This is a genomic window from Kitasatospora sp. NPDC097691 (genome assembly GCF_040302665.1).
Taxonomy (GTDB): domain Bacteria; phylum Actinomycetota; class Actinomycetes; order Streptomycetales; family Streptomycetaceae; genus Kitasatospora.
In genome coordinates this window covers 115,344-171,693 of sequence record NZ_JBEORY010000009.1, presented here as the reverse complement: position 1 = coordinate 171,693, position 56,350 = coordinate 115,344, and the positions used below count along the sequence as shown (strand labels likewise).

General features: G+C 73.0%; 50 protein-coding genes (2 of these 50 only partly in view). 18 read left to right on the top strand and 32 right to left on the bottom strand.

Annotated features, from left to right (window positions below):
* Together ABTY56_RS09615 and ABTY56_RS09610 are read right to left on the bottom strand one after the other, a co-directional pair.
* On the bottom strand, positions 1–436 hold the 5' portion of the coding sequence (locus ABTY56_RS09615; RefSeq protein WP_350627893.1) for a nuclear transport factor 2 family protein. The gene continues 35 nt to the left of window position 1, outside the view; only the first 436 of its 471 coding nucleotides appear in the window; it begins with the start codon at positions 434–436; the stop codon falls past the left edge of the window.
* Positions 437–459: 23 nt separating this feature from the next.
* On the bottom strand, positions 460–1,194 hold the full coding sequence (locus tag ABTY56_RS09610; RefSeq protein WP_350627891.1) for an SDR family oxidoreductase: 735 nt from the start codon (positions 1,192–1,194) through the stop codon (positions 460–462).
* 139 nt (positions 1,195–1,333) lie between these two features.
* On the opposite strand from ABTY56_RS09610, the gene ABTY56_RS09605 reads away from it, so the two are divergent.
* The 3 genes from ABTY56_RS09605 (at position 1,334) to ABTY56_RS09595 (ending at position 4,811) form a co-directional block, all read left to right on the top strand.
* Positions 1,334–2,170: a helix-turn-helix transcriptional regulator gene (locus ABTY56_RS09605; RefSeq protein WP_350627890.1), complete on the top strand. Its 837-nt coding sequence runs from the start codon at positions 1,334–1,336 to the stop codon at positions 2,168–2,170.
* 355 nt (positions 2,171–2,525) lie between these two features.
* Positions 2,526–3,680, top strand: coding sequence for an alpha/beta hydrolase (locus ABTY56_RS09600; RefSeq protein ID WP_350627889.1), 1,155 nt, complete (start codon positions 2,526–2,528; stop codon positions 3,678–3,680).
* Positions 3,681–3,923: 243 nt separating this feature from the next.
* Positions 3,924–4,811 carry an NAD(P)H-binding protein gene (locus ABTY56_RS09595; protein WP_350627888.1) on the top strand — a complete coding sequence of 296 codons (888 nt, stop codon included), beginning with the start codon at positions 3,924–3,926 and terminating at the stop codon, positions 4,809–4,811.
* Positions 4,812–4,952: 141 nt separating this feature from the next.
* On the opposite strand, the gene ABTY56_RS09590 is transcribed toward ABTY56_RS09595, so the two are convergent.
* The 7 genes from ABTY56_RS09590 to ABTY56_RS09560 all read right to left on the bottom strand — a co-directional run bounded on the left by ABTY56_RS09590 (position 4,953) and on the right by ABTY56_RS09560 (position 12,966).
* Positions 4,953–5,978, bottom strand: coding sequence for an Lrp/AsnC family transcriptional regulator (locus tag ABTY56_RS09590; protein WP_350627887.1), 1,026 nt, complete (start codon positions 5,976–5,978; stop codon positions 4,953–4,955).
* Positions 5,979–6,233: 255 nt separating this feature from the next.
* Entirely contained in the window at positions 6,234–7,715 is a 1,482-nt protein-coding gene (locus ABTY56_RS09585; RefSeq protein WP_350627886.1) for an NADH-ubiquinone oxidoreductase-F iron-sulfur binding region domain-containing protein, read from the bottom strand.
* Positions 7,712–8,545, bottom strand: coding sequence for a hypothetical protein (locus tag ABTY56_RS09580; protein WP_350627885.1), 834 nt, complete (start codon positions 8,543–8,545; stop codon positions 7,712–7,714). Before ABTY56_RS09580 ends, ABTY56_RS09585 begins: the two co-directional genes overlap by 4 nt.
* Before the next feature lie 538 nt (positions 8,546–9,083).
* Positions 9,084–9,809, bottom strand: coding sequence for a G1 family glutamic endopeptidase (locus tag ABTY56_RS09575; RefSeq protein ID WP_350627884.1), 726 nt, complete (start codon positions 9,807–9,809; stop codon positions 9,084–9,086).
* A gap of 90 nt (positions 9,810–9,899) precedes the next feature.
* Complete coding sequence (locus tag ABTY56_RS09570) at positions 9,900–11,735, bottom strand: M1 family aminopeptidase (RefSeq protein ID WP_350627883.1); 1,836 nt, start codon at positions 11,733–11,735, stop codon at positions 9,900–9,902.
* A gap of 146 nt (positions 11,736–11,881) precedes the next feature.
* Positions 11,882–12,235, bottom strand: a complete 354-nt coding sequence (locus ABTY56_RS09565; RefSeq protein WP_350627931.1) for a hypothetical protein — start codon at positions 12,233–12,235, stop codon at positions 11,882–11,884.
* A gap of 101 nt (positions 12,236–12,336) precedes the next feature.
* Entirely contained in the window at positions 12,337–12,966 is a 630-nt protein-coding gene (locus ABTY56_RS09560) for a maleylpyruvate isomerase N-terminal domain-containing protein (protein WP_350627882.1), read from the bottom strand.
* 206 nt (positions 12,967–13,172) lie between these two features.
* Between ABTY56_RS09560 and ABTY56_RS09555 the strand changes: the two genes are divergently transcribed.
* The 4 genes from ABTY56_RS09555 to ABTY56_RS09540 all read left to right on the top strand — a co-directional run bounded on the left by ABTY56_RS09555 (position 13,173) and on the right by ABTY56_RS09540 (position 16,232).
* A complete protein-coding gene (locus ABTY56_RS09555; RefSeq protein WP_350627881.1) occupies positions 13,173–13,799 on the top strand; it encodes a LysE family transporter in 627 nt (208 codons plus the stop codon).
* Between the two features lie 119 nt (positions 13,800–13,918).
* On the top strand, positions 13,919–14,686 hold the full coding sequence (locus ABTY56_RS09550; RefSeq protein ID WP_350627880.1) for a TetR/AcrR family transcriptional regulator: 768 nt from the start codon (positions 13,919–13,921) through the stop codon (positions 14,684–14,686).
* A 106-nt stretch (positions 14,687–14,792) separates the two neighbouring features.
* A complete protein-coding gene (locus ABTY56_RS09545) occupies positions 14,793–15,122 on the top strand; it encodes a hypothetical protein (protein WP_350627879.1) in 330 nt (109 codons plus the stop codon).
* Positions 15,123–15,137: 15 nt separating this feature from the next.
* Positions 15,138–16,232, top strand: a complete 1,095-nt coding sequence (locus ABTY56_RS09540) for a M14 family metallopeptidase (protein WP_350627878.1) — start codon at positions 15,138–15,140, stop codon at positions 16,230–16,232.
* A gap of 89 nt (positions 16,233–16,321) precedes the next feature.
* Here the strand turns inward: ABTY56_RS09540 and ABTY56_RS09535 are convergent, their stop codons facing one another.
* From ABTY56_RS09535 to ABTY56_RS09520, 4 genes are all read right to left on the bottom strand, one after another.
* Positions 16,322–17,722, bottom strand: coding sequence for a hypothetical protein (locus tag ABTY56_RS09535; RefSeq protein WP_350627877.1), 1,401 nt, complete (start codon positions 17,720–17,722; stop codon positions 16,322–16,324).
* 6 nt (positions 17,723–17,728) lie between these two features.
* Complete coding sequence (locus ABTY56_RS09530) at positions 17,729–18,502, bottom strand: hypothetical protein (protein ID WP_350627876.1); 774 nt, start codon at positions 18,500–18,502, stop codon at positions 17,729–17,731.
* 18 nt (positions 18,503–18,520) lie between these two features.
* A complete protein-coding gene (locus ABTY56_RS09525) occupies positions 18,521–18,784 on the bottom strand; it encodes an ABC transporter permease (protein ID WP_350627875.1) in 264 nt (87 codons plus the stop codon).
* Positions 18,785–19,135: 351 nt separating this feature from the next.
* Entirely contained in the window at positions 19,136–19,762 is a 627-nt protein-coding gene (locus tag ABTY56_RS09520) for a TetR/AcrR family transcriptional regulator (protein WP_350627874.1), read from the bottom strand.
* 199 nt (positions 19,763–19,961) lie between these two features.
* Here ABTY56_RS09520 and ABTY56_RS09515 point away from each other — a divergent pair, with 199 nt between their 5' ends.
* From ABTY56_RS09515 to ABTY56_RS09500, 4 genes are all read left to right on the top strand, one after another.
* Entirely contained in the window at positions 19,962–20,720 is a 759-nt protein-coding gene (locus tag ABTY56_RS09515; protein WP_350627873.1) for an SDR family oxidoreductase, read from the top strand.
* Positions 20,717–21,505 carry an SDR family NAD(P)-dependent oxidoreductase gene (locus ABTY56_RS09510; protein ID WP_350627872.1) on the top strand — a complete coding sequence of 263 codons (789 nt, stop codon included), beginning with the start codon at positions 20,717–20,719 and terminating at the stop codon, positions 21,503–21,505. Before ABTY56_RS09515 ends, ABTY56_RS09510 begins: the two co-directional genes overlap by 4 nt.
* A complete protein-coding gene (locus ABTY56_RS09505) occupies positions 21,502–22,473 on the top strand; it encodes an NADPH:quinone oxidoreductase family protein (RefSeq protein ID WP_350627871.1) in 972 nt (323 codons plus the stop codon). Before ABTY56_RS09510 ends, ABTY56_RS09505 begins: the two co-directional genes overlap by 4 nt.
* A 69-nt stretch (positions 22,474–22,542) precedes the next feature.
* Positions 22,543–23,511 (top strand): ADP-ribosylglycohydrolase family protein, encoded by a 969-nt coding sequence (locus tag ABTY56_RS09500; protein WP_350627870.1) that lies wholly within the window; start codon positions 22,543–22,545, stop codon positions 23,509–23,511.
* A gap of 165 nt (positions 23,512–23,676) precedes the next feature.
* On the opposite strand, the gene ABTY56_RS09495 is transcribed toward ABTY56_RS09500, so the two are convergent.
* Entirely contained in the window at positions 23,677–24,498 is an 822-nt protein-coding gene (locus tag ABTY56_RS09495; RefSeq protein ID WP_350627869.1) for an NAD(P)H-binding protein, read from the bottom strand.
* 82 nt (positions 24,499–24,580) lie between these two features.
* On the opposite strand from ABTY56_RS09495, the gene ABTY56_RS09490 reads away from it, so the two are divergent.
* Complete coding sequence (locus ABTY56_RS09490; protein WP_350627868.1) at positions 24,581–24,994, top strand: winged helix-turn-helix transcriptional regulator; 414 nt, start codon at positions 24,581–24,583, stop codon at positions 24,992–24,994.
* A gap of 24 nt (positions 24,995–25,018) precedes the next feature.
* Here the strand turns inward: ABTY56_RS09490 and ABTY56_RS09485 are convergent, their stop codons facing one another.
* Entirely contained in the window at positions 25,019–25,504 is a 486-nt protein-coding gene (locus ABTY56_RS09485; RefSeq protein WP_350627867.1) for a hypothetical protein, read from the bottom strand.
* A gap of 146 nt (positions 25,505–25,650) precedes the next feature.
* Positions 25,651–27,546: an Ig domain-containing protein gene (locus ABTY56_RS09480; protein WP_350627866.1), complete on the bottom strand. Its 1,896-nt coding sequence runs from the start codon at positions 27,544–27,546 to the stop codon at positions 25,651–25,653.
* A gap of 429 nt (positions 27,547–27,975) precedes the next feature.
* Between ABTY56_RS09480 and zapE the strand changes: the two genes are divergently transcribed.
* Positions 27,976–29,061: a cell division protein ZapE gene (gene zapE, locus ABTY56_RS09475; protein ID WP_350627865.1), complete on the top strand. Its 1,086-nt coding sequence runs from the start codon at positions 27,976–27,978 to the stop codon at positions 29,059–29,061.
* A gap of 16 nt (positions 29,062–29,077) precedes the next feature.
* On the opposite strand, the gene ABTY56_RS09470 is transcribed toward zapE, so the two are convergent.
* The 7 genes from ABTY56_RS09470 to ABTY56_RS09440 form a co-directional block, all read right to left on the bottom strand.
* Positions 29,078–30,358 carry an alpha/beta hydrolase family protein gene (locus ABTY56_RS09470; protein ID WP_350627864.1) on the bottom strand — a complete coding sequence of 427 codons (1,281 nt, stop codon included), beginning with the start codon at positions 30,356–30,358 and terminating at the stop codon, positions 29,078–29,080.
* A 211-nt stretch (positions 30,359–30,569) separates the two neighbouring features.
* Complete coding sequence (locus ABTY56_RS09465) at positions 30,570–31,094, bottom strand: RICIN domain-containing protein (RefSeq protein WP_350627863.1); 525 nt, start codon at positions 31,092–31,094, stop codon at positions 30,570–30,572.
* A 39-nt stretch (positions 31,095–31,133) separates the two neighbouring features.
* Positions 31,134–32,174, bottom strand: a complete 1,041-nt coding sequence (locus tag ABTY56_RS09460) for an AraC-like ligand-binding domain-containing protein (protein WP_350627862.1) — start codon at positions 32,172–32,174, stop codon at positions 31,134–31,136.
* Positions 32,175–32,477: 303 nt separating this feature from the next.
* The gene (locus tag ABTY56_RS09455; RefSeq protein WP_350627861.1) at positions 32,478–33,692 is read right to left on the bottom strand and encodes an acyl-CoA dehydrogenase family protein; all 1,215 of its coding nucleotides are present in this window, start codon (positions 33,690–33,692) and stop codon (positions 32,478–32,480) included.
* Positions 33,693–33,695: 3 nt separating this feature from the next.
* Positions 33,696–34,724 (bottom strand): phosphotransferase family protein, encoded by a 1,029-nt coding sequence (locus ABTY56_RS09450; protein ID WP_350627860.1) that lies wholly within the window; start codon positions 34,722–34,724, stop codon positions 33,696–33,698.
* A 153-nt stretch (positions 34,725–34,877) separates the two neighbouring features.
* Positions 34,878–35,387, bottom strand: coding sequence for a hypothetical protein (locus ABTY56_RS09445; protein WP_350627859.1), 510 nt, complete (start codon positions 35,385–35,387; stop codon positions 34,878–34,880).
* Positions 35,388–35,595: 208 nt separating this feature from the next.
* Positions 35,596–36,165 (bottom strand): GNAT family N-acetyltransferase, encoded by a 570-nt coding sequence (locus ABTY56_RS09440; RefSeq protein WP_350627858.1) that lies wholly within the window; start codon positions 36,163–36,165, stop codon positions 35,596–35,598.
* A 272-nt stretch (positions 36,166–36,437) separates the two neighbouring features.
* On the opposite strand from ABTY56_RS09440, the gene ABTY56_RS09435 reads away from it, so the two are divergent.
* Positions 36,438–39,488, top strand: a complete 3,051-nt coding sequence (locus ABTY56_RS09435) for a hypothetical protein (RefSeq protein ID WP_350627857.1) — start codon at positions 36,438–36,440, stop codon at positions 39,486–39,488.
* 85 nt (positions 39,489–39,573) lie between these two features.
* Here the strand turns inward: ABTY56_RS09435 and ABTY56_RS09430 are convergent, their stop codons facing one another.
* Together ABTY56_RS09430 and ABTY56_RS09425 are read right to left on the bottom strand one after the other, a co-directional pair.
* A complete protein-coding gene (locus tag ABTY56_RS09430; RefSeq protein ID WP_350627856.1) occupies positions 39,574–39,783 on the bottom strand; it encodes a DUF397 domain-containing protein in 210 nt (69 codons plus the stop codon).
* Positions 39,780–40,607: a helix-turn-helix domain-containing protein gene (locus tag ABTY56_RS09425; protein ID WP_350627855.1), complete on the bottom strand. Its 828-nt coding sequence runs from the start codon at positions 40,605–40,607 to the stop codon at positions 39,780–39,782. Before ABTY56_RS09425 ends, ABTY56_RS09430 begins: the two co-directional genes overlap by 4 nt.
* A gap of 126 nt (positions 40,608–40,733) precedes the next feature.
* Between ABTY56_RS09425 and ABTY56_RS09420 the strand changes: the two genes are divergently transcribed.
* From ABTY56_RS09420 to ABTY56_RS09410, 3 genes are all read left to right on the top strand, one after another.
* Complete coding sequence (locus ABTY56_RS09420) at positions 40,734–41,072, top strand: recombinase family protein (RefSeq protein WP_350627854.1); 339 nt, start codon at positions 40,734–40,736, stop codon at positions 41,070–41,072.
* Complete coding sequence (locus ABTY56_RS09415) at positions 41,069–41,311, top strand: hypothetical protein (protein WP_350627853.1); 243 nt, start codon at positions 41,069–41,071, stop codon at positions 41,309–41,311. The genes ABTY56_RS09420 and ABTY56_RS09415 overlap by 4 nt, the downstream gene beginning before the upstream one ends.
* Before the next feature lie 142 nt (positions 41,312–41,453).
* Positions 41,454–42,707, top strand: a complete 1,254-nt coding sequence (locus ABTY56_RS09410) for a polysaccharide deacetylase family protein (protein ID WP_350627852.1) — start codon at positions 41,454–41,456, stop codon at positions 42,705–42,707.
* A gap of 56 nt (positions 42,708–42,763) precedes the next feature.
* Here the strand turns inward: ABTY56_RS09410 and ABTY56_RS09405 are convergent, their stop codons facing one another.
* Positions 42,764–44,773: a transglycosylase domain-containing protein gene (locus ABTY56_RS09405; RefSeq protein WP_350627851.1), complete on the bottom strand. Its 2,010-nt coding sequence runs from the start codon at positions 44,771–44,773 to the stop codon at positions 42,764–42,766.
* Positions 44,774–45,014: 241 nt separating this feature from the next.
* Here ABTY56_RS09405 and ABTY56_RS09400 point away from each other — a divergent pair, with 241 nt between their 5' ends.
* Positions 45,015–46,124, top strand: a complete 1,110-nt coding sequence (locus tag ABTY56_RS09400; protein WP_350627850.1) for a hypothetical protein — start codon at positions 45,015–45,017, stop codon at positions 46,122–46,124.
* Between the two features lie 54 nt (positions 46,125–46,178).
* Here the strand turns inward: ABTY56_RS09400 and ABTY56_RS09395 are convergent, their stop codons facing one another.
* From ABTY56_RS09395 to ABTY56_RS09370, 6 genes are all read right to left on the bottom strand, one after another.
* Complete coding sequence (locus ABTY56_RS09395; protein WP_350627849.1) at positions 46,179–47,078, bottom strand: Gfo/Idh/MocA family protein; 900 nt, start codon at positions 47,076–47,078, stop codon at positions 46,179–46,181.
* A 55-nt stretch (positions 47,079–47,133) separates the two neighbouring features.
* Positions 47,134–47,805, bottom strand: coding sequence for an O-methyltransferase (locus ABTY56_RS09390; RefSeq protein ID WP_350627848.1), 672 nt, complete (start codon positions 47,803–47,805; stop codon positions 47,134–47,136).
* A 123-nt stretch (positions 47,806–47,928) separates the two neighbouring features.
* Positions 47,929–48,600 (bottom strand): DedA family protein, encoded by a 672-nt coding sequence (locus ABTY56_RS09385; protein WP_350627847.1) that lies wholly within the window; start codon positions 48,598–48,600, stop codon positions 47,929–47,931.
* 248 nt (positions 48,601–48,848) lie between these two features.
* The gene (locus ABTY56_RS09380; RefSeq protein WP_350627846.1) at positions 48,849–49,997 is read right to left on the bottom strand and encodes a nucleotide disphospho-sugar-binding domain-containing protein; all 1,149 of its coding nucleotides are present in this window, start codon (positions 49,995–49,997) and stop codon (positions 48,849–48,851) included.
* Entirely contained in the window at positions 49,994–51,784 is a 1,791-nt protein-coding gene (locus ABTY56_RS09375) for a condensation domain-containing protein (RefSeq protein WP_350627845.1), read from the bottom strand. Before ABTY56_RS09375 ends, ABTY56_RS09380 begins: the two co-directional genes overlap by 4 nt.
* On the bottom strand, positions 51,781–56,350 hold the final stretch of the coding sequence (locus tag ABTY56_RS09370; RefSeq protein WP_350627843.1) for a non-ribosomal peptide synthetase. 5,942 nt of this gene lie beyond the right edge of the window; the window shows 4,570 of its 10,512 coding nt (coding positions 5,943–10,512); its start codon lies off the right edge, out of view; it ends in the stop codon at positions 51,781–51,783. Before ABTY56_RS09370 ends, ABTY56_RS09375 begins: the two co-directional genes overlap by 4 nt.

The following is a 56,350-nucleotide window of genomic DNA, read 5'->3' as shown; positions in this document are numbered from 1 at the left end:
TCCACCGGACGTCGAGCCGCTGGCGGACCAGGAGCCAGCCCTCGGGGCCCCGGCGGAACTCCCAGTCGTAGGGCCCTCCCATGGAGTACGGGGCACCGGTACGCCCGGGTGTGACGACCGCGACGAACCACATGTAGCCGATGCCGGTGGCCCGGTCGCCCTCGACGTCGACGTGCAGGTTGAGGATGTGGTGCTGCATGGCCGCGTACGGCGCTTCCGCCTCCTCCACCTTCGCCCGGATCGCCTCCCTGCCGCTGATCGTCTCCCACGGTCCGAACTCCAGGACCGCGTCCTCGGCCCAGCACTCGATCCAGGTCTGCCAGTCCTTGCGGTCCAGCGCCCGCCATCCGCGCATCAGGAGGGTGCGCAGCGCCTCCTTGTCCTCCAGGATCCGCAGTCTGCGGGCCAGGTCGTCGTCCGTGGTGTGGTGCGGCACGGCGGGTTCCGTGCCGGAGGGGGTCACTGGGCGCTCGCGGTGGGACGGACGACGATCTCGTTGACGTCGACCCCGGACGGCTGGGAGACGGCGTAGGCGATGGCCCGCGCGATCGCGCCGGCCGGCAGTGCCACGGCGCGGTAGGCCTCCATGGCCTTCCTGGCGACGGGGTCGCCGATGCCCTCGGCGAGTTCGGACTCGGTCACCCCCGGGGAGACGAGGGTGACCCGGATGTCCCCGGTCGACTCCTGACGCAGTCCTTCGGAGATCGCGCGCACGGCGAACTTGGTGGCGCAGTAGACGGCCGCGGTCGGGGAGACCTCGTACGCCCCGACGGAGGCGATGTTCACGAAGTGCCCGCCGCCCTGGGCGCGCATCAGCGGCAGCGCGGCGGCGATGCCGTGGAGGACTCCCCGCACGTTCACGTCGATCATCCGGTCCCACTCGTCGGTCCTCAGGGCGGTGAGCGGTGAGAGCGGCATCACCCCGGCGTTGTTGACCATCACGTCGAGGCGCCCGAAGCGCTCGCGGGCCGCGGCCACGAAGGCCTCGACGTCGGCCGCGTCCGTGACGTCCAGCCGCCGGGACGCGGCGGTGCCGCCGCCCTCGGTGATCTCCCGGGCCACCGCGTCGAGGCGGTCGGTACGCCGCGCTCCGAGGAGCACGCGGTGGCCGTCGGCGGCGAGGAGACGGGCCGTCGCCTCTCCGATCCCGCTGCTCGCGCCGGTGATCGCCACGACCTTGCCTGTGTCTGTCATGCCTGCTGTTTCCTCTCGCTGTGCAGATCGGTCCTGCCCGACCGAGTCTGGGCAGGACGGCGGCCGTCGACCAGGACGGCCCGTGCCTGGGTGCACCGCACCCGGGCACCGCACCGGCGTCGCGGCCTAACCTGACGGCATGACCGACGACAACCGCCTCGGGGAGTACCTGCGCGCACGCAGGGCGGCCCTGCGACCGCAGGACATCGGCATCGCGAGCCACGGCGTGCGCAGGGTCGCCGGGCTGCGCCGCGAGGAGGTCGCCGTCCTGGCCGGAGTGAACGCCGACTACTACACCCGGCTGGAACAGGGGCGTGAACGCCACCCGTCGGCCCAGGTGCTCGACGCGCTCGGCCGCGCGCTGCACCTGTGCCCCGATGCCCACGCGCACCTGCACCGCCTGGCGGGAACCACCCCGGGCACCAGGCCCACCGGTACCACGGACCGGGTCCATCCCGCCCTCCGGCAGCTGCTGGACGGCTACCCGGCGGCTCCGGCCTTCGTCGTCAACCGGACCCTGGACGTCCTGGCGGCCAACGCCCTGGCCGAGGCCCTGCACTCACCCTTCGAACGGATGGACAACCTGGCCCGCATGACGTTCCTCGATCCGGCGGGCCGCCGGTTCCACACCCGCTGGCGCCGAGCCGCGGAGGCCGTCGTGGCGCACCTGCGAGAGGCGGCCGGTGTCGACCCCGACAACCCCCGGCTGCGGGACCTCACCCGTGGCCTCACCGAGCGGAGCGCCGACTTCGCCGTCCTGTGGAGCAGCCACGTGGTGCGCGGCAAGACCCGGGAGGCCAAGCACCTGCTCCACCCGGACGTCGGGCCCCTGGAACTCGCGTACGAGACCTTCGACGTGCGCGCCGAACCGGGCCAGCAGCTCGTCATCTACCAGGCGGAGCCCGGCAGTTCCAGCGCCCGCTCCCTCAGCCTGCTCGGCTCCCTCCACGCCGCCCCGGTCCCGCCCGCCAGGTGACCGCGGCATCCGGCGCCCATCGAGTGCTTCCGCCGCGACGAGCCCGCGCACGACCCGAGGTCAGAACACTCCCGCTGTCCCGCGAGACCTTCGGGACGGCCGCGAACCGTCGGCCGCCGGACCTCACCGACTCCCCCCGCCTCGACTCCCCCGCCTCCCCCCCCCGGCCTGAGCCCGGCCTGAGCCCGGCACTCGGGCCGCCCGCTCCGCGGACGGACGCCCGTCGCACTGCGAAGCGGCCACCAGCCGCCGATCCACAAGGCTCGGTACGGAATCCGCCGACGAAGGCACCACGAAGGCGAGTTTCGCCCATTCCGTCGCACCGCAGGGCCTGCCGAGGGGGCCCGGGCCGAGCATGGATGTCATCCGCTCCACCCCGGTTCCGACGTACACCGGCGGATCCGGGCCGTGGAAGGAGCACCCGGTGATCCTCGACCCGCGCATCCGGTCCACCCGGCCCGATCGGTCGGCTGCCGGCACCTCCGGGGCTGCCACCGGCGGCACCGCGCAGGAGGCCTGCGGTACGGCAACGCCGCAGGCCCGCGGATTCACAGCACCCGAGAACGACGCATCCACCCTGGAGGTCCACGTGCCCGCGTCCGCACAACGGGAGAACGTACGCTTCGCCAGCGGCGGCACCTCATGCGCCGCCTGGTACTACCCGGGATCCAACGGCGGCTGTGTGATCATGGCCGGCGGGACCTCGGTGACCAAGGAGCCGGCCACGGACCTGTTCGCCGCACGCTTCAACGACGCCGGCTTCGCCGTCCTCGCCTTCGATCACCGACGGTTCGGGGAGAGCGGGGGCGCACCACGTCAGGTCGTCCGCTTCGACGAGCAGATCGCCGACTGGCACGCCGCGATCGAGTACGCGGCCACCCTGCCCGACGTCGACCCGGACAGGATCTCGGTCTGGGGCTTCTCGCTCGCGGCCGGCCACGTCTTCCGCGTCGCGGCCGATCACCCCCGACTGGCCTGCGCCATCGCACAGACGCCGCTGGTCGACGGGCGCGCCCTCGCCCCCCATGCGCTGCGTTCCATGACGCCCCTCGCGGCGCTGCGGCTCTTCGGCCGGGGTGTCGCGGACACGCTCGGGAGCCTCGTCGGCCGTCCGCCGATGCTGGTCCCCACCGCCGGCCCGCGCGGCACCGTCGCCTCGCTCACCACACGCGACGCCATGGACGGTGACCGGGCCCTCGACCCCGACCGCCGCCACACCACCTGGGAGCAGACGGTCGCCGCCCGGATCGCGCTCCAGCTCCCCGGGTACCGGCCCGGTCGCCACGCGTCCCGGATCCGGTGCCCCCTGCTGGTGGTCGTCTGCGACCAGGACCAGAGCGCGCTCCCCGGCCCCGCCGTCGGGGCGGCTCGGCACGCCCCGAACGCCGAAGTGGTCCACCTGCCGGGCCGCCACTACGCCCCCTTCCTCGAAGCGCACGAACAGGCCGCCCGGACGCAGATCGCGTTCCTGCGCAGGCACTTGGCCCCGCACGCGGCCCGCACGCCGTGACCGACCGGGACGAGGCGAGGGGTTGCGTCCGGACGGCTCGTCCCCGCCCCGTTCCCATCCGTTCCCCGTCTGTCCCGGCTCGCACCGGCTCGGCACCGGCTCGCACGGCTCGGCACCGCATGCTCCCGGATCCGCTCCTGCACGCCCACGGACGGACCCGAACCCGATCAGTCGTTTCACCAACGGCTGTCCACGCGCCCACGCGCCCACGCCCTCGAACGACATTCCACGAAGGAGAGACCCGTGATCCTGGTGACCGGAGCGACCGGCCTGGTCGGCCGTCCACTCGTGACCGCCCTCGCCGCCGACGGCCGGGCCGTCCGCGCGGTGACCCGCGCCCCCGCGACCGCCGCGCTGCCCGACGGCATCGAGATCGTCCACGGCGACCCGTCCCGTCCGAGCACGCTCGCCGATGCCCTGAAGGGCGTCACCGCACTGTTCCTGCACCCCAGGGCGGCCGGAGAGGCCGCCGCCGAACTCGTCGCGCTCGCCCGCGACCGGGGCGTACGCCGCGTGGTCGCGCTGAGCGCGCTCAACATCGACGAGGACCCGGACGACCAGCCCTCCCGGCACCGTGGCGACCGCAACAAGGAGGCGGAACAGGCCGTGACCGCCAGCGGACTGGAGTGGGCCAGCCTGCGCTCCGGCACGTTCGCCGCCAGCAGCCTGCACGCCTGGGGTGCCCAGCTCCGAGCCGGTGATGTCGTCCATGGCCCCTACCCGGAGTTCTCCGAGGCGCCGATCCACGAACAGGACCTCGCCGATGTCGCGGCCCGGGCCCTGATCACGGACCGGCCGCTCGGCCGACTGGAACTCACCGGCCCGCACGCCCTGACCCACGCCCGGATGATCGAGGTGATCGGCGGCGTCCTCGGCCGTCCCCTGACCTACCGGGGCGTACCGCCCGAGGCAGCCGCCGAAGCCCTCCTGCGCCAAGGCGTCGCCGCGCCGTTCGTCGCCGCCCTGCTGGCTCGCTACCGCCGGGAGCTCGGTCGCCCCGCCGTCGTGACCGACACCGTCCAACGGGTACTCGGCCGCCCGGCCCACGACTACGCGACCTGGGTCGCCGACCATGCGGGCGCGTTCGCGGCCCCGCCCACGACCGCCGGCTTCACCCCACCATCGAGGTGAGTCCCGTGACACGGGCAGTCCCGACCGGACACTGACAGCCCACGCGACCGGCGCGACAGTAGCCGCCGATCACAAGCGCCGCGCCGGCCCGGCACCGCAGATGCCGTCACCTCGTCGTCGCCGACACCGGCGCGCCGACACCTACGGCGACGCGGGATGCGACGGTGCGGGGGTGCGTTTGACGGCTCGGCTGACGATGGCCGTCTCGATGTGGGTGATGCCCAGGCCGACCAGGTCGCGGGAGAGGAAACCGTAGAGGGCCGTCAGGTCGGGGAAGTACGCGGCGGCGTGCAGGTTCGAGGGACCCGAGGTCGCGAAGGCGCCGTGGACCGCGGAATGGTCGGCCAGGGCCTGTCCGGCGGCAGCGAGGTGGTCCGGGGGCACGTGCAGCAGGAGTTTGGCCTCGATGGGCAGCCCGAGGCGGCGGGGCTCGACCAGAACCTGGGTGATCAGGCGGCCCTGGGCGGTGAGTCGGGCCAGGCGTCGGCGCACGGTGCTCTCCGGGTGGCCGGTGCGCGCGGCCAGGGCCGCTGCGGGCAGACGGGCGTCGGGGTCGAGGGCGTCGAGGAGGGTCTGCTCCAGGGGGTCGGTGTCGATGCCGTAGGGGCCGGGGGAGCCGGTGCCCGGGCCGGCGGCGGTCGCTTCGGGGGCCGGCGCGGCCCGGCTCAGTGCCGCGCGTTCGGCTGCGGTCAGCACCTGATGGCGCCACTCGGAGGTGAGCCGGAAGACGTGCAGGATCGTGGCGCTCTCCAGGGAGGTGACCGCCTGGGTGGAGGGCAGTTGCCGGAAGACCAGCGGGTCGCGTGAGCCCGGTTCGGTGCGGGCGACCGCGAAGATCTCGTCACCCGAGGTGGTGACGTCGATGAACGGGATGTCCTCGCGCGCGGCGAGCGCGGCGACGATCGTGTCGAGCTTGCCCCGTAGGACCCGGATACGCAGGAACAGCGCCCCGGCCGAGCCGCCGTTGCGCGGTCGCGCCACCGGTGAGACCACCACCCGCAGTGTGCCGTCGGCGCCGAGCGCCTGCAGACGGCGCCGCACGGTGGCGGGGCTGAGCCCCAGCACCTGGGCCGCCCGCTCCGCAGACAGACGCCCGTCGCACTGCAAAGCGGCCACCAGCCGCTGATCCACAAGGCTCAGTACGGGATCCGCCGACGAATGCACCATGAAGGCAAGTTTCGCCCATAACGCCGCACCGCAGGGCCCGTTCCTGAAATCACGACCCCAGCAGAAAGACCGTCAGCCCGGCACTCGCGGAAGAAAGACCCGAACCGGACGTCGAGTTGACGGAACCTCATGCCCACGTGTGCGGCGGTGACTCCTGCGGGGCCGCCGTTCCGTACAGCACCAGCGGCCCGAACAGCCCGTACAGCTGGTGGTCCGACTCCGCCACCGGCGGACGCTACCGCCGGGCGGGCGCCGTCAGCGGCGCCGGTCCAGCCGTAGCGCCAGCGCAGGGCACTGGCTCACCGCCTGGCGCGCGGCGTGCCGCTGCCACGGCGCGACGGGCATCGACGTCGACGCGGGATAGCCGTGCGGGCCCAGCCGGACGAGCCCGGGCGCCACGACGGCGCACAGTCCGTGCCCCGCGCACCGGGACCAGTCCACCTCCAGACGAGGCCCGCTCTCCGCGGGCAGCGGCAGTACGCCGAGCACCGGCCGTCCGCAGCCCGGGCCGGAGACGTGGGCGGCCACGTCCTGCGCGAACACGTCGAGCGCGGTCAGGACGAAGCGGGCCGTGCCGTCCGGGTGCGAGCAGGCGCCGCCGCCCTGCGCCGCCCCGAGGGCGCTGCGGACCTGCGCCAGTGCGGCGGGCCCGGCGCCGCCGGCCAGGGCCGCCAGTGCGTCGGCGGCGTCGGGCAGTCCCCGTCGGCAGGGTCCGCACTGTCCGGCGGACTCGCCCGCCAGCCAGGCCGCGACCCGGGCGATCTCGCCGATCGGGCAGGTGTCCCCGGGCAGTGCGACGACCGCCCCGGCCCCGAAGGTTCCGCCGAGTCCTGCCAGACCGGCCCGGGACAGCGGGGCACCGACGGCGTCCCGCCCGGGCAGCCACGCCCCGTGGTAGCCGCCGACGAGCACGCCCTCGCCCGCGGGGGTGCCGCAGGCTGCCAGCACCGGCCCCATCGGCGTCCCGGCCGGGACCTCCACCACCAACGGACCGGCCGCCGGTCGGTTGACGGTCAGCAGCACGGTGCCGGGTTCCGCGGCAGTGCCGACCGTCCCGTACGCATCGACGCCGAGGCGGACGACCAGCGCGAGCTGGGCCCACGTCTCGGCGTTGGACAGCAGCGTGGGGCGCCGTCGGACACCGCCCGGCCCGCCGTCGGCAGCGCGTGACTTCACCGTGCCGGGGAGGACCGCGAGGCCGTTCACCCCGCGGATCAGCGCGCTGGACTCGCCGGAGACGAACCGCTCGGGCAGGCACACCAGGCGGACCGGGCACGGCAGGTCGTTCCCGCGCTCGGCGAGCGCGGCGGTGACGGAGTCCTCGCCGGGGCCGCCCGCGGCGACGCCGATCACGATCTCCTCCGCCCCGAAGGCGGCCGCCGCCGCGCACGCCCCGTCCAGGACGAGGTGCGGCACACGGGCGAGCAGCATGGTGTCCTTGGCGCTGGGCGGCTCGCCCTCGGCACCGTTGGCCACGATCACGGGGCGCGCGCCGGAGCGGTCGGACGCCGCGAGGGTGGCGCGGGCCTTGCGGGCGAACGGGAACCCGGCGCCACCGCGGCCCCGCAGGTCCACGCCCTCGGCCAGCGCGAGCAGGTCGTCCCGGGACGGGTGCGGCGGCAACGGGTGGACGGACCTGTGTGCCGCGAGGTCCAGTCGCGTCCTGCGGTCCAGGCCGGCCGTGAGCCGGGCAGGTGCCAGCCAGCGCACCTCGGGCAGAGCGGGTGCCGGGCTCATCGGCCACCGCCCGGCCGGGCCAGGTGCAGCGGGACGGCTGCGGGCGGTCCGGCGTGCCGGGGCCGGCGCGTCGGCCGGTCCGCGGCGGCGGAACCGGCCACGGACAGGCCCGGCCGGGCCAGCGGACGGGTACCGGTGTCCGCGAGGGAGGAACGCGCGGCGGCCGCGGCGAGGCTGGTCGCGTGCGCGGGGGCGGGACGGCGGGCGCGCGTGCCACGCCGGTGCAGTCCGGCTGCCCGTCGCCGGCCTGCCCCGGCGAGGGTGCGCACCAGCAGCGCGAGCGCCACCGCCGCCGCACACAGCCCGTAGCCCCACCACACCCAGGCGTGCGCCGGTCGTCCCGCGGTCAGCCCGTGGGCCAGGGCGACCGGCCAGCATGCGTACGCGGTGGAGTGCAGGACCCGCCACAGCCAGGCGTGACGACTGCCCGCGAACCGTCCGCGCAGCACGCCGGTGGCCGCCACCAACACCATCAGGTCAGCGGCCACGGTGCCCAGGGCGATCTCGACGCCCGTGCCGCCGGCACCTCCGGTGAAGGGCACCACCGCGGCCCACGGGCCGGCGTGCCGCTCGGCGACCTTGACCGCGATGTGGACGCCCAGGAATCCGAGGGCCGCGACGGCCGTCGCCCGGTGTGCCGACTGCAGGGCCACCCGCAGCCGCGGTGTCAGCATCAGCCGGTCGGTGGCGGTCAGACCGCACACCACCACGGCGGTCAGCGACAGCAGGGTGAACACGCCCGCGAAGTAGTCCAGGAAGGCCTGGACGCGCCCGGCCGCCAGGAGCAACGGGTGAAGCGCCGACGCGGTGGGCAGGGCTGGACCGGACATCGGGACACCTTCTTCCGCTGGTCCGGATCGCACGGCTCGTGCCGGAGCCGGGATCTCGGCAGGGCGGACCCTGGGGCCCGCACGGGGGATGCCGCCCACCGGTGGCGCGGCGGGAGAGGCAGGACTGGCCCATTCTTAGCGGGGCCCGAACCGGGGCCCAAGGCCGCTCAGTACGACCACGAACCGTAGGCGGGCACCGCTCAGGCCCGCCGGCAACGCTCCGACCAGGGAGGACGTGACTACGACCGGCCGTAGGAGGCGCTCCGGCCGGTGTTACCGGCCTCACGTGCCGACGGCGTCCGGCCATCGGAGCTACCAGCCGGTAGGTCCGGATCCGCCGGCAACACGGACGCGCCGCCGAGCCTCGGCCTTCCTGCCCGACCGTGCTCTCCCCCGCCCGGTCGCCCCGGTCGCCGCGCCCAGGGGGCGGACGGCGACAGGCGCAGCCCCTCGGTCGCTCTGCTCGGACAGCAGAGAGCCGGTGGGGCCGCGCCCGCGCGTCAGTGTGCTTCCCGGCGGGGCCGGGGCGACGGCTCTGTCAGGAGTGCCGCCAGGTGACGGGGAACGCGTCGCTCTTGAGCGTGCCGGTGGTGGCCAGCGTCGTCGTCCTCCGGGTGACGGTGGACGAGTGGGTGGCGTAGTCGCCGATCGGCCGGCCGTCGACGGTGACGCCGGTGAACTGCAGCGGGCCGAACTTCGCCAGGGTCGGCACGGAGCCCGAGCCGATGGGTTCGATGATGGCCTCGGCGTTGACGGAGGTCGCGGTGGCGAGGTACTTCCGGAAGGACTTCGTCCAGCCCTGGGTGGTGTCGCTCAGGGTCAGCGTGTACCAGTGCCCGCCTTCGTCGGTGACGGTGCCGGTCATGGAGTCGCCGGCCTGGACGGGTTCGGCGAAGTAGATGCTGTCCTGCGGGTACATCTCGACCCAGGTGTTGTACTGTGCCCGGCCGGTCGTGCAGTCGAGGTCGACGCCGATCTGCTCGACGGTGTCGCTGTCCCACCCGTCCAACCCGACCCAGGGGGAGGCGATTCCGCGGTTGTTGGTGCAGTCGAGCGCGGGGATGTTCCAGGTGCCCGATATCGTCGTGAACGTGGAGCCGTAGGTGATGTAGCCACCCCAGATGTTGTCCGCGTGCCGGCGGGTGTGGTCGCTGCGATGGCTCGCCGTGGCGGCGGCCGGGGTTGCCGCGCTCAGGGCGGTTGCGAGGCCGACGGCCGTGGTGACGAGCAGTGCGAGTGTGCGGGTGTGGGGGCGGGCGGTCATGGGGTCCTCTCCGAAGTGGCGGACGGGGTGCCGGACGCGGGTCGGGCGCCGCCCCCGGGCGGGGCCGGGGGCGGCGTGGACGGTCGGCGGTCAGCCGTCGATGCGGTGCTGGCTCCAGAAGGAGGTCAGGTCGACGGTGGTGGCGGCCTGGGCCGCGGCCTTGAACTCCGCGGTGGTGGACACGCCGTACCAGTGCGCCTGCGCGTAGTTCCGCAGCAGCGTGGTCATCGCGGTGTCGCCGATCGTCCGGCGCAGGTCGTGCAGGGCGCACTTGCCGTAGCCGTAGACGACCGTGGAGTAGCGGGAGGAGTTGGCGTCCCAGTACGCCATCGAGTTGGTGATCTTCTCCGCCGACGAGGCCCAGGAGACGCTGTTCCAGCAGCCGTTGCCGGTCTTGCCGAGGGCGAGGTCGGTGGCGTAGTCGGTGAACGCCTCGTCCAGCCAGGGGCTGTTGTACTCGTCGTCGCCGACGATGCCGTACCACCACTGGTGGCCGATCTCGTGGGTCAGCGCCGTGGTGCTGACCAGGTCGAGGACGAAGCCCGGGTACTCCATCCCGCCGAACCAGAAGTTGTTGTCGATCACCGCGTCCAACTCGCCGTACGGGTAGGCGCCGAAGCGCTGGGCGTGGGCGTCGACCGCCGAGGTCGCGGTGGAGAGCATCGACTTGGCGTCGGCCGCGCTGATCCCCGCCACCGAGTAGACGTTGACCTTCACCCCGGCCGCCGAGGTGCCGGAGATCCGGGTGAACGGCCCGGCGCCCCAGGCGAAGTCGCGCACCTTGCTCGCGGTCGCCTTGGTGACGGTCCGGCCGGCCGCGCCCGGGGTGTCCACCGAGGTGCCGGTCGCGGGCACCAGCAGGCCGGACGGGTGGTCCAGCGTGACGGTGAAGTCCGAGGCCACCGAGTAGAAGGACTCGCCGTTGTTGGTGTACGGGTCGAGGTGCCAGCCGGCCGCGTCCCGTATCGCCAGGACGGGCAGGGCGTTGCCGATGAAGTTGAACGCGCCGTCACGGCCGAAGCGGTCCGCGCCGCTCGGCACGGTGATGGCCAGGTCGAAGCCGACGGTGCCGCTCCCGCCCTGCGCGAGCGGCGCCGGCAGGGTGACCTTGAGCGCGGTGCAGTTCACCGAGAGCGGGGCGGGCGTGCCGCCGGTCACGTTGGTCACCGTGATCGGGGTGCTGGGGCAGCTGCCGTGCCAGTTGTCCCACAGCCGCAGGTACACCTCGTTCAGCGGGGTGGGCGAGGCGTTGGTGAAGGTCACGCTCTCGTGGCCGGTCCAACTGCCGCCGGAGGCGTCGCTGGTGAGGTCGACGGTGTACCCGGGCGCGGCCGGGGTGCGGGTCGGGTCGCCGGGCTGGGGCGGGGTGGTGCCGCCGGAGGCGTCCAGGGTGACGTCGTCCAGCACGAAGCTGGTCTGCAGGCTGGAGTCCTCGACGCCGGTGAAGGCGAGCGTCACGGTCTGGCCGGCGAAGGCGGAGACGTCGACGGTCTTGTGCACGTACCCGGCCTGGGCGTCCAGGTTGGAGTAGGTGGCCAGGGTGGTGGAGCCGAGCTTGACGGTGAGCTTGTCGTAGGCGGTGCTGGCGGTCGTCTCGGCCGTGTCGACGTGCAGCCAGAATCCGAGCGTCGCGGTGCCGCACCCGGTGGGGAGGGCGACGGACTGCGAGAGGGTGTCGGTGTGGGTGGAGCCGTAGCCGTCGAGCCAGGCGTAGGAGCTGCCGGCGTGCGCGCTCTGGCCGCTGTCCGCGGTGATCGCGCCGCTCGGCGCCGTCCACGGCGAACTGCCGGACTCGAAACCGCCGTTGGCCACCACCTGGGCGGGTGTGCAGTCCGCGGCGCTCGCCACATTGGGGGTGGCGAGCGCCGTGAGGCCGGCGGCTGCGAACAGGGCGGCACCGGTCAGGGCATGCAGGAGTCTTCTCATCGGAACCTCTCGTGGGGAGCGGGCCGGGAGCAGCAGCGTGACAGCAAACCCGCACCTTTGAAAGGCTCATGACACCAAGTGGACCGGCGGGACCCCGACGCGGGACCGCACGGGCAGGACCCCGACGCGGGACCGCGCCGCCGCGATCAGCGCGGGTCGACCAGCTCCGGGGCGAAGACCGTGCCGAGCGGCTCCGGACCGATGTACTGCTGGCAGTTGCAGGGCCGCGCCTCGTACTGCAGCGGACGACGGTCGGCGTCCCAGGCGGTCGGGGCCTCGACGTCCTCGTGGCAGCGGCCCTGCTTGTCGTGCTTGGCCAGGTGGTGGGTGCAGCCGCAGACCGGCTCCGGCGGGCGGTTGGACGCCTCCAGCGCGGCATGCCGGCGCTCGTTGGCGGCGAGCAGCTCCATCTTGCGCTCGTGCCGCACCTTCAACGCCTGCCGGGCGTCCTTGACGATCCATCCGCTGCCGTACAGGACGACGGGCAGCACCCACCACATGTTGAGCACCTGGTCCACTGAACACTCCCCCGATCGGGCCGACTCCGGCCGCTGATCATACTGCTGACCAGGGGTAACCGACCCCGGCGGGGACGGCTGGGTCAGCGGATGACCGGGAGCACCGCCTCCGTGCTGCGCCCGCTCGCCGCCTCGATGAAGGCCACCGGGTCGGCGACCTCCACCAGCAGGGCGCGGGTCGCCCGCAGGGCCGCGTCGGCGGGCGGCGGGCCGCCGACGGCCGCGATCAGGTCGAGCAGGTGGACGGTCGCCTCCATCAGCGCCACCTCACCGAGCGCGCCGACCGTCACGCTGCCGAGCAGCGGGTGCGCGACCGTGGTGCCGGGCGGCAGGTCGTCGAGCGCGGCCAGGGCCGCCGGGCCCTCGACCCCGAACCGGGCGAGCAGCTCGGCGGGGCCGGCCGCCACCGCGGTCTGCTTCGCCGCCTCGGCGACCTGCCCGGCGGCGGTGTGCGCGAGACCGCCCGGCCGGTTGTAGGCGCGAAGGATCCCGGCCCCCGTGGTGATCTCGGCCGGCCCGTCGAGGACGGCCGTGCGCAGCCCGGTGAACATCTCCGGCACCGGCGCCACGTGCGCGTACAGGTCCCGGACGGTCCACTCGGGCAGCCGGGTCGCCCGGTCCCAGTCCGCGGCGCCGAGGGCCGCACCGCGTTCCGCCCAGGATCCCCAGGCCTCGGCCAACAGGGCTCGCACCGGATCGTTCTGACTGTCCATCGGCTCTCCTCGGATCGGGCGGTCACGGGACGGCCCCCACGCTACCCACCGCCCGCCGAAAACCGGTTGCCGCCCCCGCCCCGCGGCCGCCACCATCAGCGCATGACCGTCCTCCCCGCCCGCTCGCCGTCCGCGCACCCCGCCGCCCGCCCGGCCGTGCGCCGACAGCAGCCCGGCCTCCCCCGGAGGTCCGACGCCGCACGCGGATGAGGGCCGCCCTGGTCGCGGGGCTGCTCGCCGGGTACGGCGTCGCCGTCCCGGTGGGGGCCGTCGGGGCCCACCTCGTCGCGCTCACCGCGCGGACCTCGCTGCGCACCGGCGCCTGCGCCGCCCTCGGCGTGGCCGCCGCGGACGGACTGTACGCGCTGATCGCGGCGGCCGGCGGCGGCGGGCTGGCGCCCCTGCTGGAACCGGTCGCCGGGCCGCTGCGGATCGGCTCCGCCCTGGTGCTGCTGGCCCTGTCGGCCCGTACGGCCCACGGCGCGCTGCGCCGCCGAGCCGGGGCCGCCGCGGCACCGGAACCGGCGCCACCCTCCCCCGCCCGGGCCTTCCTCACCCTGCTCGGGATCACCCTGCTGAACCCGCTCACCGTGCTCTACTTCGCGGCCCTGGTCCTCGGCGGCGGGGGCCGGGACGCCGCGACCTCCGACACCCTGGCCCGGGCGGTGTTCGTCGCCGCCGCGTTCGCCGCCTCCGCCAGTTGGCAGCTGCTGCTCGCCTCGGGCGGGGCGCTGCTGGGCCGTGCGCTCACCGGGCCCCGCGGGCGACTACTCACCGCACTCGGCTCCACCGCCCTGGTCGCCGTACTGGCCGTTCGGCTGCTGGTCGACTGACCAGCGGAATCGCCGGAACGCCGGACCGGCGGAGCAGTACCCGTTTACGCCTGATTCATCCCTTGTATCCTGGTTCTGTATCCGCTGGGTGACTTCCGCCGATCCGGAGGAGTGCGGACATGGCAGAGCGGGACGGCGCCGAGAAGCGGGGGCGGCTGAGCCGGCCGCAGGTGCTCGACGCCGCGGTGGCGCTGGTCGACCGCGAGGGCCTGACCGCACTGACCATGCGCCGACTGGCGTCCGAGCTGGGTGTCGAGTCGATGGCCCTGTACCGCTACACCCCGGGCAAGGAGGCCCTGCTCGACGGCCTGACCGAGGCCTACTTCACCGAGGTCAACGCCCGGCTGCGGACCGCCGCCGCGAGCGGCCCCCAGCGGCCCGAGCGGCACCAGCCCGAGCGGCGCCGGCCCGAGCCGCACCAACCCGAGTGGCGGCAGGAACTGCGCCGGATCGCCCGGGCGTTCGCCGCCGTCGCACACGCCCACCCCGAGATCCTGCCGCTGGTCGCGACCCGCCCGCTGACCGTCCCGGTGACGCGGCGACCGGCGCCGGTGCTCGAACTGACCGAACACATCCTCGCCGTGCTCGGGCGGGCCGGCTTCGACGACGCGACCGCCCTGACCGTCTACCGCGCCTTCGTCGCCTGGAACCTCGGCTGCCTGCTGGTCGACAAGCGCCAGGTGGTCGACAACCCGGAGGAGCCGGACCCGGCCCTGCGGCTGGGCCTGCACCGGCTGCCCGCCGCCGAGTACCCGCGGCTGCGCGCCCTGATGCCCCGCTTCGCCGACTTCGACGACGACGGCGAGATGCTGCGCGGCCTGGACAGCCTGCTGGACGGGATGCCGCAGCCTCCGCTTGACGCCTTCTACGGCGGCGACGCATCCTGAGGATACGAGGTACACGTCGGACATATCCTCTGAATGACGGCGCCGCGGGGCGAGTCGCCCGAGACCGCTCCGGCCACGTTCCGTCGGCGTCCGGGAAGAAGTCCCCATGTCCGCCGTTCCGAACGAACCCCACCACGACGACATCCTGCGCCTGCGCGTCACCGCCAGGGACCAGGACACCCTGCGCGCGCTGCTGCGCGACACCCGCTCCGACACCGGCGGACGCCCGTACGTCGAGGCGGACGGCCGCATCGGCATCGACGTCTACGCCACGGCCGCCAAGGTCCCGACCCTCGAACGCGAGGGCGTCACGGTGACCCGGATCGGCAACGCCAGCGAGGCCGGGCGCGCCGCCCAGGCCGAGGTCGGCACCGGCGACCGGTTCGCCCCCGCCGACGCCGTCCCGCGCGGCCTGGCCGCCAAGCTCGCCGGCTGACCCGGGAGGCCCGCCATGTCGTACCTGAACATCGCCGAGGTCGAATCCGCCGTGACCAGCCTGGCCACCGCCTACCCCGGCCTCACCGATCTCATCACCCTGCCCGAGCGCTCGATCGAGGGCCGCACCACCCACGCCCTGAAGATCGGCGCACCCGCGCCGATCCCCAAGCGCTGCGTGATCATGATCGGCGGAGTGCACGCCCGCGAATGGGGCAGCTGCGAGGTCCTCGTCCACTTCGCCGCCGACCTGCTGGAGGCCTACCAGAACGGCACCGGCCTCGGCTACGGCGGCTCCGTCTTCACCGCCGACCAGGTGCAGCACCTGCTCCGGCGCCTCGACCTGGTCGTCTACCCGCTGGTCAACCCCGACGGGCGGCACTACAGCCAGACCGTGAAGTCGATGTGGCGCAAGAACCGCAACCCGGCCAACGCCGGCGGCAACCCGGACCCGGACTGCATCGGCGTCGACCTCAACCGCAACTACGACTTCCTCTTCGACTTCGCCACCGCCTTCGACCCGAACGCGAACCCCCAGGTCTCGGCCGACCCGTGCGACGCCATGGTCTACTGCGGGCCGAGCGCATTCTCCGAGCCGGAGACCCGCAACGTCCGCTGGCTGCTGGACCAGCACCCGCGGACCGGGTGGTTCGTCGACGTCCACAGCTACGCGCAGGACATGCTCTACAACTGGGGCGACGACGACAACCAGTCGGTCGACCCGGACATGAACTTCCGCAACCACCAGTTCGACGGCAGGCGCGGCCTGCCCGGCGACCTCGCGTACTCCGAGTACATCCCCAAGGGCGACGAGGACACCGCCCGGCTGCTCGCCGAGGCGTTCTGCCGGGGCGTCTTCGCCGTCCGGGGCGTGCCGTACAAGCCGATGACCGGCTTCCACCTGTACCCGACCAGCGGCACCAGCGACGACTACGTCTACGCCCGCCACTACACCGACCCCGACCGGGGCAAGGTGCTCGGCTTCACGATCGAGTGGGGCAACGACGCGGCCCACTCGCCCAACCCCTTCCACCCGCCGTGGGCGGAGATGGAGAAGATCGTCCTCGACGTGGACGCCGGGCTGGTGCAGTTCTGCCTGGCCGTCACCTGAACACCCCGAGGCTGAACACCCCGAACCACAGTGCCCGACAGCTGGGCGCCCGCCACGGTCGGTCGTGGCGGGCGCCCTGGCGTGTGCGCTCAGGCGGCCCGGTGGAAGAAGAACGGGTCGATGGACGGCGGAACGCGGGTCACACCGTCCGTGCTGAGCAGTTGGCGGGTGGTGAAGTTGGCGTTGCGCAGGTACGTCACGCCGACCGGGAAGTCGGCCCGGTCCGGGGTGTTGTTTCCGGAGAAGATCCCGTAGAAGTCCTTGCCGATCGCGAGCATCCGGATGTAGTCGCCCAGGTACGGCAGGTGCTTCGCCCTCGGAACGTCGCCCGGGGCCTGGTGCAGGACGGTGCGCTCCACGGTCTTGAAGCCGTCCGGGGACAGCTCCAGCACCGTCGACCACTGGCCGTCGGCGAGTTGCTGGTAGACCAGTCCGACCAGCCCGTCGGAGTTGACCGCCAGCGAGGGGCTCTTGGCGTTGACGAGGTTCGGGTGCGCGTCGGCCCAGGTCTGGCCCCGGTCGGCCGAGTGCCGCACGTGCAGCACGTAGTCGGTGGGGAGGCCGCCGGTCGCGTCGCACCAGGCGACCCACACGCTGTTGGAGTTCGTGGGGTCGACCGCGATCGACAGGTCGGCTCCGGTGCGCTCCTGGCCCAGCGTCGCCTCCCGCACCTTGAACTCCAGGGCCCGCCCGCTGACCACCCGCTGGCCGACGGCGCCGTCGGCCGAGTCCCTGAGGTCCTCGAAGGCGTTCTGACCGAAGCCGCCCTTGTCGTCCCTGGTCACCACCACGTCGAGGGTGATGAAGAAGGCGGGCGACGGATCCGACACGTCCTGGTCCTCACGGCTGTAGCTCTCGAAGGCGCCGTAGGCCGTCCCGTCGGGGTGCACGGCGAGCCGGATCGGCGGCCCGTTGCTCTTCGCACCGGGGCGCTGGTCGAGCCGGACGTCGGTGAACCCGCCCGAGCCCGTGCCGGCGTCGGCGGAGACCGTCGCCGTCGCGGAACCGGCCCCCCGGCCGAGGACGTTGTTGCCGACGTACACGACGTCCCGGCCGCCGCCGTCGGCCCCCGCGGGCGCCGTGACCACCCAGGGCTGGTCCGGGTTCAGGTCCGTGGACACGTCCGCCAGGACCTCCATCGACCCGGGCGAGGTGATGTCCTGCGCGCGCAGGATCTCCAGGTCGCCGGTCGTGGCGTTGAGGATGCCCGTGTAGAGCCTGCCGCCCTTCGCGGCGAAGCCGACACTGATGTCGAAGGTGCCGAATCCGCCCGTTTCCCCGGGGACGACGGATTTCAGCACCCAGGTGTCGCCGCCGTCGGTCGAGACGAAGACCGGGGCGAACGGTCCGCCGAGCGGGTCGAGGGTGAAGGCGGTCGCGACCATCTCCCGCGGATTCTCGGGGTTCACCGCGAGGTTGGGCTCGGCGTCCTGGTTCGTGTCACCGCTCTGTGCCTTGGGCACGATGTCGACGACCTTGATGGTGGGCATGTCGGCTCAGCTCCCTTCGCGCAGCACGGCGAGCTTCTGCACCGGCTGGTAGTCGTCGGGGTGGAGCAGCCGGTACGGCGCCTGCTCCGCGAGGTCGCCCGAGGTGTCGTGCAGCAGCCACAGGCCCAGCTGCCCGGGCGCCGGCTTGGGCACGCGGTACCAGCGGACGTCCTCGCTGCGCGGGTAGAGCACGCCGGTCCGTCCGGGGGTGACCGGGCCGGCCTCGACGTGCGAGACGTCGAGCGTGGCGCGCCACCAGAGCGGCGCGTGCTCGGAGTGCGCCGGCAGGCCGAGGTCCTCCAGGCCGACCACGGCGCCGATCACCACCGCGTCCGCCTCGGCGGCGTGTGCGGCGATGTCCTGGTTGCGGATGGTGCGCTGCACCGAGGAGAACGGCAGCTCGTCGGCGGTGGTGGCGGCGAGCGACACGTGCCCCTGGACGGCCTCGGCGGGCAGCCGGGCGACCTCGGTCAGGCCGAGGCCCTCACCGTAGATCAGGCCCCGGGTGAAGAAGGCCCTCGTGTCGCCGACCGCCAACAGGTCGTCGTCGGGGGCCAGTTGAACCGTGACCTCGCTGCCCGCGAGTTGCCGGAAGGCCCGGGGCGCGTGCAGCACCTCGGTCACCTTGACCACGGCGGTCCGTTCGTTGCGGGCATCGGCCGGGAAGGCGGCGAGCGAGGTGCCCCCGACCCGGGTGACGGTGCCCACGAAGCTCAGCGGGGCCTGCCGGACGAGTTCGATCAGCCGCCCGGGGTCGACCCCGGGCGATACGTCAGTCATGACGGTCCTCCGATCCGCTCACCGCGTGGCGCGGACCGAGGAGGGGTGCGCCCGGCGCCACTCGATCCGCGCGCCGAGCAGGCAGGCGGCGGTGACGGCGGCCGCCAGCGCGACCACCAGCCACTCCGCTGCGCCGCTGCCGGCGTCCGGGTCGAGGCCGAGGAGCGTCTCGATCCACTCCGGCCACACCAGGGTGAGCAGGAACAGCAGTCCGGACAGCCCGCCCAGGGCAGTCTCCAGCCAGAAGCGGGGCCGGACCGGACTCGATTGGGGGAAGGGCATCACTGCACCTCCCTTTCTCCGACCGCCCGGGCAGCGCCGACGCAGCGCGCGCCGTCCCCGTGCCGCCGCGCCGTGGCGACGGCACGGACCGGCCGGGCCGGCCCGGGTCGGGGTTGCTCCCGTCGGCACCGCCGGTCGGGGGCGTGGTCGCCGCGGGAGGTGGTCTGCTTCGATCCGCAGCGTCGGGGCTGCGGTGGGAGTGCGCCGGGGAGGGCGCGCGGTGTCACCCTGCGTGCCGGCCCCGGCGCTGTACGCCTACGAGGCACACGTACTACGAGGCACACGTACTTCGTATACGAGTCTGCGCGCGCCCCCGGGGCAGGTCAAGGAGCCGGGGCCACGGCTGCCCGGTCAGATCCGGGCGCCGAGCATCCGCAGCACCAACTCGCCGTAGCGGCGGCCGAGTTCCTCTGGCGTCTCGGTCGAGCGGTCGGTGTACCAGCGGGAGACGTCGATACCCAGCGAGGTGACCGCGCGGGCCGCCGTACGCACCTCGGCGACCTGGAACCCGCCAGCCGCCGCCCCCTCCTCGATCAGTGCGCTGACCTCGCGCTCGATGTCCAGCCGCAGCGCGGCGACCACCGCGTAGGCGTCCTCGGGCAACGCGTGCAGCTCGTAGTTGACCACCCGGCCGACCGTCCGGGCCCGGGCGTGCCAGGCGGTGAACTGCTCGACGAGCCGGCGCATCCGCTCCACCGGACCGCCCTCGCCCGCCACCGCCTCCCGGACCAGGGCCAGCGTGGCGGCGTGCCCGGCCTGGCTGATCTCGGCGAGCAGCGCGGCCTTCGACTGGTAGTGGATGTACAGCGCGGCCGGGCTCATCCCGGCGGCGGTGGCGATGTCCCGGGTGGTGGTGGCATGGAAGCCGCGCTCCGCGAAGGACTCGACGGCCGCCTGGAGCAGCCGGTACGCCGCCTCGGGGCGGGTGTCGGCGCCGGGCAGGGTCGGCCAGAGGTCGGCCATCGGGGTGCTGGTCATGGCGTCATCCTCCCAGAGAACGCGTACCGGAATTAGAACAGGCTTTCCCGCCGGGCCCTGCCGGACTTCCCACCGGCTCCTCCCACCGGCCGCTCGGCGCCTTCGCGGCCTGTTGACAGGTTCTCGCACCGACACCATGCTGAGCAAGCGCTTAGTCAGCGATGGTAGTCGGTTCCCCGCACGAAAGGCAGGACGCTCCGTGGTGCACTCCTTCAAGGGCCGGGTGGCGGTCGTCACCGGATCGAGCCGGGGCATCGGCCTCGGCATCGCGCGCGAGCTGGTCGACCGCGGCGCCAAGGTCTGCCTCACCGCCCGCAACCCCGAGCCGCTGGCCGAGGCCGTCCAGGACCTCGGCGGCCCGGAGAACGCCATCGCCGTCGCGGGCAAGGCCGACGACCCGGCGCACCAGGAGGAGGCGATCGCCCGCACCCTGGAGGCCTTCGGGCGGCTCGACCACCTGGTCAACAACACCGGCATCAACCCGGTCTACGGGCCGGTCCTGGACACCGACGAGGCCGCCGCCGCCAAGATCATCGCCGTCAACGTGCTCGGCCCGCTGGCCTGGACCCGCCGCGCGCACGCCGCGTGGATGGGCGAGCACGGCGGCTCGATCGTCAACATCGCCTCGGTCGCGGGCATCCGCGCCTCCGCCGGCATCGGCATGTACGGCGTCAGCAAGGCCGCGCTGATCCGACTCACCACCGAACTCGGCGCCGAACTGGGCCCGCAGGGCATCCGGGTCAACGCCGTCGCGCCCGCCATCGTCAAGACCAAGTTCGCCGAGGGCCTGTACGAGGGCCGCGAGGAGCGGGTCGCCGCCGCCTACCCGCTCGGCCGCCTCGGCGTGCCCGAGGACGTCGCGGGCGCGGTCGCCTTCCTGCTCTCCCCCGACGCCGGCTGGATCACCGGCCAGACCCTGGTGGTCGACGGCGGGGTCACGCTCGGCGGTGGGATGTGACGGCCGGGGCGTTCGCCGGCCAGGGCGTCGTGGTCACCGGCGCCGGGCGGGGCATCGGGGCCGCACTGGCCCGGGCGTTCGCGGCGGCCGGGGCCCGGGTGGTGGTCAACGACCTGGACGCCGCGGCCGCCCACGCCGTCGCGCAGGACTGCGGCGGCACCGCCCTGCCCGGCGACGCCGCCTCCGCCGAGGGCCTGGCCGCCCTGGTCGGCGGCTCCCGGGAGGCCCTCGGCGAGATCGACCTCTGGTGCGCCAACGCGGGCGTCGCCCCGTCCGGCGGGGCCGACGCACCGGCCTCCGCCTGGGCGAGCGCCTGGGAGGTCAACGTGCTGGCGCACGTACGCGCCGCCGAACTGCTGCTCCCCCGGTGGCTGGAGCGCGGCAAGGGCCGCTTCCTCGCCACCGTCTCCGCCGCCGGGCTGCTCACCAGCCTGGGCTCCGCCCCGTACGCGGTCAGCAAGCACGGCGCGCTCGCCTTCGCCGAATGGCTCTCCGCGACCTACCGGCACCGGGGCGTCCGGGTGCACGCGCTCTGCCCGCAGGGCGTGCGCACCGACATGCTCGCCTCGACCGGCGCCCTCGGCGAGCTGATGCTCGCCCCGACCGCCCTGGAACCCGAGGAGGTCGCCGGCACGACGCTCGCCGCGCTCCAGGAGGAGCGCTTCCTGATCCTCCCGCACCCCGAGGTGGCCGAGTACTACCGCGTGCGGGCCACCGAGCCGGAGCGCTGGATCGGCGGGATGAACCGGCTGCAGCGGCAGCTCGAACAGGGCGGCGCGCTGTGAGGGCCTGGCAGGTCGGCGAGCTCGGCGAGCCGGCCGCGGTGATGCGGCTCGCCGGGGACGTGCCGCGGCCGGTGCCCGGACCGGGGCAGCTGCTGGTCCGGGTGCGGGCCGCCGCCGTCAACTTCCCGGACGCGCTGATGGTGCGCGGGCAGTACCAGGTCCGCCCGCCGCTGCCGTTCACGCCCGGGGTGGAGCTGTGCGGCGAGGTCGCGGACGGGCCGAGGCGGGGCGAGCGGCTGATCGGCAACCCGGTGCTGCCGCACGGCGCCTTCGCCGAGTACGCGCTGCTGGACGCCGGGGCCGCGTTCCCGGCCCCCGGGGCGCTGGACGACGCCGAGGCCGCCGCGCTGCACATCGGCTACCAGACCGCGTGGTTCGCGCTGCACCGCCGGGCCCGGCTGCGGGCCGGCGAGACCCTGCTGGTGCACGCGGCGGCCGGCGGGGTCGGCAGCGCGGCGGTCCGGCTCGGCCGGGCCGCCGGGGCCAGGGTGATCGCGGTGGTCGGCGGCGCGGCCAAGGCGGAGACGGCCCGGGCGCTCGGCGCCGACCTGGTGGTGGACCGGACGGCCGAGGACTTCGTCACCGCCGTGAAGGAGGCCACCGGCGGGCGCGGCGCGGACGTGGTCTTCGACCCGGTCGGCGGCGACGCCTACACCGGCTCCACCCGGTGCGTCGCCTTCGAAGGCCGGATCGTGGTGGTCGGCTTCGCCGCCGGGCAGATCCCGGCACCGGCCCTCAACCACGCCCTGGTGAAGAACTACGCGATCCTCGGCCTGCACTGGGGCCTCTACAACACCCACGACCCGCGCGCCGTCCGGGCCGCGCACGACGAGCTGACCAAGCTCGCCGAGCAGGGCGCGGTGCGGCCGCTGGTGAGCGCCCGGGTGCCGCTCGCCGGTGCCGCGGACGCCGTGCAGCGGGTCGCCGACGGGCTGAGCACCGGCCGGATCGCCGTCCTCGGCGACTGACCGTCACCGGTCCTGCCGCCGCCGGGAAACCGGGTGCGGCAGGACCGTCGCCGCTGCCAGGATGCCGGGATGACACCGTTTTCCGCTGCTCGCGACTCGTTGGAGGGCCTGGCCCTCGGGGACGGATTCGGGGAGCGCTGGTTCCCCCTCTTCCGCTCGCCCCAGGAGGCGTTCGCGCAGATCCGGGCCCGGCGCACGCCGGAGGAGGGGCCCTGGCACTGGACGGACGACACCGCGATGGCGCTGTCCGTGTACGGGATCCTCACCGCCTTCGACGCGGTGCACCAGGAGCGGCTCGCCCAGGCCTTCGGGGCCACGTACCGGGCCGACTCGGGCCGCGGCTACGGGCACGGCATGCACCTGCTGCTGCCCGAACTGGCCGCGCAGCCCGGGAGTTGGCGCACCAGGGCGCACGAGCTGTTCGACGGCCAGGGCAGCCTCGGCAACGGCGCGGCGATGCGGGTGGCCCCGCTGGGCGCCTGGTTCCACGCGGACCTGGACGAGGCGGCGGAGCAGGCGGCGCTGTCCGCCGAGGTCACCCACGCGCACCCGGAGGGCGTCGCCGGGGCGGTGGCCGTCGCCCTGGCGGCGGCCCTCGCCGCGCGCGGCCGCTCCGGGCCCGCGCCCGTCGGCGCGGAACTGCTGGCCGAGGTCGCCGGACGCACCCCGCCCGGGGCGGTCCGGGACGGGCTGCGCCGGGCCGCCGAGCTGCCCGCGGCCACCGAGCCGTGGCGGGCCGCCGACCTGCTCGGCAACGGGCAGCGGATCCGGGCGAGCGACACCGTCCCGTTCGCCCTGTGGTCCGCCGCGCACCACGTGGACAGCCTGACCGACGCCCTGTGGACCACGGCGGAAGGGCTCGGCGACGTGGACACCACCTGCGCCATCACCGGCGGCGTGGTCGCCGCCCGCACCGGCCTCGCCGGCGTGCCGCAGGCCTGGCTGGCCTGCCGGGAGCCGCTGCCCGCCTGGGTCGCGGCGGCCGGAGCCGAGGCCGAAGCGGCGGCCGGAGCCGAAACGGGGGCCGACAGCGCCTGACACCAAGAGTTCGCACCGGGAGGAGCGACGCGGGTGACTGTGGTGACCCCAGTGGCGCCCTGAGCGGAACCCTGGATGCAGCGAACGGATGACGGTTCGTACCGGGCGCGGTAGGACCGGCCGGGCCGACCGGCCGCGTTCCGGGGTCCGTCGCCGGCCGGCCGTTCACCGACCGGCGGCGATGACCTCCAGGGCCGGGCGGGGCTCGCGGCCGAGCAGTGCCGCGAGGTCGCCCGGCCCGCCCGGCCCGGCCAGGAAGCCGTGGGCGATCGCGGAGTAGGTGCCCACCACCATCGGCACCTGGAAGTCCGGGGCGCCCGCGGCCGCCAGCGCGGTCCGGGCCCCGGCCGTCCGGCCGGGCCGGTACTCGGCGCCGAGCGCCTCGGCGACCTCGGCACCGCCCAGCGCCCGCTCCCCCACCAGCTCGTACGTCCGGCCGCCGTGCGCGCCCGGGTCGAGCGCGACCCCGACCGCCACCTCGGCGAGGTCCGCCCTCGCCACCGCCGCCAGCTTCCCGTCGCCGAGCGGCGCGGTGATCACCCCGTCGGGGCCGGGCGCCGCGATCGCGCCCAGGAGTTCGGCGTACAGCCCGTTGCGCAGCACCGTCCAGCGCAGGGACGCCGAGAAGCGCAGCCGCCGTTCGGTCCAGCGGTGGGCGAGGGCGTACGGCAGGTGGTCGCCGTCGCCGGAGAGGCTGGTGTAGACGACGTGCTCGACGCCCGCCCGCTCCGCCGCCTCGATCGCCGCGCCGTGCCGGGCGATCACCACGTCGTCCTCGGCGGCGCCGGCCGAGATCAGCAGCAGGGTCCGGACGCCGTCGAAGGCCGTCGCCAGTGTCTCCGGCCGGTCGAAGTCCACCAGCCGCGCGGGTGTGCCGGCGGGCACCTTCTCGGGGGTGCGCGACCCGGCGACGACGCCCTCCCTCCCGGCGAGACGCGCCAGGACGAGGGCACCGAGACCTCCGTTGACACCGGTGACGAGCAGCATGGGGTTCCTCCTGGGGATGATCGACCGTCGGCGACGTGTCCATCCTCGATAGCCTGGGCGTTCGGCGTAAGGAGGCACATTGATGTCAGCAGGGCACACCGCGGTAACCACCCCCCGCCCGGGGGTCTGGTGCGAGGACGACGTGGACTGCGGGATCCGGGACCTGCTGGGCCGTCTGGGCGACAAGTGGTCGGTCCTCACCATCGTCGAACTCGCCCAGGGCGTACGGCGGTTCCGCGAGCTGCAGCGCGCCCTGCCGGGGATCTCCCAGCGGATGCTGACCCTGACGGTGCGCCGCCTGGAGCGCGACGGCCTGGTCTCGCGGACCGTCCACCCGACCGTCCCGCCGCAGGTCGAGTACGAGTTGACCCCGCTCGGCCACAGCCTGACCCACCTGGTGCGGGCGATGGCGGACTGGTCCTACGGCCATCACGACGCGATCGTCCGTTCCCGTCGCGCGTGGGACGAGGCCAACCCGGGCTCGGAGATCCGTTAGACCCGCATTCGGGCGGCGCCGGCCTCAGCCCGCGACCTCCACGGTGACCTCGTAGGTCCGCTGGTCGGGCGGGCATTCGCGGGCCTCGCCGCAGCTGGTGCGGGTCGCGGTGAGGCGGGCCGTGCCGGGGGCGTGGGCGGTGAAGGTGGTGGTGACGGTGCCGCAGCCGCCGCCGGGGCGGCAGGAGGGGGACGGCGCGGTGGTCGGCGTGCCGGTCGGGGCGACGACGTCGGGGGCGGAGCTGGTCGCGGCGGACCAGTAGGTGCTGTGCAGGGCGAGCGTGACGGTCGTGCCGACCGCGGCCTTCAGGGTGGCGCCGTCGGCGTGTTCGTCGGCCGTGAGCGCCGCCGGGCTCGGGACGGCCGGGGTGGTGGCGGCCGAGCCGGTGCTGCCCTGGCCGCCGGCGGTCGCGGACGGGCTCGTCCCGGTGGAGGCGCAGCCCGTCAGGGTGAGCGCGGCGGCGGCGAGCAGGGCGGCGAGCGCCGGGGCGGCGGGTCTTCTCGGGTTCACGGTGGTTCCTTCTGCCGGTGTGCAAGCGGTGCCGTTTTGACGTGGCAGCCGCCGATTCGGATCCCCCCCCCCGGAGGAAATCGGCTGTGAAAACGAACACCGGGGCGGGCGCTGGGCCCACCCCGGTGCGTTCGATGCGATGAGCGTCAGGAGACGGTCACGTCGTCGTAGTACGTGTAGGTCGGGTCACCCGGGTAGTTGTCGTCGTGGTTGCTCAGGGTGAGGGTGTAGGAGTGGCCCGGGGTGACGGTCGCCGTCTTGTTGGTCCAGGTGCCGGTGGTGGTGCAGGTCTTGGCGAGGACCGTGGCGGTGGTGCCGGTGGTGTTGTCCTTCAGGGTGGCGGTGGCCCAGTCGTAGGTGACGGTGTCGTCACAGGTGTTGCTGTACCAGAAGGACAGCTTGCTGGAGCCGGTCGGCGCGGTGAAGGTCTGGGCGATCGAGGAGTCCCCGGTCGGGCCGGCGGAGCCGACCATGGCGCCGAAGCTGCCGCTGTGGGCGGCGGAGGCCGGGGTGGAGGTGGAACCGGCGGCCGTCCAGCCGGTCAGGTTGCCGGTCTCGAAGGTGCCGTTGGTGACGGCGTTGCCGCCGCCGCCCGTGGTGGACTCGGTCCAGGTGAAGCCGGTGCTGCCGGTGGCGCCGGTGGTGTCGGTCGCGGTGACCGTCACGCTGGAGGTGCCGGCGGCGGTCGGGGTGCCGGAGATCAGGCCGGTCGAGGAGTTGATCGACAGGCCGGCCGGCAGGCCGGTGGCCGAGTAGCTCAGGGTCTGGCCGGTGGCCGAGTCGGTGGCGTTGATCTGCAGGCTCGCCGCGGTGCCGACGGTGCCGGACTGGTTGCCCGGGTTGGTGACGGTGACCGCGTTGCCGTGGGTCAGGATGGCGTGCGAGATCGCGCAGGAGTTGGTGTCGTTGGACCAGCTGGCCTGCTCGGCGTAGCTGCCGAAGGAGCCGAAGGAGACGTTGGCGGCGCCGCCGGTGCTGCCGGGCCGGATCCAGGCGCACTCGTCGGAGTTCTCCTGGCCGTTGTAGCTGCTGCCCGAGACGTGGTTGGTCCAGCCGCCGGCCGGGTTCTGGTCGGACATCATCTCGTGCCACTCGTGGCCGAGGGTCATCGTCCAACCGTCCAGCGTGCCGGGCGAGTTGACGAAGCCGACGCCGCAGTTGGCGCCTGCGTCGATGTTGTACGGCTGGTTGGAGAAGGCGATGTCGCCGTAGGGCGAGGTCGCCGCACCGCCGGTGAGGGTGGTGTCGCCGTTCCAGTCGTGCCAGGCGCAGTACCCGGTGCTGGGGTTCTGGTAGTCGTCCGGGTTGGTGCCGTGCGGCGACAGGACGATGTAGTACGCGTCCCGGTTGGCGGCGGCGGTGGTGTTGCCGAAGTGGCCGGCGGCCTTGATCGCCTCCTGGGCGAGCTGGTTGCCGCTGGCCTGGCTCGGCGAGGCGGCCGCGTTGTCGTACCAGACGCCGGAGAGGACGCCGCCGCTCTGGTACGGGACGAAGTTGGCGTTGGCCGGGCAGCTCACGGCGCCGGTGGCGACGTTGGGGCCGTCGCACCACTGGGTGAGGTCGGCCGACCAGGTCTCGCCGTTGGTGCCGATGCCCTTGAACATCTGCTGGGTGGCACCGGCCGCGCCGGCCGAGTCGCCGGAGAACTTGGCGTTGCCGTTGGCGTCGGTGCTCTGGGTGCCCCACTGGTTGCCGTAGAACACCAGGTAGACCTTGGAGTGCCCGCTCTGCACGCCGATGCCGTCGACGCCGCCGCCGTAGGACAGGGTCTGCTGACCGGTCGCCGCGGCCTGGTTGTGGGCGGCGAGCCACTTCTTGTAGTTCTCGTGCTGGGACATGCCGGGCACCGCGCCGTGCCGGTACGGGTGGCCGTTCTGCGGGCTCCAGGGGTTGAACTCGTTGGTGGTGCTGCCCTGCGAGCTGGAGATGTCCTGCGCGGAGGCCGGACCGGCGCCGGCCAGGCCGGCGACGGCGAGCGCGAGCGACGCTATTCCGGTGAGCGCCGCGTACTTCGCGCGTCCGGTCCTTGGGGAGTGACCCATGGGTGAGGGTGCCTCTCTTCTGCCGATCGCCCGGGGCCGTGAGGGGGCCGTGGGCGATCCCTTTGTGGGGGAAGTCGACGGCTCGTTCCGCCGGGGAGCCCGGTCCGGTCGAATTCATTCGCACACCGGAAATGACTGCCCGTCGGACGATTGCCGCCTGCTGGGCAAGAAGGAAAGCAGGACTGATGAACACCGGTCAACGGAGAAGGGTAAGGAGCGATTAAGAAGGAAGTCGAAGCAGGTCAAGCGTCGTTGATGACATGGAATCAACGCGTGTAGCCATTCAGTGAATACGGCCCGGAATGGCGTTCCCAATTCACTGAACTTCCCGGCGGCGCTGCTCCTCCGAGACCGGGGCGCACCCGCCCCGGGGTTCGTCCAGGAGGTCGCCTCCGAAGCATTTCTGAGGCCCTGTTAGGGTTCGCGGACGTGACGGACAAGGCGACGAAGCAGTACGAGGCGATGCTGGCTCACTTCCGGCGGACCGCCGGGGAGCGGGGCTTCACCGTGGATCCGGCCCAGCAGCCCGCCGTCGAGCGGTTGTCGAGGCTGGCCGGGGAGTTCGCCCGCACCGGGCTGCTCGTTCGCCGCCCGCCGCGCCACGTCTACCTGTGGGGCCCGGTGGGCCGGGGCAAGAGCTGGCTGGTGAACACCTTCCTCGACGGCCTGGCCACTCCGCGGAAGCGGCGGCTGCACTTCCACGACTTCTTCCGCCGCCTGCACGAGGGCGTCGCCCTGCACGCTGCCGACGGGCACCGGGACCCGACCGGCGAGCGGATCGCGGCGGTCGACCGGGCCGTGGACGAGCTGCTCGGCGACTGCCGGGTCCTGGTCTTCGACGAGTTCCACGCCCACGACGCCGGGGACGCGATGCTGGTGGCCCGGCTCTTCCGGACGCTGCTGGACCGGCGGATCACCCTGGTCACCACGTCCAACTACCCGCCCGCCGGCTTGATGCCGAACCCGCTGTACCACCACCTGTTCGAGCCGACGATCCGGCTGATCGAGGAGCGGATGGACGTCGTGGAGATCGCGGGTCCGGTGGACTTCCGCCGGGAGCGGCAGCCGGCCGACGGCACGCCGCGACGCTTCTCGCAGGGCGCGCGGCTGCGGACCGGCGACGAGGAGGGCCTGCGCGCGCTCGGCCTCACCCGGCCGACCGTGAGCGAGGCCGACGAGGTGGTGGTGCACGGCCGCCCACTGCGGGCAGCCGCGGTCCGCGACGCCGAGGCGTGGTTCGGCTTCGCCGAGTTGTGCGAGGGGCTGACCTCGGCGGCCGACCAGCTGGCACTCACCGAACGCTTCCCCACCCTGGTGCTCACCGACGTACCGCCGCTCGCCGACGCCACCCCGGACGGGCGTCGGCGCTTCGCCGACCTGGTGGACGTCTGCTGCGACCGGGACGTCCGACTGGTGCTGATCGGGGCCGACCCGATCGACGAACGGGCCCCCGAGGACCTGCTCAGCGACCTGGACCGGACCGCCAGCCGGCTCGCCCTGCTCGGATCGGCCTGACCGAGCGGCGGCTTCGCTACCGCTCGTACGCCACCTCCGGGAAGCGCGGCGAGGGCCCGTCCAGCAGGTGGTCGTCGTGGCCGCGCAGCCAGCGGTCGAAGAACGAGGCGACGTACGAGCGGGTGGCGAGCTCGGCGCGGCCGGGGCGGATGTCTCCGACGTCGTTGCGCAGCTGCTCCGCGCCGAGGGCGCCCTGCCGGGCGAGCTGCGGCAGCAGGGACTGGGCGTCGGTGTACGAGCCGTGCCGCGACCCGGTGAGGGTGACGTCGGCGTGCCAGCCGGTGCTGTGCTGCCACAGGGCGTTCCACCCGGGCTGCCGGCCGTAGGGACCGGAGTCGTCGCTCCCGGTGCCCATCAGCAGGAAGGGCCGGTCCAGGCCGTCCTCGGCCACGGTGGGCAGGAACACGCCGGTCCGGCCGTCCGGGCCGGGGAAGTGCAGTTGGCCGTCCAGGTTGATCCCGGCGGCGATCCGCGGGTCGTCGTGCATGGCCTGGAGCGCGGTGAAGCCGCCCGCGGAGTGGCCGACCATGCCGATCCGGTCGAGGTCGAGCGCCCCGGCCAGGCCGCCCGGCAGGTCCTTGCGGCCGGGCAGGCAGGCCAGCTCGTCCAGTACGAAGCGGGTGTCGGCCACCCGGGTGGCGAGGGCCTTGCGCAGCACGGCGCCGATGTCCAGGTCCGGCTGCCCGAGCATGCCGGGGAGCACCGAGGTGGCCAACTCGCCGTCGGGGAAGGCGACTTCGGAGGCCTCGTAGGTGTGGTCGACGGTGACGACCACGTAGCCGCGGGAGGCGAGGTCCTCGACGAGGGCCGTCCCCCAGGTGCGCGGGTCCCCGAGGCCGGGCGAGTACAGCACCACCGGGCGCCGGCCGCCGGGCAGCGCCGGCGCGTCCTTGCGGGCGTGGGTGCGGATGCCGGACCAGTCGGTGCTGCCGGGCGTGGTTCCGTAGTTGATCAGGCCGACGCCGTCGGATCCGCCGAAGTGTTCCCCGGCGGCGGACTCCATGTACGGGGCCCGGTCGGCGGGGTCGGCCGGGCGGGAGGTCGGGTACCAGAGGCTGATCATCAGCTCGCGCCGGCGCCCAGGCTGCCAGGGGTCCTCGCGGCCGGCATCGGTCAGCCGCAGCGCGGTCGTCCCGATCGGGTAGGGCCCGGTGGGCTCCGGCAGCCACGCCCGCGCCTGCTGCCCGGCGTCCTTGCCCTCCGCACCCGCCGCCACCGCCGCCGGGGCGCCGACCGCGCTCAGCACCGCCGTCGCCGCCAGCAGGACCGCCGCCAAGGCCCGTCCCCCACTGCCCATGATCCGTCCTCCGCGTTCCGTTTGATCGAACACGCAGGACACTACGGGCGGGGACGGGCCGCGGCCGTCATACCAGGGAGCCAAACGGCCCCTGAATACCCGGGTATGACACCCCTACGGGGCTGAGATCCGACTCTCCGGCGCCGGTTCTGCCCGCGACCCCCGTACGCGGGCAGACCTGGCGGCGCCGGGGGACGTCAGCCTGCCCGGGTCACGGCCAGAAGGTCCGCCACAGGGCCCCGCCCTGGCCGCCGTAGTTCCACTGCTGCACGCGGGCTCCGTTGAAGCTCGCGGAGTTCTCGACTTCCAGGGCCTTGCCGCTGGTGTTGAGAACCTTGACGTAGTCATACGAGTTGTACGACAGCTCGTGCTGCTCGAGCCAGATGGCACCGGGCTGGCCGACGCAGTCCCACTGCTGGGCGCCGGCGCCGTTCGCCAGCGACGAGTTCTCGATCTCCAGGCACTTCCCGCTGTGGTCGTTGATGAGGTAGTGGTAGTTCGTTCCGGCGACGTCCCCGAAGCGCCAGTACGAACCGGGCTGGTTGCGGCAGTTCCACAGCTGCACCCGGGCGCCGTTCTGAGTCGAGGAATTCTCGACCTCAAGGCACCGGCCCTCGAAGTTCACGAGCTGGAAGACCGGGACCTCGGAGGCGGCCCGGGCCGGTGCGGGCGCGGCAACGGTGGCACCGGTCAGTGCGAGGCCGGCGGCAGCGGTGGCGGTGAGGAGTTTCTTCATGCGGTTTCCCCCGGAAGGCAACGAAAAGGGTGCTGATGATCACCCGCCCAGCCAGGTTAGGAGCGAGTCGTCCGCCCGGGTTTGCGTGGAGCGCAGGTTTTCTTGAGGGTCCGCGCAGGCCGCCCCGTGCGTGCTCCGGCGGCGGTGCTCGCGGGGCGTCAGCCCGTAGGCCTCGCGGAAGGCCCGGCTGAAGACGGCCGCACTGCCGAACCCCCAGCGGGCGGCCACGGTGTGGATGGAACGGTGGGCCAGCTCCGGCCGGGCGAGGTCGGCGTGGCAGCGTTCCAGGCGGCGCCGACGGATCAGTCTGCTGACGCTCTCCTCCTCACCCTGGAACAGCAGGTGCAGCGAGCGCACCGAGATGTGGTGGTGCTCGGCGATCACCTCGGGCCCCAGGTCGGGATGGTCGAGATTGTGCTCGATGAACACCTTGACCCGCTCCAGCACGGCGCGCGAGCGGGTCTCGGTGTCGACCTCGCGGGCTGCGTCGGCGTACTCGGCCAGGCAGACGGCGGCCAGGTCGCGGGCGATCCCTCCCAGCCGCTCCAGCTCCCCGGGCCCGCACTCGGTGGCGTGGTCGCCCAGGGAGGTGAGGAAGCGGGCCAGGATCGCTCCCGTCCCCCGGCGGGCGGACATCTTCCGGGCGAGCAAACGATCGGTCTTGTCGGCGTTGACCGGCAGCGCGGTGCGGGGGATGTGCAGGATGAGGGAACGGCTGGTGCCGTCCTCGTCCCGCGTCCCGGCCTCGAACGGCCGCGAGGTGTCCCACAGCACCAAGTCGCCCCTGACCGGCCCGGAGTCGTTCCCGTGCTGGGAGATCCACATCGGGTTCTCCCCCTCGACCAGTGCCAGCTGGTACTGCTCGGGGTCGCTGCGTCGGGTCAGCGCCGGCGGCCGGCGCGAACGCACCGGCGGGTGGGAATGGGCCGACACACGGACCGGACCGAGGTCCAGTACGGCAGCCTCCGCGCGGAAGTCGGCGGCCTTCGGGCTGGAGACCGTCACCGGGACCAGATCCCGGGCGACCATGTCGGTGAACCATTCGAACCGGTCCTGCGCCGGCACACCGGCATTGGACATCGTCGACCACATCGCCATGACCCCCCGTCACTCCGGCCGCTTCGTTCCTGGACGGCCGAGCCGACAGTCTAGTTTTCCCAGCCGCGCGGCTTGCCGGGCAGGTCAACGCGGCCGTCCCGTCGAAGCGGCCCGGGGCTGACCACCCTCCCCTGCCCCTGGTCACTCCCCGACCACCGGCCCCGACGATCTCCCCACTCTGACGACTCGACCGGATCCACGACCGTCTGACGACGCCGTGGGCCGGAACAGCCTGCCGACCTGGCGTTCGACCGGATCGGCAGGCATCGTCGATGGTCGGGCGACCTACCGCCGGTACGGCTTCAGCTCCCGGCGGGCCAGGGAGCGCTTGTGCACCTCGTCCGGGCCGTCGGCCAGCCGCAGGGTGCGGTTGCCGGCCCACAGCTGGGCGAGCGGGGTGTCCTGGCTGACGCCGGCGGCGCCGTGGGCCTGGACGGCCTTGTCGAGGATCCACTCGACGGTGCGCGGGGTGGCGATCTTGATCGCCTGGATCTCGGTGTGCGCGCCCCGGTTGCCGACGGTGTCCATCAGCCAGGCGGTCTTGAGGACGAGGAGCCGCAACTGCTCGATCCGCACCCGCGATTCGGCGATCCAGTCCTGCACCACGCCCTGCTCGGCGAGCGGCTTGCCGAAGGCGACCCGCTCGGCGGCGCGACGGCACATCAGCTCCAACGCCCGCTCGGCGATGCCGATGGCGCGCATGCAGTGGTGGATCCGGCCGGGGCCGAGTCGGGCCTGGGCGATGGCGAAGCCCGACCCCTCCTCGCCGATCAGGTCGGCCACCGGGACGCGGACGTCCTCGAACAGCACCTCGGCGTGGCCGCCGTGGTCGGCGTCGTCGTAACCGAAGACCGTCATGCCGCGCTTCACGGTGACGCCTGGCGTGTCGCGCGGGACGAGCACCATGCTCTGCTGGCGGTGCGGCTCGGCGGCCGGGTCGGTCTTGCCCATCACGATGAGCAACCTGCACTCCGGGTTCATCGCCCCGGTGATGTACCACTTGCGACCGTTGATCACGTACTCGTCGCCGTCCCGCTCGATCCGGGTGGCGATGTTGGTGGCGTCCGAGGAGGCCACCTCGGGCTCGGTCATCGCGAACGCGGAGCGGATCTCGGCGTCGAGGAGGGGGCGCAGCCACCGCTCGCGCTGCTCGGCGGTGCCGAACTGGGCGAGCAGCTCCATGTTGCCGGTGTCCGGGGCCGCGCAGTTGAGCGCGGGCGGGGCCAACTGCGGGCTGCGGCCGGTGATCTCGGCGAGCGGGGCGTACTGCAGGTTGGTCAGGCCGGCGCCGTGCTCGCCGGGGATGAAGAGGTTCCACAGGCCCTGCTTGCGGGCCTCGGCCTGCAGGTCCGCGACGACCGGGGGGACGGCCCAGGGCGCGCGGGCCGGGTCGGCGAGCTGCGCGGCGAGGACGGTCTCGGCGGGGTGGACGTGCTCGTCCATGAAGGCGAGGAGCCGGGCCCGCAGTTCTTCGGTCCGGGCGTCGTACGCGAAGTCCATCGGTCAGTTCTCCTTGAGGGTGCTCAGGCCGTGGCGGGCGAGGATCGGGGCCATCTCGCCCGCGCGCTCGAAGCCCGCGCCGAGGGTGCGGCCCTGCTGGAAGCGGAAGAAGATGCCCTCGGCGACGGCGGCGAGTTTGAACGAGGCGAAGGCCACGTACCAGTCCAGGTCGGCGGCCTGGCGGCCGGTCGCCTCGGCGTACCAGGAGACGATCTCGTCGGGCTTCGGGAAGCCGGGGGCGGTCATGGCGGAGGGGATGATGCCGCCGCCGACACCGGCCAGCTCGGTGTACATCACCAGGAGGCCGACGTCGGTGAGCGGGTCACCGAGGGTGGACATCTCCCAGTCGAGGACGGCCGCGATGGCGTCCGCGTCGTCGACGAGGACGTTGTCGAGGCGGTAGTCCCCGTGCACCAGGGCGGGCGCGGGGGACGTCGGAAGCCGCTCGCCGAGCGCGGCGTGCAGCCGGTCGAGCTCCGGCAGGTCACGGCTGCGAGAGGCGGCGAGCTGCTTGGACCAGCGGCGCAGCTGGCGCTCCAGGTAGCCGTCGGGGTGGCCGAAGTCGGCGAGGCCGACGGCCGCAGGGTCGATCCGGTGCAGGGTGGCCAGGGTGTCGACCAGGCGGCGGCCGAGCGCGTGGACGCGCTGCTCGCCGAGGGAGGCGAGGTCGGCGGCGTCCCGGTGGGCGGTGCCGGTGACGTACTCCATGAGGTACCAGGGCGCGCCGAGGACGTCCGTCCCCGGATCGAGGAGGAGAGTGCGCGGTACGGGGACGCCGGTGTCGCGCAGCGCGGTCATGACGCGGTACTCGCGGCCCATGTCGTGCGCGGTGGCGAGGACGTGCCCGAGCGGCGGGCGGCGCAGCACCCAGCGGGAGGCGCCGTCGGAGAGGACGTAGGTGAGGTTGGAGCGGCCGCCCTCGATGAGGTCGGCCCGCAGCGGCCCCCGGACGGCCCCGGGCAGCTCCCGGTCGAGGTGGGCGCACAACCGCGCCAGGTCCACCCCGGGCGGAGGAGCAGGGGTCTCGGACATCGGGCGGCTCCTTGGTCTCGGATTGACTAAGCGCTTGCTTAGCATTCAACCGAGGGATCCCCCCTGTCAATGGCACGACCCCCTGAACCGGGTCGGCCCAGGGGGTCGGCTGGACGGGCTCCTGGCCCAATCACCGGTGACAGTTCACGCTCGTCAGCCGCTTGCCGCAGCGTCCAGGGCATCCAGGGTGGCGGCATCGAGGGAGACCGCCGGCTCTGCGGAGAGGTGTTCGCGCCACAGCTTGATCCGCACGGATCGGCCGCCGAAGTTGAAGGCCCGGCTCTCGTCCGCGATGACCTCCCCACCGCGCTCGTACACGAGGAGGAGAGGCTCGAAAGGATCCGGCAGATCGGGAAGTCGCAGCCCGGGAGTGTCCAGCAACGTCGCCCACCGCACGACCGCACGGCAGGCGTTCTCGGTCTCAATGCCACCGACGTGTGCGATGAGGAAGTCCTCAAGCCGCTCGGCCAGTTCCGGGTCCACCCGGACGTCCGGAGCGAGGGCCCCGGCGATGTCGTAGATGGGCCACCTCGGCGGACCGCCCAGCACCTCGGCCCAGAGCGCGGCGCGGCGAAGGTACTCGATCATCAGTCGGGACATGGAGATCGCATGCGCGTTGTGACCCTCCATGTTGGTCCACTTGATGCCGGCAAGGCGTTCCATCATTGCGTCAGTGCGACTTGTGCTCATTCGCGCGCCACCACTCCAGGGCTGATCGGACATCAGACGACCCCCAGGCCGCCCCCTTGAGCAAGCACGTGCCCAGGCCGAGGGATCCCCCTGTCGGTGCCGCCCGCACCACGGTCGCACGAAGAATCCCCGGGCCGCGCGGCCCGGGGGTTCGGTGGGGGAGGCTTCGAGGGGGAACGGGCTACGGGCGCCGCTGCTCCCAGTCGGCCCGGACGAGGTCGTACTCGACCTCGCCGTGCTCGGATCCCGGGATCGCGTCCGGCCAGTCCCCGGTGAAGTTCCGCAGGAACGACAGGCCCGACTTCTCCATCACCCGCCGGGAGCCGGTGTTCACGGCCATCGTGTTCGCGGTGACCCGCTCCACCCCGAGGTCGGTGAAGCCCTTGTCGATCAGGGCCCGCGAGCCCTCCGTGGCGTAGCCCCTGCCCCAGGCGGCCTTGTTCAGCCGGTACCCGAGCTCGACGACGAACGGGCTCCGGTCGTCGAGGGGGCGCAGCTCGAACCAGCCCAGGAAGGCGCCGGTGGCCCGCTCGTCGGCGGCCCAGAAGCCGCGGGTGCCGAAGGCCGGGTAGTCGTGGAGGAGCCGCGGCAGGGTGCGCGCCTGGATCGCTTCCCGGGTCGTCGGCTTGCCCCCGTTGATGAAGCGCATCACCTCGGGGTCGCTGTCCAGGGCGAACAGGCCGTCGACGTCGATCTCGGTGTCGGCGAACGGGCGCAGCACGAGCCGCTCGGTTTCCAGGAAGACATGCATCCCGCGATCATCACGCCCGGTCAGCGGGCCCGCCACCGAATTTCGCGACACCCGGGCACGCGGGCGGACGACGTCCCGGAGCGGCGCTGCCGGAGGGCCGCCGAGCCGGGCACCGATTCCGGCCAACTTCGCCAAAGTGTGCCGCAGTTGTGATCGGGCTGTGTAGCTTTTTTGAGCGATCCGGAAGGCGTCATTCGCCTCTGGGTCAGGCTCTCCACGTTCTTGCGGCCATGTCGGCCGCTCCCTCACCTTCTTCGTAGACGGGAATCGTGATGAGTACCTCGGGCACCGGAACACCCAGCACCACGCCGACGACGAACCCGACCCCGACGAGCACGACGCCCACGTTCGAGGTGGACAAGGCGATGCTCGACGGCGCGACGCCGAAGGACCTGCTCCCGACCACCGGCAACTACCCGACGGAGATCGTCCGGTACCGCTCGGTGGTGCTCACCGACATCCCCGGAGCGAAACCGGGGCGCAAGCTGACCGGCGCCATCGACCTCGGCGAGGAGAACCTGCCGTTCTACGACCGCCCGGCCGAGGGCATGATCGTCACGACGGAGCAGACCTGGTCGGCGCAGGGCGTCACGCTCGGCCGGCTGCTGCACAGCCTCGCGCTCGCACCCGGTGAGAGCACCAGGGTCGCGGTCGTCGACTGGCAGCGCAGCACCAAGGCCACCGGCACCGAGACGACGTCCGAGGCCGACACGCTGTCCGCCACCACCGACCAGAACCGGTCGATCAGCGAGGTCGCGAACGCGATCGCCCGCGAGGAGCAGTTCGGCACGTCCCAGCTGGCCCAGTCGAGCAGGTCGTCCAGCTCCGGCGGCAGCATCGGAGTCTCGTTCTTCGGTATCGGCGGCGGCGGTAACTGGAGCGAGTCGTCGAACTCGGGCTTCGCGACCGCGGTGTCGCGCTCGACCGGCGTGAAGTCGGTCGCGGACGAGGCGACGCAGCGCATCAGCGCGCGGACCCAGCAGCTGGCGACCGCGGCCCGCAGCCGGAACATGACGGTCGTGCGCGAGACGACACAGACGGAGAAGGACCAGGTCGTCACCCGGGTCGTCACCAACTACAACCACATGCACGCGATGTCGGTGCAGTACTACGAGGTCGTCCAGGTCTACAACGTGACGACCAAGCCGACCAAGCTGGAACGCTGTCTGTTCATCCCGCTGCAGGAACTCACCTTCAACTACACCAGCCTGCAACGGTACAAGGAGGTGCTCGCGTCGGTCGCGCCCGCCGACTGGGCGGCGAAGATCCGGGCTGCGAACCCGTTCGACACCGCCGTGCGCAAACTCGACGCGTGCACGGCCCCGGAGGCGCCGGGCGCCCAGGCCTTCGACGGGGTTGAGCTGACCGACCTCGCCGCTTCGGCCATGGGTGTGTACGGGGTGCGCAAGTTCGACGGCAGCCCGGTCCGGTTCGATCCGGTGAGCCGACAGTGGAACCCGCTGCCCACCACCGGACTGGACAGCGACCTGATCCGCATCGCACCGGGCAAGGACACCGTGTGGGCGATCAAGACCGACCTGACGGTCGTGCAGTTCGACGGAACGGCCTGGCGGATTGACCCGCAGGGCGGGCAGGGGCGGGCTCTCGCCTGCGGCCCGGACGGCACGCTCTACGTCGTCGGCACGGACGGCACGCTCTATCAGCGCACCCTGACCAGCAGCTACCAGAGCCTGAACGTCACGGCCGACGACGTCGCCGTCGTCGGCAGGGACAAGGTCTGGTACTGCCGGCAGGGGCAGACCTGGGAGCGCAGCGGCACCGGCTGGCTGGAGCGGACTCCGGCGCCGAACGTGCAGCGCCTGTCCGCCGGTCCGGACGGCGTGCTCTGGGGTGTCACGGCCGCCGGCAAGGCCCTCGTGGTGGAGGCCGGTGCGACGACCTGGACCGCTCCCCAGAACGCCCTTCTCGCAGCGGTCCCCTCGCTGACAGAAGTCGTCTCCTCCGTCAACGGCGAGCAATGGGCGCTTCTGAAGGACGGGCGCCTTCTCCGGATCCTCACCGCAGCACGAGAGACGCCGATCCCCTTCGACGTCCCGTCGAAGGCCGACTCCCCCTACGCGTCCAAGATCGACGTCTGGTACGACGAGGCCGGCATCCGCAGCATCCAGGTGGTCTTCCCGGGCCAGACCTTCCGCTGCGGCGACACCGGTGGCTCCGGCGTGCAGCGGCACGCGTCCCACACCTTCGGAGGCGCCGACAAGCTGCTCTCCGTCGACGCCTGGTCCGGTACGGCCGCCCGTGGCAGCCTCGCCGGGCTGCGCCTGACGATGACCTCGGGCGTCGTCAACTTCGGGATCGCCACGACCACCACCGTCGCACCCGACCTGACCGAGGACTCCGGCGGCGCGGCCATCTGCGGACTGTTCGGTTCGACGGTGAAGTCCGGCAGCCGCACCTACGTCTCGTCGCTCGGTTTCTACGTGCGCGGCGGGAACGTGCCACAGGCGGTCCTGGACCACCTGAACGACAACCGCCGCCACTACAGCCAGGCGGTGTGGGCCAACGCCGACGAGCTGACGCTCAGCCGCATCCTCGCCAACTACTCGTACACGCCGGCGGGCTCGAACGCCGCGCCGGTCCTGCTCGGCACCCTGCTGGACCCGAAGCCGATCGCCGCCACCGGCAACTACCTCGGCTTCCGGTGGAACTTCAGCAGCGAGCAGGAACGACAGGACTGGACCAAGACCCGCCAGCCGGGCGACAACACCTTCGGGACGCCGGTCACCAACACGATCGCCATCGCCACCAAGGGCGTGTTCGCCGAGGCCGTCCTCGGCCGGGCCAACGCGGCCGAGAAGATCGACCTCACCCGTTTCTGGAACTGGAAGGACTCGCCCATCCAGATCACGCCGGCCGACATCGCGCCGGTGTCCACCGGAACGCGCGCACAGAACCTCGACACCACGGTTGCCGCCCTGGGCGCCACCCAGGCGAAGTTCACACCCGTGGCGGCGATGCCCGACCCGACCGCCCTCCAAGCTGTCCAGGCCATCTCCACCGCGAACCTGTTCCGCGACATGAGCGGCCTCAACGCCATGAGCCAGGTGCTCACCAAGGGCATCGAAGCCGCCGCCAGCAACGACAAGGACGCCGGCCAACGTGGCCAGGAAGCCATGAAGAGCGCCATGGAACACCTGCAGAAGATGACCCAGATCGCCGCCGACGCAGGCAAGACGGCGGCATCGGCCGTGGCCGGCGGCGGCGCCGGTGCGGGCGCCGGCGGTAACCTGAGTGCCCTCGGCGGCATGCTGAACCAGGGCGGCAAGGCCGCTTCGGACGGCGGGTCCGCAGCGAAGTCCTGATCATTGCGGCGGGGCGGGTCCGGGCCACCACCCGGACCCGCCCCACTTGTTCAGCACCACCGCGGATCACCACGAGCGACGTCGATCAGACGTCGCCGAACTCGCCAGCAGAAGTCGCGGCGACGAAGGATCGCCAGGCGTCGGCCGAGAAGACGAGCGCAGCGCCCGCCGGATCCTTGGAGTCACGAACAGGCATCACGCCGGGGAAGTCAGGGGCCACCTCGACGCAGTTCCCGCCGTTGCCACTGTGGCGGCTCTTCACCCACCGAGCGCCGGCCAGATCAAAGGTCGTCATTGAAGTTCCTTCCGAACAGCGCGAATCATGGCGAGCGAGGCCGCCGTATCCAGCGACTCCACCTTGAGGTGATCGTAGTCCTCCTCCCAGCTCGCAACGCTCTCCCGCCCCCTCTCCAGGTGGCCTCGCGAGTGGGATTCCGCGTAACCCACCACAGACCTGTCGGGAAGCGTCAGCAGCACCACCGGCAAGAGGAAGGGCCGTTGCTCACCAAGACGGAACGGCGCCACCTGGATCGTGATGTTCGGACGGTCGGCCAGCATCAGCAAGTGATCCAGCTGAGCGCCCATAACTGTCGCTCCACCCACCGTTCGGAGGAGACAGCTCTCATCAAGTACTGCGTGAATGATGGGCGGTGAATCCCGATCGAGGATTCTCTGACGCCCAGCCAGGAGCGACACTCGCCCGGCGGCTTGTTCCTGGGTGATGGCACCACGACGAACGCTCGCTGCTTCCAAGGCTGAAGCGTAGGCCGAGGTTTGCAGCAGGCCGGGAATGACTCCCAACTCGAAGGTTCGCAGCTTCCTGCAGCGCGCTTCCGCCTCGACGAACTCGGCAAAGCCTTCCAGCAGGCTGGCGTTCGAGATCCTTCGCCAGAGTTCCTTGAAGGTTCCACCCGTGTCGAACACCCGGTCGGCCGCCACTGCGAACTTAAGAGTTACAGGCTTCTTAGCCCGTTCGATGTACGAGACCAGGCCATGGCTGTAGCCCATGCGCCTGCCGAGCTCCGCCTGGGACCAGTGCCTGGATCGGCGCATCCTGCGAAGTTCTTCTCCGAAGCGCACGGCCGGCGATGACGATGAATCAGTTTCCTGCAGCTCCATGACCGCCCCCAGTCTGTAACTCGGCACGACTGTGAAAGTTGAGACCTAGAGATCGTAAGGGCCAACACGCCACCATGGCTACACCCGGTGAAACGCCGAACGCGAAGTGCAACCATGGAGACACTCATGCCCTGCAACAACCCCACCCCTCCCTTCCAGGTGGTCCTGTACCTGGCCAAGGACCACTCCTCCTTCCCCGAGCGCGAGTTGCGTGCGTGCGAGGACTACGCCAAGGCCTTCAACTGGGGCATCGACCTGATCGTCGTCGACGACGAGGCCGCCACGAAGGGGCCCGAGCACCGCCCCATGCTCCGCGCCGCCCTGCAGCGGGTCCTCGACCGGCAGGCCGGCGCCATCCTCGTGCCGAGCAAGGCCGCGATCTCGCCGATCGAGGGTGAGTTCGCCGACTTCTCCAAGCGCGTGGAGAAGGCCTCCGGGTTCATCCAGGTGGCGACCCGGCGATGACCGACGACCACCCCGCCGCCGCTCCCCCCGACCCCTCCGGGTTCGAGATCCGACTGATCGACTCCACCAGCCCGCACTTCGTCGCGCTGGAGTGCTGGGGGCTCTGGGACCGCGAGCGCAACGAGTTCCTCCGGGTGCCGGGTTCCTCCGACCGGGTCAGGCGCTTCTACACCGTCGCGGCCGCCGTGGCCTATCGCGCACACAATCGGATGACTCAGATGAACCGTCAGTCTCCTTGATACGTACGCCAGTTGCCACCTCACCCCCGCCTCGACAGACGCCGATCAATAGTGTTCTGATGATCCCTCCATTTCGATCATTATCCGAACATCTACTGACTTGCGTCAGTGAAGTGGGGGTCCGGTGCGGATTGCGCGCGGCATGAACGGTCTGCTGGCAGCGGGGGTCGTCTCGGCCCTCGCCCTGACCACGGGATGCTCCGGCACGCAGGGCAGACCCACCGCCACCGGCACCACTCCCGCGAGCCCCGCATCCACCACCCCGCCCGCCGCTCCCGCCGACACCCCCGCCCCGGCCCCCACCCCCGTGCCCACCTGGGACGGCCAGGTCAAGGTGCTCGGCGACGGCTCCACCTCCAACACCGGACCGCAGCCCAAGCAGCCCAAGCCCGAGAAGCTGAAGCCCGGCGAGCGGCCGCCGCAGTTCGTCGTCTTCTCCTGGGACGGCGCCCTGGAGGGCGACGAGCGCCAGTTCTCCCACTTCCGCAAGCTGGGCGTGGAGAACAACGCCCAGATGACCTTCTTCCTGACCGGCATCTACACCCTCCCCAAGTCGAAGCGCACCCTCTACCGCCCCCCGCAGCACGACGCCGGCTCCGCGTCCATCGACTTCGCCACCGACGCCCACATCAAGGACACCCTGGAACAGCTGCGCCTGGCCTGGCAGGACGGCAACGAGATCGGCACCCACTTCAACGGGCACTTCTGCGGCCCCCAGCCCGGCGGCGGGGGCGACTGGTCCACCGACGAGTGGACGAGCGAGCTCGACCAGGCGATCTCCTTCGTCACCAACTGGAAGACCAACACCGGCTTCAAGGACCTCCCGCCCCTCCCCTTCGACTACACCAAGGAGCTGGTCGGCGGCCGCGCCCCCTGCCTGGAGGGCCAGAAGAACCTGCTGACGGCCGAGAAGGCGAAGGGCTTCCGGTACGACGCCAGTTCCCCCGGCGAGTTCCAGGTCTGGCCCGTCAGGAAGGACGGCATCTGGAACTTCCCGCTGCAGCTGCTGCCCTTCCCCGCCAAGGGCTCCCAGCGCCTCTCGATGGACTTCAACTTCCTCGCCGGCCAGTCCGGCGACAGCACCAAGGGCGACCCGAAGAAGTACGACGTCTGGGAGAAGGAGACCAGGGACAGTTACCTCGCCGGCTTCGAGCGCGTCTACAACGGCAGCCGCGCCCCGCTCTTCATCGGCAACCACTTCGAGGACTGGAACGGCGGCATCTACATGCAGGCCATCGAGGACGTGATGAAGAGCGTCTGCAAGCGCGAGGAGGTCCGCTGCGTCTCCTTCCGCCAGGTGGCGGACTGGCTGGACGCCCAGGACCCCAAGGTGCTCGACAAGCTGCGCCAGCTGGACCCCGGGCAGCCGGCCGACTGGGCGCGCCTGGTCAAGTAGGGCGAACCGTGGGGCCCGTGGCACCACGGGCCCCACAGGCAGCACCGGCAGCACGCCTACCGTCCTCCCACCGCCTTCATGTACGTCGTCCAGATCCGGCTCGGCAGCGCCGAGTCCGGGGTGTCCGGCGCCGCCCCGCCAAGCCCCTCCAGCGGGAGCAGTTTCATGTCCTTCAGGTCCGCCCGGAAGACGGTGACCGCCGTGGCCAGCTGCCCGTTGTAGCCGACGGACCACCCAGCCGTACGGTCCGCCGTGGTGCCCGGCTTCGCGGCCAGGTCCGGGCCGGCCTCCGTCGCCCAGGTGGCGCTCCCGCTGCGGACGGAGCCCTTGAGCGCCGCGTCCACCTCTCCCGCCACCGCCGCCGGCAGCACCTGCACGGCGGTCGGCAGCCGCAGTTCGAGCGGCGCGCCGTTGCGGGTGATCCTGAGCACCGAGTACGGGTCGGTGCGGTTGCCGCCCGCCGCGAAGGCGGTGTAGGCGTCCGCCGTCCTGATCGCGCTGGGCGTGGAGTTGCCGACCCCGAAGGCCGGCACCAGTTCGCCCATGCTGTCGGGGAGCAGCCCGAGGTCGGCGGCGGTCTTCTGCACCCGGTCCAGGCCGACGTCCATCCCGAGCTGCATCAGCGGCCCGTTGACGGACTGTTCGACGGCGTTGCGCAGGCTGACCTGCCCCCAGTTGCGCTTGCCGTCGTTGGCGGTCTTCACGATCTTGCCGTCGCGCCCCCAGTACGGGCCCTCGGGCGTCAGTACGTTCACCCCGTTGTCCCCGTTGTAGGGGGTGGTGGGCGTCACCGGGGTGCGCTTGCCGCCGCGTTCGCGCTGGACGCCCTGGCTGAGCCCGGAGGCGTACACCACCGGGGTGAAGGCCGAACCGATGGGCACCGTCGAGGTGTTGGCGTTGTTGAAGCCCTGCTTGAGGTAGTCGGGCCCGCCGTAGAGCGCGACGATCCTCCCGTCGGGGGCCACCGAGGCGGCGCCGACCTTCAGGAGTTTGTCGGCCTCGCGGTTGTCGGGGTCGATCCCCGTGGTGGCTTCCTGCACGGCTGCGGCGAGGGCGGTGACCTTCGGCTTGTCGAAGGTGGTGTAGATCTGGTGGCCGCCGAGGTCGAGCTGGGCGGGCGTGATGTCGCTGTGGCTCTCCACGTAGGCCCTGGCCATGTCCACCAGGTAGCCGACCTGGCCGCTCAGCCCGGCGGACTTCGGCTGCGGCTTGGGCTCGGGGAACACCGTGTACCGGGCGCGTTCGGCGCGGGAGAGCTTTCCGACGTCCACCATGCGGTCCAGGATCCAGGACCACCGTTCCTCGGCCCGCTTGTGGTTGTCCGGCCCGAGCCCCGGGTCGAACTGCCCGGCTCCCTTCAACAGGGCGGCCAGGAAGGCCCCTTCGCTCGGATCGAGCTGCGAGACGTCCTTGCCGTAGTACGCCGCGGCGGCCCGCTGGATGCCGTAGCTGCCGCGCCCGAACCAGCTGCTGTTGAGGTAGCCGGCCAGGATGTCGTCCTTGCCCATCCGGTCGTCCAGCTTGATCGCGATGACGGCTTCGCTGAGCTTGCGGGACATGGACTGGCGCTGGTTCAGGTAGATGTTCTTGACGTACTGCTGGGTGATGGTCGAGCCGCCCTGGGTGTCGCCGCCCGAGACCATCTGCCACACCGCGCGGCCGATGCCCGTGGCCGAGATCCCCGGGTCCGAGTAGAAGGTCTCGTTCTCGGCGGCCAGCACCGCCCACCGCACCGACTCCGGCACCCGGTCCAGCGGCACCTCCTGCCGGTTGGTCTCGCCGATCCGCGCCATCTCGGTGCCGTCGGCCCAGTAGTAGACGTTGTTCTGCTGGGTGGCGAAGGAGTTCAGGTCGTCGGGCACCTTGGTGGTCGTGAAGAACCAGGTCAGCCAGCCCGTCAGCGCCACCACCCCCACCCCGGCCACCACGAGCACCTGCCGCCAGGACGGGAGCCAGCGGCGCACCCCGCGCCTCCCGCGGCGCGGGTAGTCGATCCGCCGCACCGGACGCCGCCGCCGGCGTCCGGGCTTGTCCTCCTCGGCCGCGCCACCTCGCCGTGCACGCACAGTCCGCTCCCCGCTCCGTTCGTGGGCACAAACCCCTTCGAACAGATACACGGCTCCGAGGGTGGGTCCGGGCAGCACATTGGCGGTGTGATCGTCGTCATATCTCGCGTGACGGCAGGTCGGCAGCCGCCCGTCGCCGGTCTGCCAGGGCCCACCCACGGGCCACCGACGGGCCACCCGACGGCCCCGGCAGAACCGGACCTCCGCCGCGGTCGCTCCGACCGCCCGTCAGAATGACGTCATGAGGTTGATCCACACCGTGGTCGGTGCGCTGCTGCTCCTGCTGGTCGTCGGCAGCATCCTGCGCACCCTGGTCGTCCCGCGCGGGCTGTACTCGTCCCTGGTGAACCGGCTGTGGAGGGTGCTGCGCGGCGTGCTGCGGCTCTCCGCCGCGCCGATCGGCGGCTACCGCGCGCAGGACCGGGCGCTCACCTGGCTGGCGCCGCTGGTGCTGCTGGGCATGCTCACGGTGTGGCTCAGCGGCATGCTGATCGCCTACACGCTGCTGCTGCACGGCACGTCCTCGCTCAACTGGACGGTGGCCATCCGCGAGGCCGGGTCCAGCCTCTTCACCCTGGGCTTCGCGAGCGGCGACCGCCTGCACCTGTCCGCGATCGACTTCATGGCCGCCGCCAGCGGCCCGCTGGTGATCGCCCTGCAGATCTCCTACCTGCCGACCCTCTACGCCGCCTACCAGCGCCGCGAGACCGAGGTGACGCTGCTGCAGTCCCGGGCCGGCGAACCGGCCTGGGGCCCCGAGCTGCTGGCCCGCCAGTCCCTGGTGGACACCGAGACCGCGCTCCCCCAGCTCTACCGCGACTGGGAGCGCCTGGCCGCCGACATCGGCGAGAGCCACTCCAACTACCCCGTACTGCTGTCCTTCCGCTCCCCGCAGCCGAACCGCAGCTGGGTGGTCGGCCTGATCGCGGTGATGGACGCCGCCGCCCTGCACCTCTCCCTGTGCCCGCGCACCTCCCCGCCCGAGGCCCGGCTGGTCCTGCGCGCCGGGTTCACCGCGCTGCGCGACATCGCCCGCTCGCTGCGCATCGACTTCGACCCCGACCCGGACCCGGCCGTGCCGATCCGGCTGAGCTACGCCGAGTACCTGGGCGCCGTCGCGATGATCACCGCGGCCGGCTTCCCCCACGAACGCCCGGTCGAGGACGCCTGGGCGCACTTCCACGGCTGGCGCGTCAACTACGAGACCGTGGCGTACGAACTGGCCCGCCGCAGTGACGCCGTCCCTGCGCTCTGGACCGGCCCGCGCGACTTCCACGCGCCCGTCATCCCCCCGGCCCGGCCCACCGACCGCCGCCCGGGAACAGCCCAGCCGCCCCTGCCGCCGGCCTGACCGGGGCCCGGCCGTCCTTCCGTCCTGTCCCCCTGAGCCCCGCAGCCGGCGGCCTCAGACCTCCACCGGCCCGCCCTCGGCGAGCGAGCGCTCGGCCGCGGCGAGGATCTCCACCACCCGCAGCCCGAAGTCCGCGTCGCACGGGTGCGGCTCGCCGGTGGCCGCGGCGGACCGCAGGGCGTCCAGCGCCCGGTGCAGGGCGGCCTGCGGGCCCTCGCCGCGCTCCGGCAGCTGCACCACGCCGTGCTCGCCGCGCAGCTCCATGCCCGTCCCGCCCGCCGCGACCGGCGCCGTCAGGCTCAGCGCGAGCGTGCTGGACGCGCCGCCGGCGTGCCGCAGCACCAGGTGCACGGCGTCCTCCGGACCGGCCGCCGCCGTCACCCGCGTCGCGTCGCCGAGTACCGGCAGCAGCACGGACAGCGCGTGCGGGCCGACGTCCCACAGCGAGCCCTTCTCCCGGCGCCACGGCGAGGCCGCGTACGGGCTGGAGCTGCCCGGCACGAACACCGAGCCGTACCAGTCCGAGCGGCCGGTGTACCAGCCGCCCAGCGCCGCCTGCTCCTCGAGCCACGGGATCTGCGGGCCGCCGAAGCGCACCGTGAAGAACACCACCGAGGCGACCTCGTGCTCGCGGACCGCCGCGGCCACGGCCTCGGCGTCCGGCACGGTCAGCGCGACGGGCTTGTCCAGCAGCAGGTGGCAGCCGGCCTCGGCGGCCCGCACCGCGAGGTCCGCCTGCACCGTCGGGGGCAGGGCGACGGAGACCGCGTCGACGTCGGCCAGCAGCCGGTCGAGGTCCGCGTACCCGGGCACGCCGTGCGCCGCGCCCAGGGCCTCGGCCGCCTCCGGGCGGCGGCCCCAGACGCCGGTGAACTCCAGCCCGGGGTGCTCCGCCAGCACGGGCGCGTGCACCCGCTCCGCCCAGGTGCCGGTGCCCAGCAGTCCGATCCGCACGATGTCTCCGTTCCTCGCCGTTCCCGGCCGTTCAGTACTTCGGTGCTTGAGTGCTTCAGTGCTGCACGCGGGCGAGCGTGAAGCCGTCGTAGCCCTTGCTGCCGACCGTCTGCACCGAGGTCGCGGTGACCCTCGGCTCGGCCGCGATCAGCTCGTGCAGGGCCCGGGTGCCGACCACCGCCGGGTCGGTGCTGGCCGCGTCGGCGACCGCGCCGCCGCGCACCACGTTGTCGACGATGATCAGCGAGCCCGGCCGGGTCAGCTGGAGCGCCCGGCGGAAGTACTCGGGGTTGCTCGGCTTGTCCGCGTCGATGAAGACCAGGTCGAACGGCTCCGCGCCCTGCTCCACCAGTGCCGCCAGCGAGTCGGCGGCCCGGCCCAGCCGTACCTCGGCGATGCCCTCCAGGCCCGCGGCGGCCAGGTTGCCGCGCGCCACCTCGGCGTGCCGCGGGTCGATCTCCAGGGTGATCAGGGTGCCGTCCGCGGGCAGCGCCCGGGCCAGCCAGATCGCGCTGTAGCCGCCGAGCGTGCCGACCTCCAGGATCCGCTTCGCGCCCTGGGTCAGCGCCAGCAGGTGCAGCAGCTTGCCCTGGTTGGGGGCGACCGCGATCTTCGGCAGCCCGGCCGCGTCCGCGGCGGCCGCCGCGGACTCCAGCACCGGGTCGTGCCCGACCAGCTGTTCGGAGAAGTACGCGTCCACGGCGTCCCAGGTCGGCTGCAACGTCATCGGGCCCTCCGGAGTGCAAGATCGGCAGGTACTCCGCCGATGCTACTCCGAGGGCCCGATGGCTCCGGGGCGACCGTTCGTCACGGTCCGCCGCCGAGGGTTCACTGCGTCGTCAGTGCACGGTCACTCCGCGACCGGGGCCTTCGCCGCCCCGGCGGCGGCCGCCGCCGCCGCCTGCTCCGCCTCGATCCTGGCGTGCGTCTTCGCCGCCCGGCGCTTCATGATCCAGGCCGACAGGCCGCCGATCACGATCGCCGCGGCCAGACCGGCCCAGGAGAAGCGGGCCAGCCACGGCTCGATGCTCTTGCCGACCTTGTAGACCAGCAGCGTCGTGCCGCCGGCCCAGACCACGCCGCCCAGCACGTTGGCGATCAGGAACTTCCAGTACGGCATCTTCAGCGCGCCCGCCAGCGGACCGGCGAAGATGCGCAGCAGGGCGATGAACCGGCCGAAGAAGACCGCCCACATGCCCCACTTCTGGAACGAGCGCTCCGCGGTGGCCAGGTGCGAGGGCCCGAAGTGCTTGGGGAACCTGCGTCCCATCTTCTCGAAGAGCGGCTTGCCGCCCTTGCGCCCGATCGAGTAACCGATCGAGTCGCCGATGATCGCACCGGCGATCGCGCAGGCCGCGACGCCCCACGGGCTCACCACGCCCTTGACCGCCATCAGCGACGCCGTGACCAGAGCGATCTCGCCGGGCAACGGGATGCCCAACGACTCGATCAGGATGATCAGACCGACGACGGCGTACACCGCCGTCGGCGGAATGCCCTCGATCCAGGCGTCGATGTGCAAGGCCAGTACCTCCGTGGCAGGACGGGGCCGACCGCGCTCCCCCTGGAGCCGCGGGCCGGTCCCGGCAGTTGTCCGATGGCGGCACGGCGCCGCTTCCCCTCAAAGCAGCGTAACGTGCCGGGCGGCCTGTCCCCCCGGCCGATCACCTGTGGGTACGACGTGCGGCCGCACGCCATGGTTCCAGTCCGACCACCATTTCTTCAAGACTCGGCAAAGTGCCCCTGACCTCGGACGACCCCCGGTCCCGGTCACCGTGCGCCGGCGATTTCCTCCAGACGCCCGACCAGCGCTGCCGGGCTGGGCCGTGCGGCGATCTCCGCCTGCACCTCGCGAGCGGTCCGCCGGTGGTCCGGTACGTCCAGCAGCTGCCGCAGGAGGTCCTTCACGGTGGCCGCGGTCGCCTCGTGCGGGGCGCAGGCCAGTCCGACGCCCCGGGCCGCGATCACGGCCGCGTTCGCCGGCTGGTCGGCGAGCCGTGGCACGACCAGCTGCGGAACGCCGTGGGCCAGTGCGGTCAGCGCGGTCCCGGCACCGCCGTGGTGCACGATCGCGGCGCAGCTCGGCAGCAGGGTGCTGAGGGGCACCCAGCCGGCCACCCGCACGTTGTCGGGCACCGGGCCCAGCGCCGCCGCCTCGTCCTCCCCCATGGCGAGGACGAGTTCGACGTCCAGCCCGGCGCACTCCTGCAGGAACGCGGTGAGCTCGCCGAGTTCGCCGGACAGGGGCAGGACGCTGCCCATGGTCAGGCACACCCGCGGCCGGGACGGCGCTGCCAGCGCCCACTCGGGCAGCAGCCGGCTCTCGTTGTAGGGCACGTAGCGCATCGACCACTCGGTCGCGTCGTCGCGGCCCCCCATGCTCGGCGGCCGGACGTCGATCATCGCGGCGGCCGGTGCCGGTTCGTCCAGGCCCAGCTTCGCCCGGGTGGGTTCGAGGTACCGGGCGATGTTCCCGCGGTACGTCACCGCCTGCTCGTCACTGCCCGCCCAGGCCAGCCGGACGCTCTGCTCCACGTGGGGCACGCCGAGCGCGGCGGCCACCAGGGGCCCGGCGCCCTGCTCCAGGGTGGACAGCACGAGGTCCGGCTTGAACTCCTCGGCGACCCTCAGCAGGCCTTCGGCCATCTCCTCGCCGAACAGTCCGAGTCCGCCGCGCCGGGGCCTCGGGGCACCCGGCGGCGTCGAGTTGATCACCCGGCTCGCTTCCATGAACTCGGCGAACACGTCCCGGTCGGGGCAGACGTCGACCGCCTGGAGACCGGCCGCGACCAGCGTCTCGGCAGCCCGGCCGTTGTTGGCGACCAGGACCTCGTGCCCGGCGCTGCGCAGCGCCCAGGCCAGCGGGACGGTGGGCAGGAAGAGCCCGGAGCCGGGGGCGGCCGTGGACAGTACCCTCATGAGAAGTCTCCTTCCGAAGCGTGCGCGTCGTCGACGAGGAGCCTGGGGGTTCCCGGGTTCGCGCCGAGGCGCTCGACGAGGCCGGTCGTGGTGATGAGCAGGGCGGGCCGGGCATCGGCGAGCATGAACCCGATGCGTTCGGCCGGGTAAGCGGGATCGATGGGCAGGTAGGCCGCGCCCGCCTTCAGCACGGCGAGCAGCGCCACGACCATCTCGGTCGAGCGCGGCACCGCCAGGGCGACGATGTCCTCGGGCCCGATGCCCCGGTGCCGGAGGGCGGCCGCCAGCCCGTTCGCGCGGTCGTCCAACTCCCGGTAGGACGTGGCCTGTCCGTCGTACCGGACGGCGACGCTCTCGGGCGTGGCCGCGGCCTGTGCGGCGAAGAGTTCGGCGACCGAGCGGTCCGGCACCGGGCCGGCCGTGTCGTTCAGCCCGACGATCAGCCGGTGCCGTTCCTCCGCGGTCAGGACGTCGATCCCGCCGACGGCGGTGTCCGACGCGCCGGTGGCGAACCCGCCGAGCAGGTGCACGAAGCGGTCGGCGACGCGCCGGGCCGCCGGACCGCTGACGAGGTCCGGCCGGTAGCCGAAGCAGAGCACGATGGTCTCGCCCGGGTGGGCGATCAGGCTCAGCGGGTAGTGGATGCTGTTGTGCGCCTCCGTGCCCGTCACGCGCACGCCGGCGACCGAGTCGACGCTCCGGTCCAGCGGGTAGTTCTCGAACACCACGAGCGAGTCGAAGAGGTCGCCGTCGACCTCCGACAGGCCCTGGATCTCGGTCAGCCCCAGGTGCTGGTGGGCGCCCAGCCGGGACTGCTCCTCCTGCAGCCGGGCGAACAGCCCGGCGAGGGTCTCCCGCGGGTCGATCCGGACCCGCACCGGCACGGTGTCGACCAGCATCCCGACCATGGCTTCGACGTCCGGCAGCTCGGGTGCCCGGCCGGCCACCGTGGTCCCGAAGACGACGTCGTCACGGCCCGTCAGCCGGGACAGCAGCAGGCCCCACGTGCCCTGGACCACGGTGTTGGTGGTCAGGCCCAGTCGCCGGGCGCGCTCGCCGACGGCCGCGGTGAGGTCCGCGGGCACGGTGACCAGCACCTGCTCGGTCGGCACCGCCGTGCGGGTGTCCGCGTTGGGGGCCACCCTGGTGGCCTCCTCCAGGCCGGCCAGCGCCGCGCGCCACACCGTCCGGGCCTCCCCGGCGTCCTGGCGGGCCCGCCAGGCGAAGAAGTCCTGGAGCGGCACGGCCGGCGGCAGCGCCGACGCGTCGCCGCCGGCGCCGTAGACCTCGAAGAGCTCGCGCAGCAGCAGCCCGGTGGACCAGCCGTCCAGGACGGCGTGGTGGTTCGTCAGCACCAGCCGGAACCGGTCGGAGCGGCGTCGGACCAGGGTGAAGCGCAGCAGCGGGGCCGCGGCCAGGTCGAACCGCCGGGTGCGGGCGTCCAGGGTGATCCGCCCGACCTCGGCCTCGAGGTCGCCGTCCGCGACCGCGGTGAGGTCCACCTCCTCCCACGGCACCGGCGTCTCCGACTGGACCACCTGCACGGTGTCGCCGGAGGCCCTGCGGCGGAAGCTCGCCCGCAGGGTCGCGTGCCGCCGGACGACGGCCTCCACCGACCGCCGCAGTGCGGTGGCGTCGAGCGGCCCTTCCAGGTCCAGCGCCACCTGCACGTTGTACAGGGCCGAGCCCTCCTCGTCGTACGCCGCGTGGAACACCAGCCCTTCCTGGACGGGCGTGAGCGGCAGGACGGTCTCGATCCTGGGCGTGCGCTTCGTTGCGGTTGTCACAGCTCCCCCTCCAGGGCCAGTTCTTCCTGAAGCCGGTCGATCTCGTCCTGGGACATCGAGACCAGTGGCAGGTCGGACGGGCTGTGGCCGCCCGAGTCGGGGCGCCGGGCGTGGTCGACCAGCGCGCGCAGGGCGCGGAACCAGGTGGCTCCGAGATCCTCGACCTCCGCCGCCGTGAACAGGTCCGCCGCCCAGGACCACTCGGCCACGAGCACCGGGGCAGAGCCGTCGTCGTCCCGGACGAGGGTGTTGACCTCCAGCGCGTGCGCCAGTGGCAGGTCCGGGTCGGCGCCGCCGGTGAACCCGCCGATCTCGTACGCCGGCGCCCACGCGTCGGTCCCGGCGGGCGTGCCGAACCGGCCGAGGTGGTTGAAGCCGATCTGCGGCCCGGGCAGCCCGGCGAGGACGTCCCCGGTGGCCGGGTTGAGGTGGCGGAGCAGGCCGTAGCCCAGACCGTGATCGGGGATGGCGGCCAGTTGCTCCTTCACCCGCTTCAGCACCCGCCCGGTCTCGGGCCCGGCCGCCCACAGGTCCGGCCACTCGACCTCGCCCGGGTCCAGCCGGACGGGGTGAACGGTGGTGAACCAGCCCACCGTACGGGACAGGTCCACGCCGCCGACCGCGTCCTCCTCCCGGCCGTGGCCCTCGACGTCCACCAGCACCGCGTCGGCGGGACGACCCCGCCGACGGCACCAGTCCTGCACCGCCAGCGCCACCGCGGTGAGCAGGACGTCGTTGACCGTGGCGTGGAAGACGGTGGTCACGTCGGTCAGCAGCGCCTTGGTGGCGTCCGCGGGCAGCGTCAGCTCGACGCTCCGCCGGGTGGCCACCACGTCCCGGGCCGGGTCCGGAGTCCGCCGGCCGAGCGGCGCGTCGCCGCCTTCCAGCATCCTCGTCCACAAGGCGAGTTCCGCCGTCCGCCGGGCGCTGCCGGCCTCCTCGGCGAGCAGCCTCGACCAGCGGCGGAGCGAGGTGCCGACCGGCGCCGGCGAGGCGGGGGCGCCGCGCCCCAGCGCGTCGGCGGCCTCCGCCAGGTCGCCCAGCAGGATGCGCCAGGAGACGCCGTCGACCGCGAGGTGGTGCACGGCCAGCAGCAGGTGGCCGGGGGCGGCCGGGCCCGCGTCGAGCCACACCGCCTGCCACATCGTGCCGTCCTCGGGAGCCAGCCGGTCCCAGGCGAGTTCGGCCTGCCGCCGGGCGGCCGCGCGCAGTTCGTCGCCGGTCAGCCCGGAGACGTCGTGGCGGGCGAGCCGGTGTGTGGGATCGGCACCCGGCTCGGTGATCTCCAGGTCCCAGGGGGTGTCGCTGTCCTTCCGGTGGAGCCGCAGCCGCAGGGCCTCGTGACGGTCCGCCACCGAGCGCAGCGCCGCCAGCAGCGTCCGCTCGTCGATTCCGGCGGGCAGCCGGACGAACATCGACTGGTTGAACCGGCCGACCGGACCGCCCAGTTCGCGGAGCCGCTCCATCACCGGAGTCGGTGCCAGCGGCCCGGGACCGGCCTCGGTGTCCTCCTCGGCCACGGGGTGGGCGTGCTCGCGCGCCGCCCTGGCCAGGCTCGCCGGGCTCCGGTGGTCGAAGACGTCGCGGGGGGTGAACTCCAGGCCCCGGCGGCGGGCTCGGCTGACCAGCTGGATCGAGGTGATGCTGTCCCCGCCGAGCGCGAAGAAGCTCTCGTCGGGCCCGACCCGTGGCACGCCCAGGGTCTGCGCGAAGAGTTCGCACAGCAGTTCCTCGCGCTCGGTCCGCGGGGCCCGGCCGGTGTCCGGGTCGCTCCCGCCCGGCTCCGCCGCCGGCAGGGCGGCTCGGTCCAGCTTCCCGTTGGCGGTGACCGGCAGCCGGTCCAGGACGACGTAGCCGGCCGGGACCATGTAGCCGGGCAGGGCCTGCGCCGTACGCTCCGCGAGGTCCGTGACGTCCGGTGCCGCGCCCGGGCGCGGCACCACGTAGGCGATCAGCCGGGTGGTGCCCGCCGTGGTGTCACGGGCCAGGACGACGGCCTGGGCGACGTCCGGGTGGCGGGCCACCACCGCCTCGATCTCGCCGAGTTCGATCCGGTGCCCGCGGACCTTCACCTGGCTGTCGACGCGGCCCAGGTAGTCCAGCGCGCCGTCGGGGAGCCGGCGGGCGAGGTCGCCGGTGCGGTACATCCGGCTTCCCGGAGCACCGTAGGGGTCGGCGACGAAGCGGTCCGCGGTCAGCGCGGGTCGGTTGAGGTAGCCGCGCGCGATGCCGGTGCCCGCCAGGTACAGCTCGCCGGCCACCCCGGCCGGGACCGGGCGAAGTCGGCGGTCCAGGACGTAGGCCCGGGTGTGCGGCAGCGGGCGGCCGATGGGCGGGGCGAGCACCTGCGCGTCGGCGCACGGCCAGTCGGTGGCGTACACCGTCGCCTCGGTCGGCCCGTAGAGGTTGACGATCGCCGTTCCGGGCAGCGAGCGGCGGATCTGCCGCACCAGGGGCTCGGGCAGGGCCTCGCCCGCCAGCACGAGCAGCCGGGCCGCGAAGGTCGGTGACGGGTCGGCGAGCAGCCCCGCCAGCGCGGAGGGGACGCCGCTGATGAGGGAGCCCTGCCAGGGCCGTTCGGCCAGTTCGAGCAGGTCGCGGACGATCTCCACCTGGCCGCCGGCGGCCAGCGGGGCGAAGAGCTCGAACACCGAGACGTCGAAGGAGAGCGAGGTGGCGGCCAGGACCCGCTGCAGTCCGTCGTCGCCGAACCGCTCCACGGCCCAGCCGACCAGGGCGTTCATGTTGGCGCGGGAGACGGTCACGGCCTTGGGCTGCCCGGTGGACCCGGAGGTGTAGATGACGTAGGCGGTGCAGTCCTCGGGGACGGGCCGGTCGGGGTCCGGCGGGAGCGAGCCGGACGGGCCGGCCGGCTCGCCGAGCGGGCCCGGGTCGTCCGGGGCGAGCCGTGCGAGCCGGTCTGCCGGCGGCAGGCCGGGCACCTCCTCGCCGCCGGTGAGCACCAGCACGGGCGCGGCGTCCCGGATCATGAACGCGGTCCGTTCGGCGGGGTGCCGGTGGTCCAGCGGCAGGTAGGCGGCGCCCACCCTGAGCACGGCCAGCAGCGCGACCAGCAGTTCGGCCGACCGCGGCACCGCCACCGCCACCAGGTCCTCCGGGCCGATGCCCCGGGCCCGTAGCTGCCGGGCCAGCCGGTCGGCCCGCTCGTCGAGCTCGCCGTACGTCAGCGCGCCGGTCGCGCCGACCACCGCCGTACGGTCGGGTGTCCGCGCCGCCCGTTCCCGCACGGCGTCGGCCACGGCGACGGGCGCTGCCGGGGTCCCGGTGTCGTTCCACTCCTCGATGAGCCGGCGCGTCTCGGCCGGCTCCAGGGCGTCGATGCGGTCCACCCGGGTGTCCGGGTCCGCCCCGGCGATCGTCTCCAGCAGCCGGGTGTACCGGCGGACGACCTGCTCGGCGTCGTCGGCCGAGAAGAGGTCCGGCCGGTAGGTGAACTGCAGGTCGAGCGAGGGGCCCGGGGTGGCGATCAGTGCCAGCGGATAGTGCACGTCGTTGTGGGTGCGGACGGCGGCCACCCGCGGGCCCCCGGCCGGCGTCGCGCCGTTCAGGGCCTCCGGGTCCAGCGGGTAGTTCTCGAACACGCTGATGGTGTCGAAGAGTTCGCCGTCGATTCCGGTCAGGCGCCGGATCTCGGCGATCCCGAGGTGCTGGTGGGTGGCGAGGCGGGACTGCTCGTCCTGCAGCCTGGCCAGCAGGGCGCCGATCCGCTCCTCGGGGCGCAGCCGCAGCCGTACGGGGACGGTGTTGATGAAGCAGCCGATCATCGTCTCGGTGCCCGGCAGCTCGGGCGGGCGGCCCGAGACGGTGGTGCCGAAGACGATGTCCTCGCTGCCGGTCAGTCGGCTCAGCAGGAGTCCCCACGCGGTCTGCACCACGGTGTTGAGCGTGACGCCGTGCGCCCTGGCCCGTCCGGTGAGTGCGGCGGTGAGGGGTTCGGGCAGGCGGACGGAGCGGGACGCGGGCTGGACGGAGGCGTGGGCGTCGCCCTGCGGTGCCAGCCGGGTCGGCGCGTCGAGTCCGTCGAGCGCCGTGCGCCACGCCTGTTCGGCCGCGGGGCGGTCCTGGCCCGCCCGCCAGTCCAGGTAGCTGCGCCAGGTGCCGACGGGCCGCGGCGGGCTGCCGGCACCCCGGGTGCCGTAGGCGGCGAACAGCTCCTGCAGCAGCAGGGGCATCGACCAGCCGTCCAGGACGATGTGGTGGTTGGTCACCGCCAGGGTGTGGCGGCCCTCGCCGAGGCGCAGCAGCGTCAGACGCAGCAGCGGCGCCTCGGCCAGGTCGAAGCGGCGGCCCAGGTCGTCCCGGACCTCGGCCCGGGCCCGTTCCGTCCGCTGCTCGGGGTCGAGCCCGCTCAGGTCCAGGTACCGCCACGGCAGCGGGACCCCGGCCCGGACCACCTGGACCAGGCCGCCGCTCGCGCGTTGCCGTACGCAGCTGCGGAGCACCGGGTGGCGGCGCAGCAGGTCCTCGGCCGCCTCGCGCAGCGTCCCGGGGTCGATCTCGCCGTCCAGGTCGAGGGCGATCTGGACGTGGTAGACGTCGGGCGCG

Bases quoted from the DNA above. Each gene is read 5' to 3' on its own strand.
- ABTY56_RS09440 (WP_350627858.1), bottom strand. From the start codon at position 36,165: ATGCATGTCTTCCTGGAAACCGAGCGGCTCGTGCTGCGCCCGTTCGCC.
- ABTY56_RS09555 (WP_350627881.1), top strand. From the start codon at position 13,173: ATGAGGGCCGCCCTGGTCGCGGGGCTGCTCGCCGGGTACGGCGTCGCC.
- ABTY56_RS09465 (WP_350627863.1), bottom strand. From the start codon at position 31,094: ATGAAGAAACTCCTCACCGCCACCGCTGCCGCCGGCCTCGCACTGACC.
- ABTY56_RS09590 (WP_350627887.1), bottom strand. From the start codon at position 5,978: ATGGTGCATTCGTCGGCGGATCCCGTACTGAGCCTTGTGGATCAGCGG.
- ABTY56_RS09460 (WP_350627862.1), bottom strand. From the start codon at position 32,174: ATGTCCAATGCCGGTGTGCCGGCGCAGGACCGGTTCGAATGGTTCACC.
- ABTY56_RS09585 (WP_350627886.1), bottom strand. From the start codon at position 7,715: ATGAGCCCGGCACCCGCTCTGCCCGAGGTGCGCTGGCTGGCACCTGCC.
- ABTY56_RS09525 (WP_350627875.1), bottom strand. From the start codon at position 18,784: ATGCCCTTCCCCCAATCGAGTCCGGTCCGGCCCCGCTTCTGGCTGGAG.
- ABTY56_RS09560 (WP_350627882.1), bottom strand. From the start codon at position 12,966: ATGGACAGTCAGAACGATCCGGTGCGAGCCCTGTTGGCCGAGGCCTGG.
- ABTY56_RS09520 (WP_350627874.1), bottom strand. From the start codon at position 19,762: ATGACCAGCACCCCGATGGCCGACCTCTGGCCGACCCTGCCCGGCGCC.
- ABTY56_RS09445 (WP_350627859.1), bottom strand. From the start codon at position 35,387: ATGGAACGCCTTGCCGGCATCAAGTGGACCAACATGGAGGGTCACAAC.
- ABTY56_RS09550 (WP_350627880.1), top strand. From the start codon at position 13,919: ATGGCAGAGCGGGACGGCGCCGAGAAGCGGGGGCGGCTGAGCCGGCCG.
- ABTY56_RS09570 (WP_350627883.1), bottom strand. From the start codon at position 11,735: ATGAGAAGACTCCTGCATGCCCTGACCGGTGCCGCCCTGTTCGCAGCC.
- ABTY56_RS09425 (WP_350627855.1), bottom strand. From the start codon at position 40,607: ATGGAGCTGCAGGAAACTGATTCATCGTCATCGCCGGCCGTGCGCTTC.
- ABTY56_RS09530 (WP_350627876.1), bottom strand. From the start codon at position 18,502: ATGACTGACGTATCGCCCGGGGTCGACCCCGGGCGGCTGATCGAACTC.
- ABTY56_RS09450 (WP_350627860.1), bottom strand. From the start codon at position 34,724: ATGTCCGAGACCCCTGCTCCTCCGCCCGGGGTGGACCTGGCGCGGTTG.
- ABTY56_RS09565 (WP_350627931.1), bottom strand. From the start codon at position 12,235: ATGTGGTGGGTGCTGCCCGTCGTCCTGTACGGCAGCGGATGGATCGTC.
- ABTY56_RS09415 (WP_350627853.1), top strand. From the start codon at position 41,069: ATGACCGACGACCACCCCGCCGCCGCTCCCCCCGACCCCTCCGGGTTC.
- ABTY56_RS09500 (WP_350627870.1), top strand. From the start codon at position 22,543: ATGACACCGTTTTCCGCTGCTCGCGACTCGTTGGAGGGCCTGGCCCTC.
- ABTY56_RS09470 (WP_350627864.1), bottom strand. From the start codon at position 30,358: ATGGGCAGTGGGGGACGGGCCTTGGCGGCGGTCCTGCTGGCGGCGACG.
- ABTY56_RS09535 (WP_350627877.1), bottom strand. From the start codon at position 17,722: ATGCCCACCATCAAGGTCGTCGACATCGTGCCCAAGGCACAGAGCGGT.
- ABTY56_RS09545 (WP_350627879.1), top strand. From the start codon at position 14,793: ATGTCCGCCGTTCCGAACGAACCCCACCACGACGACATCCTGCGCCTG.
- ABTY56_RS09380 (WP_350627846.1), bottom strand. From the start codon at position 49,997: ATGAGGGTACTGTCCACGGCCGCCCCCGGCTCCGGGCTCTTCCTGCCC.
- ABTY56_RS09455 (WP_350627861.1), bottom strand. From the start codon at position 33,692: ATGGACTTCGCGTACGACGCCCGGACCGAAGAACTGCGGGCCCGGCTC.
- ABTY56_RS09580 (WP_350627885.1), bottom strand. From the start codon at position 8,545: ATGTCCGGTCCAGCCCTGCCCACCGCGTCGGCGCTTCACCCGTTGCTC.
- ABTY56_RS09495 (WP_350627869.1), bottom strand. From the start codon at position 24,498: ATGCTGCTCGTCACCGGTGTCAACGGAGGTCTCGGTGCCCTCGTCCTG.
- ABTY56_RS09435 (WP_350627857.1), top strand. From the start codon at position 36,438: ATGAGTACCTCGGGCACCGGAACACCCAGCACCACGCCGACGACGAAC.
- ABTY56_RS09430 (WP_350627856.1), bottom strand. From the start codon at position 39,783: ATGACGACCTTTGATCTGGCCGGCGCTCGGTGGGTGAAGAGCCGCCAC.
- ABTY56_RS09575 (WP_350627884.1), bottom strand. From the start codon at position 9,809: ATGACCGCCCGCCCCCACACCCGCACACTCGCACTGCTCGTCACCACG.
- ABTY56_RS09400 (WP_350627850.1), top strand. From the start codon at position 45,015: ATGAGGTTGATCCACACCGTGGTCGGTGCGCTGCTGCTCCTGCTGGTC.
- ABTY56_RS09600 (WP_350627889.1), top strand. From the start codon at position 2,526: ATGGATGTCATCCGCTCCACCCCGGTTCCGACGTACACCGGCGGATCC.
- ABTY56_RS09420 (WP_350627854.1), top strand. From the start codon at position 40,734: ATGCCCTGCAACAACCCCACCCCTCCCTTCCAGGTGGTCCTGTACCTG.
- ABTY56_RS09480 (WP_350627866.1), bottom strand. From the start codon at position 27,546: ATGGGTCACTCCCCAAGGACCGGACGCGCGAAGTACGCGGCGCTCACC.
- ABTY56_RS09490 (WP_350627868.1), top strand. From the start codon at position 24,581: ATGTCAGCAGGGCACACCGCGGTAACCACCCCCCGCCCGGGGGTCTGG.
- ABTY56_RS09610 (WP_350627891.1), bottom strand. From the start codon at position 1,194: ATGACAGACACAGGCAAGGTCGTGGCGATCACCGGCGCGAGCAGCGGG.
- ABTY56_RS09605 (WP_350627890.1), top strand. From the start codon at position 1,334: ATGACCGACGACAACCGCCTCGGGGAGTACCTGCGCGCACGCAGGGCG.
- ABTY56_RS09410 (WP_350627852.1), top strand. From the start codon at position 41,454: ATGAACGGTCTGCTGGCAGCGGGGGTCGTCTCGGCCCTCGCCCTGACC.
- ABTY56_RS09390 (WP_350627848.1), bottom strand. From the start codon at position 47,805: ATGACGTTGCAGCCGACCTGGGACGCCGTGGACGCGTACTTCTCCGAA.
- ABTY56_RS09540 (WP_350627878.1), top strand. From the start codon at position 15,138: ATGTCGTACCTGAACATCGCCGAGGTCGAATCCGCCGTGACCAGCCTG.